This window comes from Streptomyces spinosus (assembly GCF_020400655.1).
GTDB classification, from domain to species: Bacteria; Actinomycetota; Actinomycetes; order Streptomycetales; family Streptomycetaceae; genus Streptomyces; species Streptomyces argyrophylli.
The window spans coordinates 172,168-228,283 of sequence record NZ_JAINRC010000016.1; the positions used below are offsets into that span (position 1 = coordinate 172,168).

A 56,116-nucleotide genomic window follows, 5' to 3' on the forward strand; every position below is an offset into this window, starting at 1 on the left:
TCCTCCGACTCGACGCGCACGCCGGTCAGTTGGGCCACCTCGTCCAGGTTCGGGGTGGCCACGGTCGCCACCGGCAGCAGCCTCGTCCGTACGGCGTCCAGGGCGGAGGGGGCCAGCAGCGGGTCGCCGTGCTTGGAGACGCCGACCGGGTCGACCACGGCCGGCGCGTCCGTGCCGGAGATCAACTCGGCGACCGCCTCGACCAGTTCGGCGGAGGCCAGCATGCCGGTCTTCACGGCCTGGACGCCGATGTCGTCCACGACACTGCGGTACTGGGCCCGGACCGCCTCCACGGGCAGCTCCCAGGCGCCCTGCACCCCGACGGAGTTCTGCGCGGTCACCGCGGTGAGCACGCTCATGCCGTGCACGCCGAGCGCGAGCATCGTCTTCAGGTCGGCCTGGACACCGGCGCCGCCGCCGGAGTCCGAGCCGGCCACCGTGAGCACCCGGGGGATCACGACTCGATGTCCCCGAAGTGGTCCCAGCCGCCCTTGCTGGTCCAGGGCGCCCCGTCGACGGTCACCTGGGGCAGCGCGGAGGGGTTGAGGACCTCGCCGATGACCTTCCAGCGGGCCGGGAGCTTGGCGTCCGGCGGGAAGGTCGCCACGATCGCGTGGTCCTCTCCCCCGGTCAGCACCCACTGGAGCGGGTCGACGCCGACGGCCTGCCCGATGTCGTTCATCTGCGTCGGGATGTCGATCGCGCCGGAGCGGATGTCGATGCGGACCTTGCTGGCCTCGGCGATGTGCCCGAGGTCGGCGATCAGGCCGTCGCTGACGTCGCACATCGCGGTGGCGCCGAGCGCGGCGGCGGCCGGGCCCGCGTGGTACGGCGGCTCGGGGCGCCGGTGGGCCTCGACGAAGGCGCGGGGCGAGCGGAAACCGCGGGCGAGCACCGCGTACCCGGCCGCGGACCAGCCCAGCCAGCCGGTGACGGCCACGAGGTCGCCGGGCTGGGCGCCCGCGCGCGTGACGGGTTCGTGGTTGCGCAGATCACCGAGGGCGGTGATCGACACCATAATCGTGTCGCCGCGCACGACGTCCCCGCCGACCACGGAGGCGCCGGCGACCTGGCACTCGTCGCGCAGGCCGTCCATCAGCTCGGTCGGCCAGGTGACCGGCAGTTCCGCGGGGACGACCAGACCGAGCAGGAGCGCGGTCGGCACGGCCCCCATGGCGGCGATGTCCGCGAGGTTCTGCGCGGCGGCCTTGCGGCCGACGTCGTAGGCCGTGGACCAGTCGCGGCGGAAGTGCCGGCCCTCCAGCAGGATGTCGGTGCTCGCCACCACCCGCCGGTCGGGCGCGGCGACCACCGCGGCGTCGTCGCCGGGGCCGACCCGGACCGCCGGGGTGGTGGTGAGACGGGAGGTCAGCTCCCGGATGAGCCCGAACTCACCTAGCTCACCCACTGTGCCCTTCATTGCCTCAAGCCCCTTCTGTGCCTTGCCACGCCCGGTCGCGCGTCACCAGTGTCCCCGATACGGTCGAGGTGACCGTCAACTTGCGTCGTGCCTGCACCCTGGCGCGCAAGCCCGGTTCCCGCAGGTCTCCCCTCGGGGAGCGGCGACGCGATACCGTGGCGTTCCTTTTCCCCACATGATCCTCGTGGCCGCCCTGGAGGTTCCGTGGTACAGGCGTACATCCTGATCCAGACGGAGGTCGGCAAGGCGTCGACCGTCGCCGAGACGATCAGCAAGATTCCCGGAGTGCTCCAGGCCGAGGACGTGACCGGGCCGTACGACGTCATCGTGCGGGCCCAGGCCGAGACGGTCGACGAGCTCGGCCGCATGGTGGTCGCGAAGGTCCAGCAAGTGGACGGCATCACGCGCACCCTGACCTGTCCGGTGGTGCATCTGTAGCCCCCGTCTACGCTTGGCCGGTGAACTTCTTCCGTCACCGGCCCCTCGCCCTGCTCGCGCCGGCCCTGCTCGTCGCGGTCGCGGGCTGTTCCACGGCAGACGACAGCACCGTGGCGGTTCCCACCCCTGACGCGCGGACCGCCCCGCTCTGCCGGGACCTGGACAAGGTCCTGCCACGGAAGGTGGACGGTCAGCCGCGCGCCGACCCCGAGCCCCGGTCCGCCTACACGGCGGGCTGGGGAAGCCCGGCGATCATACTGCGCTGCGGCATCGTCCGGCCGCCGAAGATGGTCGATGCCAAGGTGGCACTGGGCGAGGACCCGAACGCGATCGCCGGCGGGGTGAACGGCGTCGAGTGGCTGATGGAGAAGCAGGGCGACGGCACCTGGCGGTTCACCACGTCCAATCGCCGGGCGTACGTGCAGGTGACCCTGCCGAAGAGGCTGTCCGGGCCGGACGACAGCGCCCAGGTGATGACCGACCTGGCGCCGGCCGTGAAGAAGGCGATCCCGAAGGGGATCGCCTCCATGCGCGGATGAGGGCCGAGGGGGTCAGCGCAGCCCCGTCGAGCGGCGCAGCGCCGCCTGCACCAGGCGGTCCACCAGCTCGGGGTAGCTGATCCCGCTCGCCTGCCACATCTGCGGGTACATCGAGATCGGCGTGAAGCCGGGCATGGTGTTGATCTCGTTGATCACGAACGCGCCGTCCTCGGTGAGGAAGAAGTCCGCGCGGACCAGGCCCTCGCAGGAGGCCGCCTCGAACGCCTCGACGGCGAGCCCGCGCACCTCGGCGGTCTGCTCCTCGGTGAGCGGGGCCGGGACGATGCCGGGGGTGGAGTCGATGTACTTGGCCTCGAAGTCGTAGTACGCGTGCGCGTCCGGCGGCGGGATCTCGGCCGGGACGGAGGCGCGCGGGCCGTCCTCGAACTCCAGGACGCCGCACTCGATCTCACGGCCGCGTACGGCCGCCTCGACCAGGATCTTCGGGTCGTGGGACTGCGCCTCGGCGATCGCCTCGTCCAGGCCGGACAGGTCGTCGACCTTCGTGATGCCGATGGACGAGCCCGCGCGCGCGGGCTTCACGAACAGCGGCCAGCCGTGCTCGCCGGCGAAGTCGACGATCCGCTTGCGGGCGGCGGACTCGTCCTGGGCCCACTCGCGGGGCCGGATCACCAGGTACGGGCCGACCTTGAGCCCGTAGGAGGTGAAGATCCGCTTCATGTACTCCTTGTCCTGGCCGACGGCCGAGGCGAGCACGCCGGAGCCGACGTACGGCACTCCGGACAGCTCCAGCAGGCCCTGGAGCGTGCCGTCCTCGCCGTAGGGGCCGTGGAGCACCGGGAAGACCACGTCGACCTCGCCGAGCGCCTTGGGCACGGAGCCGGGCTCGCTGTAGACGACCTCGCGGTTCGCCGGGTCGACGGGGAGCACCACGCCGCCCTCGTGCGATTCCGCCAGCTCGGCCACGCTGGGGGTGCGGCGGTCGGTGATGGCCATCCGCTCCGGCTCGTCGGCCGTCAGCGCCCAGCGGCCGTCCGTGGTGATGCCGATCGGCAGGACGTCGTACTTCGTCCGGTCGATGGCCTTGAGGACGGCGCCGGCGGTGACCACGGAGATCCCGTGTTCGGAACTGCGCCCGCCGAACACGACGGCCACGCGCGGCTTGCGCGACGGCTGCTCAGGGCTCTGGGGAAGGTTCTCGGTGCTCATATCGCGTTGAGAGTACCTGTAGGTAGCGGCCAAGTCAGCGCGCGCTCCCGGGCCGTCGCTCAGCGTCGCACGGACGGTCGCTCAGCGTCGTGCCCGACGCCTCCGAACGGACCGACGCCTCCCCTGACCGGCCGCCGGGACCTCCCCGGGGCCCACCGCTCCCGGGCTCGGCTCCCTTCCGGACGAAGTCTTCCGGCCCCGGCCCGGCCCGGCACTCCCGGCGCCGACGCGACCGGAGCAAGGTCTTGCGGACCCCGGCACCTCCCCGCGCCGACGCGTCCCAAGCCCCCTTGTCCACCGGGTTCGATGCCTCCCCTGCCCCGACGTCTGCGGGCCCGGCGTCCCCCGGGCCCGGCACATCCCAGCCTCGGCATCTCCCGGCGTCGGCGCGTCCGCGGGGCGCATCGTCTCCCGGGCTCACCGCCTCCCCGGACGACGCCTCACGGCCTCGACGCGTCCAGGAGTGACCACCGTCCCGGGCAACGCCTTCGGGCCTCGGCGCCCTCCGGGCCCGGAATCCCACGGCGCCGACACGTTCTCGGGCCAACGCCTCCCGGACTCACCGCTTCCCCGGGCGACGTCTTCCGGCGTCCACGCCTGCGGGCCCGGAATCCCACGGCCTCGACGCACCCCGGCACCCGCACCTCTCCAGGCCCCAACGCCTCCCGGACTCACCGCTTCCCCGGGCGACGTCTTCCGGCCCGGCATCTCCCGGCGCCGGCGCAGGCCCGGGCCCGGCGGCTGTCAGCCCCCGTGTCGGCGCGGGCTCAGTGTCGCTCGGGCTTGGCGCTGCGGGCCATCAGCTCCTTGAGCGCGACGACCGGCGACTTGCCCTCGTGCACGATGCTGACGACCGTCTCGGTGATGGGCATGTCGACACCGTGCCGGCGGGCCAGATCCAGCACGGACTCGCAGGACTTGACGCCCTCGGCGGTCTGCTTGGTGACCGCGATGGTCTCCTCCAGCGTCATGCCCTTGCCGAGGTTGGTGCCGAAGGTGTGGTTGCGGGACAGCGGCGAGGAGCAGGTGGCCACCAGGTCGCCCAGGCCCGCGAGGCCCGAGAAGGTCAGCGGGTCGGCGCCCATCGCGAGCCCTAGCCGGGTGGTCTCGGCTAGGCCACGCGTGATGAGCGAGCCCTTGGCGTTGTCGCCGAGCCCCATGCCGTCGGCGATGCCCACCGCGAGCCCGATGACGTTCTTGACCGCGCCGGCGAGTTCGCAGCCGACCACGTCGGTGTTGGTGTAGGGCCGGAAGTACGGCGTGTGGCAGGCCGCCTGGAGCCGCTGGGCGACCCGCTCGTCGGTGCAGGCCACGACGGCCAGGGCCGGCATGCGGGCGGCGATCTCGCGGGCCAGGTTGGGTCCGGTGACGACCGCGATCCGGTCCGCGCCGACCTTCGCGACGTCCTCGACGACCTCGGTCATCCGCATGGTGGAACCGAGTTCGACGCCCTTCATCAGGGAGACGAGGACGGTGTCCGGAGCGAGCAGCGGGGCCCACTCGGCGAGATTGGCGCGCAGGGTCTGGGAGGGGATGGACAGGACCGTGAAGTCGGCGCCCGTGGCGGCCTCGGCCGGGTCGGTGGTGGCCCGGACGTTCTCGGGGAGTTCGACGCCCGGCAGGTAGTCGGGGTTGATCCGGGTGGTGTTGATCGCCTCCGCGACCTCCGGCCGGCGGGCCCACAGGGTGACCTCGCAGCCGGCGTCGGCGAGCACCATGCCGAAGGCGGTGCCCCACGAGCCGGCGCTGAAGACCGCCACCCTTGCCGGTGCGCTCACTTGCTCTGCCCTTCCACTTGCCGGCCCTCCGTCTGCGCCTGCGTGCGGCGGCGCTGCTCGATCCGCTCGCGGCGCGGGTCGTAGGGCGTCTCGGGCGCCTTCTCGCCCCGGATGACCTCCAGCTGGCGGGTGATGGCCGCCATGATGACCTCGGTGGCCTCCTTCAGCACCTCGGGGGTCATCTCCCGGTCGTAGAAACGGGAGAGGTCCACGGGAGGCCCCGCGAGCACGTGGTGCGTCTTGCGCGGGAAGAGGTTCGGCTTCTTGGCGTACGGCGGCAGCAGTTCGTTGGCGCCCCACTGCGCGACCGGGATGACCGGGCACTTGGTCTGCAGGGCGACCCGGGCGGCGCCGGTCTTGCCGGTCATGGGCCAGCCGTTCGGGTCGCGGGTGAGGGTGCCCTCGGGGTAGAACGCGACGCACTCGCCGCGCTCGACGGCGTCGATCGCGGCCCGGAAGGCGCTGAGGGCGTCCGTGGACTCGCGGTAGACGGGGATCTGCCCGGTGCCGCGCATGGCGGCGCCCACGAATCCCTTCTTGAAAAGCCCGCTCTTCGCCAGGAATCGCGGGACCCGGCCGGTGTTGTACTGATAGTGCGCGTACGCGAAGGGGTCCACGTGGGAATTGTGGTTCACCGCGGTGATAAATCCGCCCTCGGCCGGAATGTGCTCCATTCCACGCCAGTCCCGCTTGATCAGAACCACCAGCGGCGGTTTGCAGATCACCGCGGCGAAGCGGTACCAGAAGCCGATTCTGCGGCGGGACACAAGGACACCTTCCTCTAGGGCTGCAACCCCGGCGGGGGCCGCACAAGTGTGGCCCCGGGCCGCCGGTCTGTCGAGAACACCGTACGCCCCGCCTCCCGCGGCGCCGGATGGCGCGGGGGACAATGAGCGCGACGAGAGAGGGACGGTACGCCGGTGCAGTGGACCTTGGTCATCCCCCTGAAGCCCCTGGCGCGGGCCAAGAGCAGGCTCGCGGACACCGCCGACGACGGGGTGCGGCCGGGCCTGGCACTGGCGTTCGCGCAGGACACGGTGGCCGCGGCGGTGGCATGTCCGGCGGTGTCGGATGTGGCGGTCGTCACGGACGACGAGCTGGCCGGCCGGGAGCTGGCCGCGCTGGGCGCGCGGATCGTGCCGGACACCCCCGGCAGCGGCCTGAACGCGGCGCTGGCGCACGGCGCGGCCGTCGTGCGCGCGGTCCGTCCCGGCGCCGCGGTGGCGGCCCTCAACGCCGATCTGCCGGCCCTGCGTCCGGCGGAACTGTCCCGGGTTCTGGCGACGGCCTCGCAATTCCCCCGCGCTTTTCTCGCGGACGCGGCGGCACTGGGCACGACTTTGCTGGCCGCGGCCGGTGATCGTGAATTGCGGCCGGCGTTCGGCATCGATTCCCGTGCCCGTCACCGGGCCTCCGGCGCGGTGGAACTCGCACTCACGGGGGTGGATTCGGTCCGCCAGGACGTCGACACGGCCGCGGACCTGCGAGCGGCACTCGCACTGGGCGTGGGCCCGCACACGGCGGCGGCGTCGGCGGGACTCCTCATCCCGGGCCCCTGAAGCGGCCCGAAGCGGCGCGAGGCCGTATCGATGCGGCTCCGCCGCACGGGCGCGACCAGCCACGGCGTCCCGCGCTCGACGGGCGTCCGGCGCCCCGGAGGCAGGCCGCCGCAGGCACTACGCTGACCGTCATGCAGGCGACCGCGTACACCTACGACCCCGAGACCCGCAGCGGCCAGGTGCTCCTCGACGACGGCACCCCGGTGCCCTTCGACGCGGCGGCGTTCGACCGGGGCGGACTGCGACTGCTGCGGCCGGGACAGCGGGTGCGGATCGAGACGGAGTCCGAGGGCGGCGGCCTGCGGATCACCCTCGTGACGCTTCAGACCCTCTGACCGTCCTCGCACACACCGCGGGCCGGGCTCCCTGGGGAGTCCGGCCCGGCGCGTGAATGCCCTGGCGGTCTTACGACGTCGCCTTGCGGGCGGTGGTCTTCTTGGCGGTGGTCTTGCGGGCCGGCGACTTCTTCGCCGGGGCCTTCTTGGCGGTGACCTTCTTCGCCGGAGCCTTCTGGGCCGTCGTCTTCTTGGCGGCGGTCTTCGTCGCGGCGGTCTTGGCGGTCGCCGTGGTCTTCTTGGCGGGAGCCTTCTTCGCCGCGGTCTTCTTCGCGGCGGCGGTGGTCTTCTTCGCCGCCGTCTTCTTCGCCGCGGTGCCCGTGGTCTTCTTCGCCGCGCCCGCCGTCTTCTTGGCGGCGGCCTTCTTGCCGACGGCCTTCGCGATGGTGGGCGGCGGGCCGGACAGGCTGCCCTTCGGCGCCTTCTTGACCGCCACCTCGCCCCCGCGGGGGAGCTTCTTCGAACCGCTCACCAGGTCCTTGAAGCCCTGACCGGCGCGGAAGCGTGGCACGGAGGTCTTCTTGACCCGAACCCGCTCGCCCGTCTGAGGGTTGCGCGCGTAGCGGGCGGGGCGGTCCACCTTCTCGAAGGACCCGAAGCCGGTGACAGAGACCCGCTCGCCCGCGACGACCGCGCGGACGATGGCGTCCAGAACATGATCGACAGCGTCAGCGGCCTGCTGGCGGCCGCCCAACTTGTCGGCAATCGCTTCTACGAGCTGCGCCTTGTTCACGTCTTCCCCTTCGGAGACATCGCCAGAACGAAAGTGTTCAAGCTTTTTCGCACGTTAGGCAGATATATACCGCAAATCAAACACGAAACGGGCTTATCACCCTTGTGCCGCAACGGACTCGGCTGTCCCCGACGGTTCAGCGGTCCTCTTCGGGGACCCGGCCCGCGTCGAGGTCCGCCGTGAACCGATCGAGCCGCCTTGCCGCGTCGGCGAGATCGTGCTTGGCCGCGGCCGTAATGACCAGCAGCTTCCGGGTCAGCGCCATCCGTACGCCCTCCGGGACTTGCAGTGCGCGCACCCTGGCGTGCGCTTCCTTGAGCTGGTTCGCGACCGCCGTGTAGAGCTGGAGTTGGCCGTCGTGTTCCATGCACAGATTGTGCCATCTGGGGCGAGTTGTCGCCTGCGCAGGGTGCAACTACCGCCTCAAATGGCCTTCCAGGCACTTGCGGAAGACGCGAACACAGCACTCACCTACCCGGGCAACATCCCTCGTAACGTGGGAAGTTGAACGGACCGGGACAGAGCCGCAGGGCCGTTCGGGTGCAGACATGGCTGTACCCCCAATCGTGGCGATCGGGGGTACGGACGGGGTGTTGAGGTGGCCGAAACCTGACCTTGGCGGGGGCCGGCCGCTCCGGATCAGACCTGGAGCGTCCGCGGCTTGTAGGCGGGCCGTCCGGCCTCGTAGGCGGCGATCTCGTCCTCGTTGCGGAGGGTGAGGGAGATGTCGTCCAGGCCGTTGAGCAGCCGCCAGCGGGAGTTCTCGTCCAGCTCGAAGGGGGCGGTGATGCCCGCCGCGCGCACCTCACGCGCCTCAAGGTCCACAGTGACCTCAGCCGTGGGGTCCGCCTCGACGAGCTCCCACAGCGCGTCGACGATCTTCTGGTCCAAGACGACCGTGAGCAGGCCGTTCTTCAGCGAGTTGCCGCGGAAGATGTCGGCGAAGCGGGAGGAGATCACGGCCTTGAAGCCGTAGTTCTGCAGCGCCCAGACGGCGTGCTCGCGGGAGGAGCCGGTGCCGAAGTCGGGGCCGGCGACCAGGACGGTGGCGCCCTGCCGCTCGGGGCGGTTGAGGATGAATTCGGGGTCCTTGCGCCAGGCCTCGAACAGCCCGTCCTCGAAGCCGTCCCGGGTGACCTTCTTGAGCCAGTGAGCAGGGATGATCTGGTCGGTGTCGACGTTGCTGCGGCGCAGCGGGACGGCCCGGCCGGTGTGGGTGGTGAAGGCTTCCATGATTCTCAGACTCCAGCGGGGACGTCGGTCAGGTCGGCCGGGGAGGCCAGGTGGCCCAGGACGGCGGTGGCTGCCGCGACCTGCGGTGACACCAGGTGGGTACGGCCGCCCTTGCCCTGCCGGCCCTCGAAGTTGCGGTTGGAGGTGGAGGCGGAGCGCTCGCCGGGGGCCAGCTGGTCGGGGTTCATCCCCAGGCACATCGAGCAGCCCGCGTGCCGCCATTCGGCGCCGGCCTCCTTGAAGACCACGTCCAGGCCCTCGGAGACGGCCTGCAGACCCACCCGCGCCGAGCCGGGCACGACCAGCATCCGTACGCCGTCGGCGACTTTGCGGCCCCGCAGCAGGTCGGCGGCGGCGCGCAGGTCCTCGATGCGGCCGTTGGTGCACGAGCCTACGAAGACGGTGTCCACGGTGATGGACCGCAGCGGCTGCCCTGCCTCCAACCCCATGTACTCCAGGGCCTTTTCGGCGGCCAGGCGCTCCGAGGCGTCTTCGTACGAAGCCGGGTCGGGGACGTGCGCCGAAAGCGGCGCGCCCTGACCGGGGTTGGTGCCCCAGGTCACGAACGGCGACAGCTCGGCGGCGTCGATGACGACCTCGGCGTCGAAGACGGCGTCCTCGTCGGTGCGCAGCGTCTTCCAGTACGCGACCGCCGCGTCCCAGTCGGCGCCCTCGGGGGCGTGCGGGCGGCCCTTGAGGTAGGCGAAGGTGGTCTCGTCGGGGGCGATCATGCCCGCGCGGGCGCCGGCCTCGATCGACATGTTGCAGATGGTCATCCGGGCCTCCATCGAGAGCTTCTCGATGGCGGAGCCGCGGTACTCCAGGATGTAGCCCTGACCGCCGCCGGTGCCGATCTTCGCGATGATCGCCAGGATCAGGTCCTTGGCCGTGACGCCCTCGGGCAGCTCGCCGTCGACCGTGATCGCCATGGTCTTCGGGCGGGCCATCGGCAGCGTCTGCGTGGCCAGCACGTGCTCGACCTGCGAGGTGCCGATGCCGAACGCCAGCGCGCCGAACGCGCCGTGCGTGGAGGTGTGCGAGTCACCGCAGACCACGGTGGTGCCGGGCTGGGTCAGGCCCAGCTGCGGGCCGACGACGTGGACGACGCCCTGCTCGACGTCGCCCAGCGGGTGCAGCCGCACCCCGAACTCGGCGCAGTTCTTGCGCAGCGTCTCCAGCTGGGCCCGCGAGACGGGGTCCGCGATGGGCTTGTCGATGTCGAGGGTCGGGGTGTTGTGGTCCTCGGTCGCGATGGTGAGGTCGAGACGGCGCACCCGGCGGCCGTTCTGGCGGAGCCCGTCGAAGGCCTGCGGGCTGGTCACCTCGTGCAGCAGGTGCAGATCGATGTAGAGGAGGTCGGGCTCGCCCTCGGCGCGCCGGACGACATGGTCGTCCCAGACCTTCTCCGCGAGTGTCCTACCCATCGCTTTCCCTCCGGCCGGCAAGCGTCCACCGACCCAACTAGAGATCTTGAGGAGCGGTGGCCTGCCCGTCTCGGGGCCCCTGAACGTCGTGATTCCGGGCGTCCACCGCCAGGCCCGTTCGTCCGCGGGCCGCTGTGTGATTCAAGGGTGGCGCGTTCCACGGAAAATTGAACTTGCGTTTCACAGAGTGAGACGTGAGTATCGTTGCATGGACAACAGTAGCGGCGTCGGCGTTCTGGACAAGGCGGCCCTCGTCCTGAGCGCTCTGGAGTCCGGTCCGGCCACCCTCGCGGGTCTGGTCGGCGCGACCGGACTGGCACGACCCACGGCCCACCGCCTGGCCGTGGCCCTGGAACACCACCGCATGGTGGCACGCGACATGCAGGGCCGGTTCATCCTCGGCCCGCGTCTCGCGGAACTCGCGGCGGCGGCGGGCGAGGACCGCCTGCTCGCGACGGCGGGCCCCGTGCTCACCCACCTCCGTGATGTCACCGGCGAGAGCGCGCAGCTCTACCGTCGCCAGGGTGACATGCGGATCTGTGTGGCCGCGGCGGAACGCCTGTCCGGCCTGCGGGACACCGTCCCGGTCGGCTCCACGCTCACGATGAAGGCGGGCTCCTCCGCGCAGATCCTGCTCGCCTGGGAGGAGCCCGAGCGCCTGCACCGGGGCCTGCAGGGCGCCCGCTTCACGGCGACGGCCCTGTCGGGCGTACGGCGGCGCGGCTGGGCCCAGTCCATCGGCGAGCGCGAGCCGGGCGTCGCGTCCGTCTCCGCGCCCGTGCGCGGCCCCTCCAACCGCGTGGTGGCCGCCGTCTCCGTCTCGGGCCCCATCGAGCGCCTGACCCGCCACCCGGGCCGCATGCACGCCCAGGCGGTCATCGACGCGGCGGGCCGCCTCTCGGAGGCCCTGCGCCGCTCGGGCTGAGAGCGAAGGTACCGCTCCGGCCGGGAAGGGGCCGCCTCAACGCCGCGGCGGCTTCCTCCCGACGGGAGCGGACCCCTCCCCCGTCCCGCCTAGGCGGGCGCGTCACCGCCCGACCGGTAGGCGAACCGGTCCTTCGCGTACCGCCCCCGCTTCTCCAGCGGCACCTGCCCGTGCGCGGCGGCCAGTCCGAACGCCGGCATGTCCCCGTAGACCGCCTCGTAGGACCCCTCCGGCACGACGTACGCCTCGTGCCAGATCCCGACCTGCCCGCGCAGCTTCCCGGCCCGCTCCTTGCGGTTGATCCGGGCCCAGACCTCGTGGTGGAAGGCGTCCGGCGCGGTCGCGTAGGCGTACAGCTTGTCCCTGGACTCCCAGTACTGCACGACGTAGTACGTACGCGGTGACGCCGTCAGCAGCACCTTGGAGAGCAGCCCGCGCGCGGGGTCCTTCTCCAGTTCCCGCAGCATGCGCAGCATCGCGAGCATCGCCGGCAGCCACAGGTGGACGGCGCGGAAGCGGTTGATGCGCATGCCGATCAGCAGGACGACGACGTCGCCCTTCGCGTCGGCGGTCGTACGGGACACCATGACGGCCCCCTCGTCGGTGAGCGGCACTATCCAACGGCTGATGCTTGGATAGTGGCGGTATCCAATGAGGAGCGCAAGAGATGCGGCTCGCCGAACTGAGCAGACGCAGCGGTGTGGCCACCGCGACGATCAAGTACTACCTGCGCGAGGGCCTGTTGCCGCCGGGCCGCCAGATCAACGCGACGACGGCCGACTACGACGAGACGCACCTGCGCCGGCTGCGGCTGGTGCGCGCGATGATCCAGGTCGGCGGGCTCCCGGTGGCCACGGTCCGGGAGGTGCTGCGCCACGTCGACGACGAGTCCCTGGGCCGCACGATCCGGCTGGGCGCGGCCCTGTGGGCGCTGCCGCAGGTGCCGGAGCCGGACGAGGACGACGAGTACGTCCGGGCCGCGCGCCGGGAGGCGGACGAGTTGCTGGACCGGCTGGGCTGGTCGAACGCGAGGCTGCTGACCTCGATCTCCCCCGCGTACCGCTCCCTGGTGGTGGCGGTCGCCGCGTTCCGCAGGCTCGGCTACGACTGGGACGGCGAACTGCTCGTCTCGTACGCCGAGTTGATGCACCGGACGGCCGGACTCGATCTGGACTTCGTGGAGACCCGTCCGTCGGAGGCGGAGAAGGCCGAGACGGCGGTCCTCGGCGCGGTGCTGACCGAACCGATCCTGCAGGCCCTGCGCCGGCTGGCCCAGGAGGAGGAGTCGGCCCGGCGCTACGGCTTCGAGTAGCGCCCGGCCGGCCGGCTTCCCATGTGCGCCCCGCCTGACGCTCGTGCGCTCCCCCGCTCGCCGGCCGCCAGGCCGCACAACAGGCGGACGGGCGGCCCGCGGTTTCTCGTGCCCCGCTACATCGGCCCGCGACGGGTCACGCCAAGTGCCCACCTGTACAGATCCGGAACCTTGAACAAACGCTCGGATCCATCGCTGTCGAGCGCCTCCAGAAGTCCGGCCTCCTGGGCGAGGACGACGAGGTCCTCTTCGATGTCGCCCAGCGCCTCCTCGGTGACAGGCGTCCGGCCATACTCGCGCAAGGCCTCCGCCACCTGCCTGAGCTCCTGGAACTCCTCATCGAGCAGGGCGGACAAAGCCTTGTCGCTCACGCTCTCCAGGCTGAGTGCCAGACTGCGGGGCCGCAGGACGGAACGGTCGTAGCCGCTGCGCTTCTCCTCCGCTCGCTCCCACTCCAGCGCTGCGGCGAAAAGCTGGAGCAGCGCGCGCGGCGAGTGGTCTCCGTTGCCGTCCGCCAGCCGGTTCCACACCCAGTTGGCCGTGAAAGCGGTGCGCTCACCCCGCATGCGCTCGCCCACCAAGGCACTCCAGGCGGCAGCCACCTGCTCGGGACTCCAGGCCGCCACCTCCGTGGCGGGCAGGGCTGGGTCGAGCACTGCCAGTACGTCCGCGAAGGCGGAGGAGCGTACGGCGCGTTTGAGGACGACTTTGAAGTACTCCTCCCGGTCCTCCCACTGGAGGCGGCGGGACAAGCCGAAGAAGTGGCTCTTGTTCTCGAAGCGAAGTCCCTGCCAGATGTCCTGCCGGACGAAGACCTTGAGACGAACCCTGTTCAAGCGGGAGGCGAGGTCGGCCTGCTTCGTGAGCAACCCGCTGATCGCAGCCGACCTGCGCGACCGCTGGACCGGCGAGTGACCGAAGGCCGTGTCCAGCCCGTCGAAGAGCAGGAGGAGGCCATGGTCGCCACTTGCGTCCACACGGCGGAGCCAGTCACCGCATCGAAGCGGTCCCATCGGGTCATCGAGGACTTCGAAGACCGCCTGCGTCACCGCGAAGTCACCCTCGTCGAGTTCGGTGAGCGCCGGATGGGGGGTTCCGAGGGCTTGGGCCGGGGCGTAGGACTGGTAGATGGCGAGCGCCATGAGCACCTGCCAGAAGGAGCCCCAGTCCAGGCCTCGCTGCTCAAGGGCACCACCGACAGCCGCATAGTTGTCCGGGCCGAACGACCATGCCGGACGGCCCCTGTACTGGTTCGGCGTCGTCACCAGCACCGGCTCCCACTCGGCCAGCTTCCCGGCCGCCAACCAGCGGAACAGGGCCGTCTTGCCCGTACCCTTGCGGCCGAGGATCAAAGGCACGTCGGGAGCGGCGGTCTCGTTGACCTGGCGTGTCACGACGTAGTCCTGCAAGAACTCCTCGTGGTCAAGGATCTCGGCCGTGCCGGTCGAGAACGAGAGCTGACGGAGCGCTTCGGCCTTGCTTTCGGAGGTCCGGTTCTGGACAGCCGGCGCGGGCGTCGGCTCAGGCACGATCTGGACGATCCAGTCGGCGATGCGGGCGTAAGGCGTCAGCTGCCCGCGGGACGCTCCGACGGTGTCCGCGAACGCCACCTCCGCGTTGTAGGGGATCATGTGCGTGATCTCTTCGGCCGACAGCCTCTGAGCCGCTTCTCGCCGGGAGCCCGCGATCGCCGTCCACGCCTCGACCCACGACCTGGCGCGCTCGGCAAGGCGCGTCGCGCTGATGCCGGGCGGCATCGGTGACACGACGAATCGCGGCTCGGGTGTCAGGACCTGGCCGGCGGTGCTGCGCCGCGTCGTAGCGCTCAGCAAGGCCTTGGTCAGCATCTCCGTGCCGGCTCGGGCCTGGGCATGAGGGTGGAAGCAGATGACCGCCATGTCCGAGACGTCGAACAGCAAGGGCGCCGCAACGGGGCTGACACCGGTTCTGGAGTCGATCAGGATGACGTCGGGCCGAAGGTTGGAGTCGCGTACGTCGTCGATGAGCCGATGCAGCGCATTGGTCCCCTCCCGGTACCAGATCTCCGGTTCCAGCGCCCGCAGCTGCGCAGCATAAGCGCTGTCGATCCGCCCGGCAGGCATGCAGTACAACCGCCCCGCGTCATCCACGGGGATGAGGTGTTTGAGCGCCGAGCTCTCTTCTCCGAACTCGTACTGGAGCAGCGCTGACACCACTCCCTGGTCGGTGTCGACCTGATTCTCGATCCCGAACAGGGAGTCGAGGCCGGGTGCTTCCAGGTCCATGTCGACGCAGACGACGGTGAGTCCGTGATCACTGCTCAGGCGACGGGCCACGGACACCAGCGCCGTACTGCGCCCGACGCCGCCCTTGAGGCTGTAGAAGGTGACGACGGGGGCCGAATCGAGATCCTCGTCCAGGTCGCTGGCGAAGGTCACGGAAGGCAGGGTGCGATCGGCGTCCTGGGCCCGCTCGAGGGCGGAAGTCCAGTGCGGCGCCCGGTCGCCGGCATCGTCGCTGCCCAAGTCGCCGTACCACTCGGCTTCCGCCGGAGTGAGCAGCTCCCAGGTATGCACCTCGCACAGCACGTCGTCGTCGAGCGGTGCCGCGACCTTGGCCTTTCGCTCCTCCGGGGTCCACGGCCCGAAGCTGTCGCTCTCGGCACGCACCAGAAGGCCCCCGGCGTCACGTACCACGTGGACCACTGCCGAAGGGACGACCTCTCGTACGGCTGCCGTGATCTTCTCAGCGGAGTCATGGGCGGAATTCACGTCGGCCTTCCTCATCCGATCCACCTGCGGCCAGCGGATCCTCGTCGGGAGCTCGCTTGCCGGATACGCGTCGCCACCCAGCTTGCCAGCTCCCTTCCACCTTTGAGCAGGTCTTTCGGGTCGACGTCGGCAGGCAGACGGGCCTCGTAGCGGAGTTCAGTACCCCAATGGACCATGAACAGGTGAGCGTGCCCCGGCGGCGGCGGGAACTGGGCAGAACGCCACAATCCGCGCAGATTGTGTCCTTCGTGCCCGCTCCGGGGGAAGCGGATTCCGTTCAGTTGCAAGTAGGTCTTCAGCCGGCACTCGACCACATAGCCGGCCAAGTAGACGGCCCCGAGGTAGTGACCCGAGTCGGCCAGGGTCTTGGCCTCCGCCGCACGCACTCCGGCCACGGCCTGGTAGTCAGCCACGCGTTACCCCCCTCTACCGCTGCCGTACGCCATCAGGTCTCCCCACCCGATGCGGCTTGGTGCAGCCGAGACGACGGAAGCCTCCCAGACGAACTGGGAGGCTTCCATACACACGTACCCCCGACCGGATTCGAACCGGCGCTACCGCCTTGAGAGGGCGGCGTGCTAGGCCGCTACACAACGGGGGCGTGGACTCTGCGTTTCCGCAGGTCCGAGCTGGTCTACCTGGACTCGAACCAAGACTAACTGAACCAGAATCAGTCGTGCTGCCAATTACACCATAGACCAATGATGGTTTAGACCAGTCAGTACCCCCGACCGGATTCGAACCGGCGCTACCGCCTTGAGAGGGCGGCGTGCTAGGCCGCTACACAACGGGGGCCCTAGCGATCCCGACATGATCGAGATCAGTACCCCCGACCGGATTCGAACCGGCGCTACTGCCTTGAGAGGGCAGCGTGCTAGGCCGCTACACAACGGGGGCTTTGCAGATAAGCTCTGCGAGCTGGCCTACCTGGACTCGAACCAAGACTAACTGAACCAGAATCAGTCGTGCTGCCAATTACACCATAGGCCACCGGAACTCAAGCCCCTACGGGGTTCTCGTTCTAGCTTGCTCCGCTGGGCTCAGGCCTTCCGGCCCGCTCCCCTCGGCGCAGGAAGAACATTACCCGAAGGTGGACGGGGCTCCAAAACGGGTATCCGCGCGGACGAGCGCCGGGAGTTCGGCGAGGGTCGAGATCCGGTGCGCCACTACCTCCCCGGCGGGCGGCGCGCAGGCCGCCCCGCGGTCGATCCACACCGACAGCAACCCGGCCTCGGCGGCACCCCGCCCGTCGATCTCGGGGTGGTCACCGACGTACGCCACCTCGTGCGGGGGCAGCCCCAGCGCCTCGCAGGAGGCCAGGAAGGCGCCCGGCTGCGGTTTGGAGACGCCCAGCTCGGCGGCGCACAGCACGGACTCGAAGCGGTGGAGCAGACCGAGCCTGCGCAGCTTGTGCTCCTGGACGACGACGCTGGAGTTGGACAGCACCGCGTGCCGGTGGCTGGCCGCGAGGGCCTCCAGGGCGGGCAGGACGTCCGGGAAGACGCTCCAGGCGGCCTCGTAGTGCCCTACGTACCGGCCGAACCAGTCGTCGGCCTCCTCGTCGGTCAGGTCCTTGTCCAGGAAGAGCCGGACCCGGTCGCGCCGCTGGTCCTGGAAGGTGGTCCCGCCGGCGGCGTAGCGCGCCCACTGCTGCTCGGTGATCTCCCGCCACCGGGCCAGCGCGGCCTCGGCGCTGCCGTAGCCGGCGAGCAGCCCCTCCACCGCGAGGTGGGCCCGCATGCCCTCCCGGTCGGCGGTCGTGTAGTCGAACAGGGTGTCGTCCACGTCCCAGACCACGGCTCTGATCGTCATACGACCGACGGTACCGCCGCGCCGGCCGGGGCGCCGGGGAACCGGACCGTTGCCCCCCCGGGCGCCGTCAGACCTGCTCGGAGGCCGGGTCCGGGGCCACGAAGAAGTCCGTCACGAAGCAGGTGACCTCACCCGACGCCGAGCGGCCCGTCCAGGTGGGGTAGCAGCCGTCGCCCCAGCCGGAGGTGAACGCGGCCAGGGTGTGTCCGCCGTCCGCGGACCTGACCAGGTGCGGACCCGCCGACCAGTCGCTGTTCTCGAAGGCGTCCCACAGCGGACCTTCCTCGTCCTGGGTCCCCGGGAACGCCTCCTCGGCCGAGGCGTCGTAGAAGCAGCCCGTGCCGGCGTCGACCCCGTAGCCGTAGAACTCGTCGTCCCCGAGGCCGGCGGGGTCCTGGCCGGGGAGCAGGGCCAGTTCCCAGGTGACGGCCGGCTCGTCGCGGATGACCAGGCGGGCGGCGGCCACGCGCAGGTGGGGCGTGCCGGACGGGGGCTCGCCGGGCCGGGTGAGGGTCGCGACGGCCGCTTCGACGCGGTAGCGGCCGGGCTCGACGGTGGTGGTGAAGGGCTCGACGTCGCCGCTGCCGAGGTAGACGAACGGGTCGCTCGCGACGACCCGGCCGGTGGGCAGGTCCAGCTCGCCGCCGCCGGCCACGTGGATCACACCGGTGGTCCCGGACTCGTAGGCGAACGTGCTGCCCGGGGTGAACAGCCAGGTGTAGTCCCGCGGACTCATCGGCATGACGGCGCCCTTCTCGATCCCGCTCGCTGCGCGAGCCCTGTGAGCCGAAACACTAGTGCGACCCACTGACAGGAACGCCGGAGGGGCGGCAGCCCTACGGCCACCGCCCCCCGGGACGCTCTCGCCTACGCCGTCAGCCTGGCCAGCGCCGCGTCGATGCGGGCCAGGGTCTTCTCCTTGCCCAGGATCTCCAGGGACTCGAAGAGCGGCAGGCCGACGGTGCGGCCGGTGACGGCCACCCGGACCGGGGCCTGGGCCTTGCCGAGCTTGAGGCCGTGCGCCTCGCCGGCGGCCAGGACGGCCTCCTTGAGCGACTCGGCCGAGGTCCAGTCCGCCGCCTGGAGCTTCTCGCGGGCGGTGCGCAGCAGGGCGTCGGAGCCCTCCTTCATCGCCTTGGTCCACGAGGCCTCGTCGAAGACCGGCTCCGGCAGGAACAGGAAGTCGACGTTGTCGGTGATCTCGGACAGGACCTTCAGGCGGGTCTGGGCGTGCGGGGCGATCGCCTGCCACTTGGCCTCGTCGAAGTCCTCCGGCGCCCAGGGCGCGAACGGCGCCTTCAGCCAGGGGCGGCAGCGCTCGGTGAACTCCTTCACGTCCAGCATGCGGATGTGGTCGGCGTTGATCGCCTCGCACTTCTTCAGGTCGAAGCGCGCCGGGTTGGGGTTCACGTCGGCGATGTCGAAGGCCCGGACCATCTCCTCGATCGTGAAGATGTCCTGGTCCGCGGAGAGCGACCAGCCCAGCAGGGAGAGGTAGTTGAGCAGGCCCTCGGGCAGGAAGCCGCGGTCGCGGTAGAGGTTGAGGGACGACTGCGGGTCGCGCTTGGAGAGCTTCTTGTTGCCCTCGCCCATCACGTACGGCAGGTGGCCGAACTGCGGGATCTGCCGCGCGATGCCCAGCTCGATCAGCGCCTTGTACAGCGCGATCTGGCGCGGGGTGGAGGAGAGCAGGTCCTCGCCGCGCAGGACGTGGGTGATCTCCATCAGCGCGTCGTCGACCGGGTTCACCAGCGTGTACAGCGGGGCGCCGTTCGCGCGGACGATGCCGTAGTCGGGCACGTTCTCCGGGGTGAAGGTCAGCTCGCCGCGGACCAGGTCGGTGAAGGTGATCGTCTCGTCGGGCATGCGGAAGCGGACGATCGGGGTGCGGCCCTGGGCCTTGTACTCCTCGACCTGCCCGGCGCTCAGGTCGCGGCAGTGGCCGTCGTAGCCGGAGGGCCGGCCGGCGGCGCGGGCGGCCTCGCGGCGGCTGTCCAGCTCCTCCTGGGAGCAGTAGCAGTGGTAGGCGTGGCCGCCGTCCAGCAGCTTGCGCGCGACGTCGGCGTAGATGTCCATGCGCTGCGACTGGCGGTACGGCGCGTGCGGGCCGCCGACCCCGGGACCCTCGTCCCAGTCGAAGCCGAGCCAGCGCATCGCGTCGAGCAGCTGGTTGTACGACTCCTCCGAGTCGCGGGCCGCGTCGGTGTCCTCGATGCGGAAGACCAGGGTGCCCTGGTGGTGCCGGGCGAACGCCCAGTTGAACAGGGCGGTGCGGACCAGGCCCACGTGGGGGTTACCGGTGGGCGAGGGGCAGAAACGGACGCGTACGGAGCCGGGTGCGCTAGCCACGCTTGACAACCTTGTTGGTGAGAGTGCCGATGCCTTCGATGGTGACGGCGACCTCGTCGCCGACGCTCAGGGGGCCGACCCCCGCGGGGGTGCCGGTGAGGATCACGTCGCCGGGGAGCAGCGTCATGGCCTCGGAGATGTTGACGATCAGGTCCTCGATGGGGTGGATCATCTCGCTCGTGCGGCCGAGCTGGCGTTGTTCGCCGTTGACCGTGAGCTGGACGGTGAGGTCGTTCGCGGCGTCGACCGTGAGGCCGGTCTCCACCCAGGGGCCGAGCGGGCAGGAGGTGTCGAAGCCCTTGGCCCGGGCCCACTGCTTCTCGCGCTTCTGCACGTCGCGGGCGGTGACGTCGTTGGCGCAGGTGTAGCCGAAGACCACGTCCTTGACGCGGTCGCGCGGGACCTCGCGGCACAGGCGGCCGATGACGACGGCCAGCTCGGCCTCGTGGTGCAGTTCCCGCGAGAACGAGGGGTACTGGATGTCGTCGCCGGGGCCGATCACCGAGGTGGACGGCTTGAAGAAGGCGAAGGGCGCCTCGGGCACCTCGTTGCCCAGTTCGCGCGCGTGCTCGGCGTAGTTGCGGCCGAACGCCACGACCTTGTTGGGGAGCACCGGCGGGAGCAGCCTGACCTTGCTCAGCGGCACCTTCGTCCCGGACAGCTCGAAGTCCGCGAACGGGATGCCCTTGATGATGTCGAGGACGAGTTCGTCCTGCTTGTCGCCCTCGACCGCGCCGAAGGCGACGTTCCCGTCGATGGAGAACCTGGCGATGCGCACGGGAGTCTTGCGCCCCTCACTGAGAACCGGCGTACTGACGCCCCAGGTTATCGGAGCTATGCGAAGTTGTTCGCTTCCGGGGGCATCACCGCAGGTCAGAGGCGGGTCACCGGGGCGGGCGGGGCCGTGGCCGCCGCGGCGGGCGCGACGGGCCGTACAAGCGGACGCGGCCGGAAGGGACCGTCGTGGTCCTCCCGGCCGCGCCCGGCGGAGCCGTCGGTCACTCGCCGGCCGGGGCGCCCGCGCCGGCCGGGACCTCCATCAGGACGGTGCGCCGGGGGTTGGCGGTCTGGGCGGGCAGGTCGACGGAGTGCTCCGGCAGCTCGGGCGTGTGGAGTTCGCCGGTGTCCTTCAGGTGCGCCAGCGTCGTGCGCCGCGGGTTGGCGATCTTGCGGAACATCATCGTCGTCTTCACCGTTGTCGTCCTGTGCCCTCTGGTCGGGTGGTTGGCAGAGTCGTCCCTCTTGTAAAGCGTCAGGCTAAACATCCGATTCCCCGACGAAGGCGCCAACTCCCTACGAGCCGTGTGTGAGTTTGCTCACGAACTCGCGGGCAAACCGGTCAATTCCGACCGGCAACCCGCCCTGGAGAAACGGACATTGGCCCACTGAAGCCATCATTCCGCTCCTGATCATGGCGACTGGGACAGAGGGCGCCGCGCGGCGACTCGCATGGGTACGCCCTTTATGCCCAAGATCCGGTTCCACTGCTGGTAACCCGGCACTCACTGGCCGTCACGGAGGTCACAGCTCGGCTCACTGCCCTTGTTGGAGATCCTGCACTGTGCTGGAATTCCACGGACCGCCGCGGGATGAACCGGCGCAGGGGGCGCACACAGCGCCGAGCGGCGGCGGAACAGGGGGGAACCAGCGCCGGTCACTCAAGACCACCGGGGGGCGTATTCAGGGCGCTCTCCACAACGCCGACACCGTGTCCCTCCGTTCGCGCGGAGGGGCGCCTGGTCCAGAGGTTGCGACGCTAGTGCAGGGACGTTTCAAGAGGGATGGCAGCGCTTCGGCGGAGCCGGAGCCGCACGGCGGGACTGGCCCCAGGGCCGTCAGCTCCTCGCCCCAGCACGCCCAGAACCCGGGCCCGGGCCAGGCCGCGGACGGCGGTGAGCGCGGCGGGCGTCCGGGCGCGCCGGCCTCGTCGGCCTCCGCGACCGCGACGCCCTCGGGCGACCCGGCGCCGCCGGTGAAGCCCGCGCAGGGCCCGACCGGCACCGGTTCGCGGCTCGCCCTGCGCAACTGGCGCATCTCCACCCGCCTGGTGTCGCTGCTCGCGCTGCCGGTGGTCGCGGCCACCTCGCTCGGCGCGCTGCGCATCGACCAGTCCGTCGAGGACATCCAGCAGCTCGACAACATGAAGCTGCTGACGGAGATGACCAAGCAGGCCACCGAGCTGGCCCACGCGCTCCAGGAGGAGCGCGACCAGTCCGCCGGTCCCCTGTCGCACGGCGGTCTGAAGGCGAACGACTACCAGATCAAGGCCTACCAGCAGAAGACCGACCGGGCCCGCGAGAACTTCCTCGACTCCTCCGAGCAGATCGACGCGGCCAGCAAGGACGGCAACCTCCAAGGCGTCCGCGACGCGCTGGTCGGCCTCGCCAACCAGCTGGACGACCTCGCCAAGATCCGCAAGTCGGCCTACGCGTCCAAGGACAACGCGACGCAGACCGTCGAGTCCTACCACCGGCTGATCACCCAGCTGATCGGCCTCTCCCAGGACATGGCCGAGGCGTCCAGCAACCCGGAGATGATCTCGCGCACCCGCGCCCTGGCGGCCTTCTCCACCGCCAAGGAGTACGCCTCAGTGCAGCGCGCGATGATCGCCGCCGCGCTGCCGGCGACCACCAACACCAAGGGCGACCTCACCGAGAACGACCGCCTCTACGGCCAGTCGGCCTACGAGAGCGAGGGCTCCGAGCTGGCGATCTTCCGGAAGATCTACGCCAGCCAGAACGCCGAGGAACTGCTCAAGCCGATCGACGAGGGCAACCCGACGATCGAGTCCGCCGACACCTACGCCAAGCGCTCCTTCGAGTCCCCCGACGGCCTCCAGCAGCTCCCGGCGCGGTCCTACAAGGACTGGGTGGACGACAGCTCGACCAAGATCGAGCAGATGAAGAAGATCGAGCGCACGCTCCTGGAGGAGATGGAGCAGAAGGCGCGCGAGCTCAAGAGCGCCACCCAGCGCGACGCGATCATCTCCGGTGCGCTGATCCTGCTCGTCCTCGGTGTCTCGCTGGTCGGCGCCTTCGTCGTCGCCCGGTCCATGATCCGCTCGCTGCGCCGGCTCCAGGAGACCGCGACCAAGGTCGCCCAGGACCGCCTGCCCGAGCTGGTCAAGCAGCTGTCGGAGTCGGACCCGCAGGACGTCGACACCTCGGTCGAGTCGGTCGGTGTGCACTCCCGGGACGAGATCGGCCAGGTGGCCGCGGCCTTCGACGACGTGCACCGCGAGGCGGTCCGCCTCGCCGCCGAGCAGGCCCTGCTGCGGGGCAACGTCAACGCGATGTTCACCAACCTCTCGCGCCGCTCCCAGGGCCTGATCCAGCGCCAGCTCTCGCTCATCTCCGAACTGGAGTCCCGCGAGGCCGACCCGGACCAGCTGTCCTCGCTCTTCAAGCTCGACCACCTCGCGACGCGCATGCGCCGTAACGGTGAGAACCTCCTCGTCCTCGCGGGTGAGGAGCCCGGCCGTCGCTGGACCCGCCCGGTCCCGCTGGTCGACGTGCTCCGCGCCGCCGCGTCCGAGGTGGAGCAGTACGAGCGCATCGAGCTGGCCGCCGTACCCACCACCGAGGTGGCCGGCCGCGTCGTCAACGACCTCGTGCACCTGCTCGCCGAGCTGCTGGAGAACGCGACCTCGTTCTCCTCGCCGCAGACGAAGGTCAAGGTCACCGGTCACGCGCTGCCCGACGGCCGCGTGCTGATCGAGATCCACGACACCGGTATCGGCCTCTCCCCCGAGGACCTCGCGGCGATCAACGAGCGGCTCGCGTCGCCGCCCACCGTGGACGTCTCCGTCTCCCGCCGCATGGGTCTGTTCGTGGTCGGCCGGCTGTCCCAGCGGCACGGCATCCGCATCCAGCTCCGCCCGTCCGACTCCGGTGGTACGACCGCGCTGGTCATGCTGCCCGTGGACGTCGCGCAGGGCGGCAAGAAGCCCGCTCCGGGCAAGCCCGGTGCCCCCGTGTCGACCGGTGGTCCCGCCGCCGCGCAGGCCGCCGCCGGTGCGGCCGCGGCCCGGCGGCAGACCGCCGGCAACGGCGGCGCCCCGGGCGGTGGCGGTCTGCTCGGTGCCGGTCCGGGCTCGCGTGGCCAGGTCGGCTCCGCCCAGGGTCCCCGGGCCGCGCTGCCCGGCACGGGCCAGGGCGGCCGTCCCGGCGCCCCCGGCGCCCGCGGTCCCCAGGGCGGCCGGCCGGCGCCGGCCGGTGCCGGTGCGGGCGGCTTCGGCGGTCAGGCGCCGGGCGCCCCGCAGGGCCTGCAGGCCGCGAACCCGGGCGGACCGCAGCAGGACGTCTTCGGCGGTCGCGGCCGCAAGCGGTCCGGCGGCGCCCCCGACCAGGGCCGCCAGCCCCAGCTCCCGCCGCGCGGCGGCCCGCGGGCCGAACTGCCCGGCGGTGACCCGCAGTCCCGCACGCCGGACTGGAGCGACGCCCAGGCCCCGCTGTCGCGTGCCTCGCTGGACACCCCGCGCGGCCACGACGAGCAGGACCCGGCGCGGACCGCGCACATGCCGCGCGTGGACGACCGGCAGGGCCCGGGCTCGACAGCGGAGATGCCGCGGATCGACGCCCAGGGACCGGCCGCGACCGGTGAGTTCCCGCGCGCCGAGCTGAACGGCGGCTCGCACACGGGCCAGTTCGCCCGTCCGGACTCCGCCCAGCAGGGCGGCCAGTTCGGGCGTCCGGAAGGCGCCCAGAACACGGGCCAGTTCGCGCGCCCCGACAGCTTCCAGCAGACCGGCCAGTTCGCGCGGCCCGACAACCTCCAGCAGACCGGCCAGTTCGCGCGCCCCGACAGCCCCCAGGACACCGGCCAGTTCGGGCTTCCCGACGACGGCCGGCAGCAGGGCCGTTTCGACGGTGGCGACCAGCAGGGCAACGGCTCGTACGTCCGCTCCGACGTGTTCGGCACGCCGGCCCCCGGGCGGCAGGACGACGGCGCCCGGCACACCGGTCAGTTCCCGGTCCAGCCGTCCCCGCAGGGGTACGACACCGGCTACGACGGAGGGTCCACCGGGCAGCACGCTCTGCCCGGCCGCCAGAACCCCGGTCACACCGGTCAGTTCGAGCGCCCGCAGCCGGCCCGCGCCGACTTCGGCGCCTCCCGTCCGCCGGCCCCGCAGCAGCGTCCGGTCCAGCAGGAGCCCGGCAACCGGGGCGCCGCCCAGGCGCCGGGTGACGGATGGGCGCTGCCGCCGGCCAGCGGTCCGGGTGACGGCCGTACCCCGCTGTACGACACGCTGGAGACCAACTGGTTCCACGGTCAGCAGCAGGAGAACGCGCCCGCGCAGCGGCAGCCGCAGGCGCCCGCTGCGCAGCGTCCGGCGCCCGCCGGCAACAACGGCGGCGCCAACGCCAACGCCAGTGCCAACGGCTCCTGGCGTACCTCGCCGAACGACGAACTCGTCCGGCAGGCCGAACGCGTCCGTCAGCCCGCGGCCGGCGGGGTCACCACCTCCGGCCTGCCGCGCCGCGTGCCCCGGGCGAACCTCGTGCCGGGCACGGCACAGCAGCAACAGCACCAAAGCGGTCCGCAGGTCTCGCGCGCGCCTGACGACGTGCGCGGACGGCTGACCAATCTCCGTCGGGGCATCGCTCAGGGCCGTCAGGCCGGCAGCGGCCAGACCGGCAGCTTCCCGAGCCCCACTCACCAGCAGGAGCGTTAGTTGAGTCCGATGAGCCAGGCGGCACAGAACCTGAACTGGTTGATCACCAACTTCGTGGACAACACCCCTGGGGTGTCCCACACCGTGGTGGTCTCCGCCGACGGCCTTCTGCTGGCGATGTCCGAAGGCTTCCCGCGGGACCGCGCCGACCAGCTCGCGGCCGTCGCGTCCGGTCTGACCTCGCTGACGGCCGGGGCGTCCCGGATCTTCGAGGGCGGCACCGTGGCACAGACGGTCGTCGAGATGGAACGCGGGTTCCTCTTCCTGATGTCCATCTCGGACGGGTCGTCCCTCGCGGTCCTGGCCCATCCCGAGGCGGACATCGGTCTCGTCGGCTACGAGATGGCACTGCTCGTCGACCGCGCAGGGGCGGTCCTCACCCCGGATCTGCGCGCCGAACTCCAGGGAAGTCTGCTTCACTGACCGCTCCCGGCACCACCCACCTCACGAAAACACCGTCCGGCCGCCACAATCCCCCCACCGGCCCCTTCAGACGGCTTGACTGACCGACTTGCTGTCCCGCCCGGAGGATTCATGACCCCGCCCACCGCCCATCATGATCCGTACGCGGAGCCGTACGGGGACGAGGGCGACCAGCCGCTGGTGAGGCCGTACGCCATGACCGGCGGCCGGACCAGGCCTCGCTACCAGCTCGCCATCGAGGCGCTGATCAGCACCACGGCCGACCCGGCAGCGCTCATGGGGCTGCTCCCGGAGCACCAGCGCATCTGCCACCTGTGCCGCGAGGTCAAGTCGGTCGCGGAGGTCTCCGCGCTGCTTGCCATGCCGCTCGGTGTGGCCCGGATCCTGGTGGCCGACCTCGCCGAGGCCGGCCTGGTCGCCATCCATCAGCCGGGTGGGGACGAGAACAACGGCGGCGCTCCGGACGTGACGCTGCTCGAAAGGGTGCTCAGTGGACTTCGCAAGCTCTGACGGGGGCCGGGCCACCACCTCCGCGAAGATCGTGGTGGCGGGCGGCTTCGGCGTGGGCAAGACCACGTTCGTCGGCGCCGTCTCGGAGATCAACCCGCTGCGCACAGAGGCCGTCATGACGTCCGCTTCGGCCGGCATCGACGACCTCACCCACACCGGGGACAAGACCACCACCACGGTGGCCATGGACTTCGGCCGCATCACCCTGGACCAGGACCTGATCCTGTACCTGTTCGGCACCCCCGGCCAGGACCGCTTCTGGTTCATGTGGGACGACCTGGTCCGCGGCGCCATCGGTGCCGTCGTCCTCGTCGACACCCGCCGCCTCGCCGACTGCTTCCCCGCGGTCGACTACTTCGAGAACTCGGGCCTGCCCTTCGTCATCGCCCTCAACGGCTTCGACGGCCAGCAGCCCTACACCCCGGACGAAGTACGGGAAGCCCTCCAGATCGGCCCGGACACCCCGATCATCACGACCGACGCCCGCCACCGCGCGGACGCCAAGAGCGCGCTGATCACCCTGGTGGAACACGCCCTGATGGCGCGGCTGAAGTAGCACTCAAGTACGACGGTCCGTACGGCAGTTGCCGTAAAGGGTTCGGAGCCGACTGTGGCCTTTGACACGGTCGGCTCCGGTGTTCATAACAGTTCGGCAGAGGAATCGCCCGGCATCACCACGCGACGCGGTCGTGTGGTGCCGCTGCGCGCACGAACGCCCCGCCTTTTGGCGGGGCTCGCTCTTTATGACCGTTTTATCTGGCGCTTACAACCGCTCCGTCACCGGGTTCCCACTGTTTGGAAGTGCACTGGTCCACGTGCTGGAATGCCTGAACTGCCCAATGGTCGAAGACGTACTGAGTACGTACCGAGTACGTACTGGTGCTCGATGGCGAACCGGGCTCTGAGAGACTGCGGCACGACGTAGGTGCCGACCGCCGAGAGGTTGTTGGTCGAGTGAGGCGAAGCAAGAACGGTTCCGAGCCGTCGGCGCGGGGCAACTTCACCCCGCCGCCGCGCGCTGCGGCGCCCGCCCCCGTTCCCGCTGCGGAACCGGCGGCCACTCCCGCGCCCAGCGGCGGTCGTCTCTCCCCGCGGAACTGGCGCGTGCCGACCCGGCTGAACGCGATCCTGCTCATACCCGTGGCCGTCGGCCTCGTCATGGGCGGCTTCCAGGTGAAGAGCTCGATCGACACCTGGCAGCAGGCCCGTGACGCGGAGAACACCGCCCGTCTCGTGCGCGCCGCCCTCGGCTACGCCGACGCCCTGGAGAGCGAGCGCGACGTCACCGCGGCACCGCTGCTGCTGAACAAGAAGGACGCCGCCAGCAAGGCGGTCGTCGACAACGCCCGCAAGGCCACGGACCAGGCCGCCGACGCCTTCGACGAGGCGACGAAGAGCATGCCCGCCACGTCGGGCCTGCAGCGCCGGCTGAAGCTGTTCCGCGAGGCCGAGCCCAAGCTGGCGCAGCTGCGGCAGGTCGCCTTCACCTCCAAGGTGACCGGCGTACAGACCGAAGAGGGCTACGTCGAGGTCAGCCACCCCCTGATGGAGTTCGCCAACGAACTCGGTCTGGGCACCGGCAACATCACCTCCTACGGCCGTACCGTCTACGCCATCTCGCTGACCAAGGCGGCACTGTCGCTGGAGCGTTCGATCGGCACCCACCTGCTGGTCAAGCCCGGCCCGGACGCCCCGAACCTCGCGACCCAGCGGGTCTCCCTGTCCTCGTACGCCTACCTGGAGCGCATCGCCCGGGAGGAGTACCTCGGCGGTGGCACCGAGGCCGACGCGCAGAAGCTGAGCGACGCGGAACAGAAGATCAAGACGGACGCCGCCGGCATGGTGCAGAAGGCCAAGGCGAGCAACCCGCAGTACGTCGCCCCGCCGTCCGACCCGACCCGGATCGTGACCGCGGTCGCCACCATGAAGGACACCAGCACCGCCACCCGCGACCAGCTGGCCGCGAGCGGTATCACCGCCGACAACTGGTGGGCGGTCAACACGCTGAAGTACAAGGCGTACCGCCAGATCGAGTCGGACATGGCCGACAAGGCGGTGAACGAGGCCTCGGCCATCGCCGACGACGCCAAGACCTCGGCGTTCATCACCGGTGCCGTCGTCGTGATCGCGCTGCTGCTGGCCTTCATCCTGGCCGGTGCGGTGGCGCGCCAGATGAGCCGCTCGATGCGCCAGCTGCGCAACGCCGCCTTCGGCATCGCCGAGCAGCGGCTGCCGATGCTGGTCGACCAGCTCTCCCGCACCGACCCCGGCCGGGTCGACACCCGGGTCGCGCCGATCCCGATCACCACCAAGGACGAGATCGGCGAGGTCGCCCGCGCCTTCGACCAGGTCCACCGCGAGGCGGTCCGGCTCGCCTCCGAGCAGGCCCTGCTGCGGGGCAACATCAACGCGATCTTCACCAACCTCTCGCGCCGCAACCAGTCCCTGATCGAGGGCCAGCTGACCCTCATCACCGACCTGGAGAACAACGAGGCCGACCCGGACCAGCTGGAGAACCTCTTCAAGCTGGACCACCTGGCCACCCGTATGCGCCGCAACGGCGAGAACCTCCTGGTCCTCGCGGGCGAGGAGCCCGGCCGCCGCTGGGATCAGCCCGTGCCGCTCATCGACGTGCTGCGCGCCGCCTCCTCCGAGGTGGAGCAGTACGAGCGCATCGAGCTGTCGGGCGTCCCGGAGGCCGAGATCCACGGCCGCGCGGTCACCGACCTCGTGCACCTGCTGGCCGAGCTGCTGGAGAACGCCACCACGTTCTCCTCCCCGCAGACCAAGGTCCGCGTCACCGCGACCCGTCTCCCGGACGGCCGCGTGATGGTCGAGATCCACGACAAGGGCATCGGTCTGACCGCCGAGGACTTCGCCGACATCAACCACAAGCTGGCCAACCCGCCGACCGTGGACGCCGCGATCTCGCAGCGCATGGGCCTGTTCGTGGTCGGCCGGCTGTCCGACCGGCACGGCATCCGGGTCCAGCTGCGCCCCTCGGGCGAGCAGGCCGGCACGACGTCCCTGGTCATGCTGCCGGACGCGATCACGCACGGCGGCGGCGGCGAGGCCCCGCTGGACCGCGAGGAGTTCACCGTCTCGCAGATCATCCCGGAGCAGCAGTTCCAGGGTGAGAGCTTCGGCCAGCAGCAGCCGATGCGCACGGCCGCCGAACTGGGCTTCGACGACAGCCAGTACCCGCAGGTCCCCGACGACATCCGCGACCTGGACCCCGTGGGCCGCTCGCTGATGCGCGAGGAGCGCCGGGCCGCCCTGGAGGCCCAGAACCACGGCCAGCAGCCCGCCGAGCCGCGGCAGGAGGCCGCCGAGGCCCCCGCCGGGTACACGGACCCGTTCACCGGGCAGCAGCAGGCGTACCAGGAACAGCAGCAGTCGTACGACGCTCCGGCGTACGAGGAGCAGCCGCAGCACAGGACGTACGAGGAGCAGCCGCAGCACGCGTCGTACGAGCAGCGGTACGAGCAGCCCTACGACGAGCAGTACTACGCGCCGAACGGCGAGGTGCAGCAGCACGACGGCTTCTCCGCGGGCGGCGGCTACCCGGAGTCCGCGTCCCCGTATGCGGAGCCTGCCCAGACGACGTCCTACCAGGACGACTGGCCCCAGCAGGACGGCTACCAGAACGGCTATCCGGCCCAGTACGCTCCGGAAACGGAATCCTCGCAGGCCGCTGACGCGAGTGAGCGGAACGGCGTAGGCTTCGACCGTCCGGGAACGGCCTCTCCCGCCGCACACGCGCTGACCGACGCCGGGCTGCCCCGCCGCGGTGGTTCCGCGAGCGGCTCCCACGGCGCCGGCTCCGCGAACGGCACGGCCCGTGTGCAGCAGGAAGCGCCGGCTCCCGCACCGGGGAACGCTCCGGGGACGGGCGGCCAGAGCGACTGGCGTTCGGCGAACGACGAGCGGTGGCAGCAGGCCGCACAGCTCCGGAAGCCCAAGGCAGGCGGGGTCACCGCCTCGGGCCTGCCGCGGCGGGTGCCCAAGGCCAATCTGGTCGAGGGTTCCGCCGAAACCACCCCCCAGGGAGGCCCACAGGTCTCCCGTGCCCCGGAGGACGTCCGGGGCAGGCTGAGCAACCTGCGCCGGGGCGTCCAGCGCGGACGCAGCGCAGGCAGTGAAACGAACGGCCAGGGCTTCGGTCCTGACAGCACCTACAACCAGGAGCGTTAGTGTGAGCCCGATGAGCCAGGCGGCACAGAACCTGAACTGGTTGATCACCAACTTCGTGGACAACACCCCGGGGGTGTCCCACACGGTGGTGGTCTCCGCCGACGGACTCCTTCTGGCGATGTCCGAAGGCTTCCCCCGCGACCGCGCCGACCAGCTCGCGGCCGTCGCCTCCGGTCTGACGTCTCTGACGGCAGGCGCCTCCCGGATCTTCGAGGGAGGCAGCGTGAATCAGACGGTTGTGGAGATGGAGCGGGGATTCCTCTTCATCATGTCCATCTCCGACGGTTCCTCGCTCGCGGTCCTGGCCCACCCGGAGGCGGACATCGGCCTCATCGGGTACGAGATGGCCCTTCTGGTGGACCGCGCGGGCACGGTCCTCACCCCGGATCTCCGTGCGGAACTCCAGGGAAGCCTTCTCAACTAATAATCGGACGGTGCGTATTCGCGTCCCGGCGCCGTAAGGTTTCGGGACGCGGTTCCCCAGGAATGGGTGCCCGGCGCAGTCGGAGGAGGAGAAAGTGGCAACACCCCCAGGCGGTTCGTCTTCGGGCAACTGGTCGTACGGCCCTGCACAGGGCCAGGGCGACGGCTCGGCGAACCCGTACAGCTTCCCCTCCGCTCCCAGCCACCGGCAGCCGTACGCCCCCCAGGGTCCGGGCCCGTCGCCGTACGACCAGCCTCCGGCGCCGCGCATCCAGCCGGTCCAGCCGCAGCGCCGTCCCGAGCCGGCACCGGCCTCGGCGTCCAACAACCCCTTGGTGCGTCCGTACGCCATGACCGGCGGCCGGACCCGCCCGCGCTACCAGCTCGCCATCGAGGCGCTGGTGCACACCACCGCCGCTCCGCACCAGATGCAGGGTCAGTTGCCCGAGCATCAGCGGATCTGCAACCTCTGCCGGGAGATCAAGTCGGTGGCCGAGATCTCGGCCCTTCTCACGATCCCCCTCGGCGTGGCCAGGATCCTCGTCGCCGACTTGGCGGAGGCGGGCCTGGTCGCCATCCATCAGCCCGGCGGCGACGAGAACGCCGGTGGCCAGCCAGACGTGACACTGCTCGAAAGGGTGCTCAGTGGACTTCGCAAGCTCTAGCGGCGGTCCTTCCCGCTCCACCACCTCCGCGAAGATCGTGGTGGCGGGCGGCTTCGGCGTGGGCAAGACCACGTTCGTCGGCGCCGTCTCGGAGATCAACCCGCTGCGCACAGAGGCCGTCATGACGTCCGCTTCGGCCGGCATCGACGACCTCACCCACACCGGGGACAAGACCACCACCACGGTGGCCATGGACTTCGGCCGCATCACCCTGGACCAGGACCTGATCCTGTACCTGTTCGGCACCCCCGGCCAGGACCGCTTCTGGTTCATGTGGGACGACCTGGTCCGCGGCGCCATCGGCGCGATCGTCCTCGTCGACACCCGCCGCCTCGCCGACTGCTTCCCCGCGGTCGACTACTTCGAGAACTCGGGCCTGCCCTTCGTCATCGCCCTCAACGGCTTCGACGGCCAGCAGCCCTACACCCCGGACGAAGTACGGGAAGCCCTCCAGATCGGCCCGGACACCCCGATCATCACGACCGACGCCCGCCACCGCGCGGACGCCAAGAGCGCGCTGATCACCCTGGTGGAACACGCCCTGATGGCCCGCCTGCGCTAGCGGTCCTCCGCGAGGGGCCCTTTCCGTCCGGAGAGGGCCCCTTTGCCGTACCCGCGGGCCGTACGGCGGCCCGGGACGCGCGGCCGGGAGCCGGACACACCGCAGCCCCGCCTCCCGGGAGGGGGGCGGGGCTGCGGTCGCGTGGTCGGGGCTCAGTGCCAGCTGTGCGGGGCCCGGAAGCCGGGCTCGCGCTCCAGGCGGCGCCAGCCTGCCTTCGGGCGGGCGCGGTGGGTCGCCGTGGGCTCGGGGCGGGCGGCGGCGCGGGCCAGGAGGATCGCCGTGATGGCGGCGACCTCCTCGGGCTCGGCGTGGCCCTTCTCGACGCGGATGTCAGCAGTGCTCATGGGTTCGGTCTCCCTGGAAGAGGTGTCCGCCGGGTTACTGCGGAGGGTTGCCGTGCTTGCGGGAGGGCAGGTCGGCGTGCTTGGTGTGCAGCATCGCCAGGGACTTGACGAGCACCTCACGGGTCTCGGCGGGGTCGATGACGTCGTCGACCAGGCCCCGCTCGGCCGCGTAGTAGGGGTGCATCAGCTCGGACTTGTACTCCTTGACCATCCGTGCCCGCATGGCCTCGGGGTCCTGGGCGTCGGCGATCTGCCGGCGGAAGATGACGTTGGCCGCGCCGTCCGCGCCCATCACGGCGATCTCGTTCGTCGGCCAGGCGTAGGTGAGGTCGGCGCCGATCGACTGGGAGTCCATGACGATGTAGGCACCTCCGTACGCCTTGCGCAGGATGAGCGAAATCCTCGGCACGGTCGCGTTGCAGTACGCGTACAGCAGCTTCGCTCCGTGGCGGATGATTCCGCCGTGCTCCTGGTCGACACCGGGGAGGAACCCGGGGACGTCCAGGAACGTGACGATCGGGATATTGAAAGCGTCACACATCTGGACAAAGCGCGCAGCTTTTTCGCTCGCCTCGATGTCCAGCACACCCGCCAGGACCTGCGGCTGGTTGGCGATGATGCCGACCACCTGGCCGTCCAGACGGGCGAGGGCGCAGATGATGTTGCGCGCCCAGCGCTCGTGGACCTCCAGGTACTCGCCGTCGTCGACGATCTCCTCGATGACCTTGGCCATGTCGTAGGGCCGGTTGCCGTCGGCCGGGACCAGGTCCAGCAGCACGTCGCCGCGGCGGTCCGCCGGGTCCGCGGAGTCGACCCGCGGCGGGTTCTCGCGGTTGTTCTGCGGGAGGAGCGACAGGAGGTACCGCACCTCGGCGATGCACGTCTCCTCGTCGTCGTACGCGAAGTGGCAGACGCCGCTCGTCTCGGCGTGGACGTCCGCGCCGCCCAGACCGTTCTGGGTGATCTCCTCGCCCGTGACGGCCTTGACCACGTCGGGGCCCGTGATGAACATCTGGGACGTGTCGCGGACCATGAAGACGAAGTCCGTCAGCGCCGGGGAGTACGCCGCGCCGCCCGCGCACGGGCCGAGCATCACGGAGATCTGCGGGATGACACCGCTCGCCTTGGTGTTGCGCTGGAAGATGCCGCCGTAGCCGGCGAGGGCGGAGACGCCCTCCTGGATGCGGGCACCGGCGCCGTCGTTGAGCGACACCAGCGGGGCGCCGGCCGCGATGGCCATGTCCATGATCTTGTGGATCTTGGTGGCGTGGGCCTCGCCGAGGGCGCCGCCGAAGATCCGGAAGTCGTGGGCGTAGACGAAGACCGTACGGCCCTCCACCGTGCCCCAGCCGGTGATGACACCGTCGGTGTACGGCTTCTTGGCCTCCAGGCCGAAGCCGGTCGCCCGGTGCCGGCGCAGCTGCTCGACCTCCTGGAAGGACCCGGGGTCGAGGAGCAGCTCGATCCGCTCCCGCGCCGTCAGCTTGCCCTTGGCGTGCTGCGCCTCGGTCGCCTTCTCGCTCGGGCCCGCCAGGGCCCGGGCACGGATCTCGTGCAGTTCGGCGACCCGTCCGCGTGCGTCCGTCGGCTCACCGGTGGGCTCACCCGTCGTCTCTTCCAAAACGGTCATGTAGCGACCTTACGAAGGACCCGAAGAAAAGCGAGCCGTCGACTCCGTACAGTCTCCGGCCCGTTTTCCTGGTACCAGTGAACAGAACCATGGCGGCATGCAGGCATTCCGACTGCTCAGGAGGGCGTCTCGTTGTAGGGAGACCACAAAGCCGTCAGCCGAGAGCCAGCTCACATTCGTGGGTGGCACATGCCATCCCCGGAGTGACACGGAGCCTCAGACGGCGGTCAGCCGAAAGGACCTCGACGCCGTCGTCGGCCCGGGTCACCGCGCGCACCGGCCGGTCCCAGACCAGCTCCAGCGGGGCTCCGGTGCGGGGCGGCTCGCTCACACAGAGGGTGGCCGTCCGGCCCCGTCGCACGACGAGCACGCTCGCGCCGGCCGAGACGGTCAGGTCCCCCACCGTACCGGCCCGCCAGAAGGTGCACGCCATCAGGCCCAGCCGGGGGACGGCGACGGCCTGGTGGCCGGCGTCGTTGGCGAGGACGGACAGCCAGTGCCGGTCGGCGGCCCGGGCGGCGGTCTCGGCGCGGGAGGCGCCGGGCAGCAGGACGTAGACGTAGCGGGCGGCCTCGGGGTCGGTGCCGTGGTCGAGCCAGAGGGTCTGCCATCGGCGGGTGCGCCGCTCGTCCGTGCTGGTGGTGTTGATGTCGGACCAGGCGCCGGTGCGGTCCTCGCGGAGGGTGCGCAGCTCGCCGCCGTACGGCAGGAGCCAGCCGCCGTGCTCCTCCAGGTGGGCCCAGTTCCGTCCGCGTACGAAGCCCTGGGCGCCGTCCTCGCCCAGGTTGCGGCTGTCCACCACCGTCTCCACCGGGACGCCGTCGGCGCAGGAGATCCCGGCGCCGAGGCAGACCACGGCGTCGTCGAGGAAGAACCAGGACTTGTGGGCCTCAAGGGTGGAGCCGAGGCCCTTGAGGTGCTGGCCGACCGCCGCGTACGTGCCGTCGGTGGTCCCGCCGACCCAGCGGACGTCCGGCTTGGGGGCGCCCCACTCGCCGCCGGCCCGGTCGGACAGCCGCTTCGTGGACACGGTGGTGCCGGGCAGCCGGTACCAGTCGACGGTGGGCCAGTACCAGTCGGTGTACTGGTCGCTGCGGCCCTGGGGCCACCAGGAGAGCATGCCGGACCCGGTGTGCCAGCCGCGCGGGTTCTCGCCGTTGCCGCACTCGTAGTGGGCGATGCGGTCGCTGGCCATCGCGAGGGCGGCGGTGAAGCGGGGGGTGCGGTGGACGGCGCGGTCCATGGCCGGGAAGAGGCGGTGGCCGAGGGGTTCCGGGGCGGCGGGTCCGGGTGAGCCGGCGATGGCGTGCAGCCGCGCGAGGTCGGCGACGCCGAACTGAGGCGACGTCAGCACCGGCTCGACGGTGTCCCGTTCGATCCAGCCCTTGATCCGGCCGTGCCACCGCTCCCGCTCGGCCGCGCTCGCACCGCCCGCGAGGAGGGCGATGGCGGCGATGAGGGCCTGCCCGTGATAGTGGTCGCCGCGCAGGACGTGCTCATCGTCACTGCGCAGGTAACCACGGCTGATGGCACGGCCGTTGACGCAGTCCATCACCAGCCCGTCGTGGATCAGGGGCGCGTAGGCGTGCTCGACGCTGTCCAGGATGTTCTGCCGGGCGGGGTCGGTGACCTCCCACTCGGACCCGGCGAGCAGGGCGAACAGCCGGCCGAGGCCGTCGAGCAGGACCTGCCCGTACGTACCGGAGTAGGCGACCCAGGTGTGCTGGACGAAGGAGCCGTCGACGTAGAGACCGTCGCCCCGTGTCACGTAGGGGAAGACGGGCGAGAGGGCGTCACGGGCCAGGGTGATCTTCTCCGGACTCCGGCCGAGGATGCCGCGCAGGGCGACCGAGCGGCACAGGTCGACGCGGTTGGCGCCGGTGGAGGTGCCCGAGTAGTCGGTGAGCATGGCGTCCGGGACGAAGTGGTCGACGGCCGCGCAGGCCGCCGTCACGCGGGCGGGGCCGGCCTGCTCGTACAGGGCGGCCGTGATGTCCGTCAGCAGCCGGGGGCTGCCGATCTGCCACTCCCACCAGTTGCCGTAGGGGGTGGTGGCGGGGTTGTAGACGGTGGCGGAGAGGTGGTCGAGCCCGCGCAGCACGTCGGCGAGGAGGCCGGGATCGCCGGTGGAACCGGTGCCGGCCTGGACGTACGCCTGGGCCATGGTCCACAGGCGGCCGTAGCCGAAGGTGATCCCGGAGGGCGGGTCGAAGGGGTGCCCGGGCCACAGCGAGCCGGGAGCGGGGACCATCCCGGCCTGGAACTCCCTCGCCTGCTGCCCGAGTCGGGCGAGCCGGGAGGCGTACGGCTCGGCGGCCGGGTCGTACCCCGCGCCCAGGGCGATGCCGAGCCAGCGGCGGCGCAGCACGTCGTACGGGTCGTCGGCCGCCCGCGCGCCCGGCGCCGGGACGGCGGCGAGGGCGGCGGCCAGCAGCAGCGCGCGTCGGGTCATGCGCATGGGCCCGGCCACCGCCCTCTCTCCTCGGCTCCCGGCTCAGCAGCCGCCGCAGTTGTAGTAGAGGACGTCCCAGTGGCTGCCCTCGTCGGCGTAGATGTTGCCGGAGCCGGACTGGTACTGCGGGGCGCCGTCGCCGCGCAGGCCGATGTAGCCGAAGTTGTTCTTGATGTACGACGTCACGCACGTGTTCTTGCCGTAGTCGAGCTTGTAGCCGTTCCAGTGGGAGTAGGTGCCGGAGGCGTGGCCGGTCTCGGTGCCGCCGGTGATGTTGAGCGCGCAGCCGCTGGCCCGCTTGAGGGTCTGGGCGCCCTGGGCGGTGGCGAGGTTGAGCTGCTCGAAGGAGGTACAGGTGGAGTTGTTGCGGTCGGAGCAGTTGCCCGAGGAGGACCAGGTGATGCCGACGTCGCGGAACATCTGGGTGGCGGTCGCGTGGCTGATCTTGGTGACGGCGAAGGCGTCGGTGGCGGTGCCGAGGACGGCGACGCCGGGGGCGACGACGAGGGCGAGCGCGGTGAGCAGCGAGCGGGTCGTGAGCGGCTTCATGGGGACCTTTCCTGCGGTGGGCCGTGCGTCCTGTGGGTCGGCTGTGCAGGTGGTGCAGGTGGTGCAGGTGGTGCAGCCAGATGGTGCCCGAGCGATCGGCCGGTGCGCCAGAGGGCGGAACCGGTTACTCGACGCGCGCACGCGAACACGCTGCGGATGATGTTGAAAACCGGACCGAATGGGTCTACTGTCTGTTACGCAAGTTGGTTTAACGTTCAACAAGCAGCACAAGGAGCACGCCATGGGAATCTTCAGCCGCAAGGACACCACCCCCGCCCCCGCCGCGCAGGCCGCCGCCGGCCCCGACCTGACCGCGCTGACCGGCGACTACACCATCGACCCGTCCCACAGCACGATCGGCTTCGTCGCCCGGCACGCCATGGTCACCAACGTCAAGGGCGGCTTCCAGGACTTCACCGGCACCCTCCACCTCGACGGCGCCGACCCCGCCAAGTCCACCGCCACGCTCGACGTCCAGATGGCCAGCATCGAGACCGGCAACGCCGACCGCGACGGCCACCTGAAGTCGTCCGACTTCTTCAAGATCGACGAGCACCCGGTCATGACGTTCCGCTCCACCAAGGCCGAGTCCCTGGGCGGCGACGACTACCGCATCACCGGCGAGCTGTCCCTGCTCGGCGTCACCAAGCCGCTCACCATCGACCTGGAGTTCAACGGCGCCGCGAAGGACCCGTTCGGCAACGAGCGCGTCGGCTTCGAGGGCAAGGCCGAGATCCTGCGCTCGGAGTGGGGCCTGACCTGGAACGCGGCGCTGGAGACGGGCGGCGTCCTGGTCTCCGACAAGATCAAGCTGGTCTTCGACATCTCGGCGATCAAGAACGCGTGAGCCTCCGGCAGCCGACGGAGGGTGGGCACGGTGTCCGTCGGCAACAGGTGACCCTCGGTCCGCTCGCTTCCCGGCCAGTGTCGGGCTTCCGCGAGGTGAGTCAAGGGCGCTGCGCGTCGCCTTCGGCGATGGGCCTCCGGCCCACCCTTGACACACCTCGCTCCAGCCCGGGGAAGAAGCGAGCGAGCGGCCCGAAACAGCGGTGGCCCCAGCGGCAACGGGCCCCCAGGCCGGCTACCCCGCCCCGTCGGGAGGGTCACGCGGTCGCGCCTCGCCTGCACGCCGGGTGGGTTCAGCGACTGCGGGTGGCGGGTGGGGCGCGTCCGCGTCTCGCATGGACGCCGGGTCGGCTTGGCGGCGAACGGTGAGCGGGTGGCTGGGGCAACCCCAAGGGGCGGCGGGCCCCTCAGGCGGTGACGGGCGGTTCTGTGCCAGGTGCCGTCGACGAACAGGCAGGTCAGCGGGCTGGGTGGTTGGCGGAAGTGGCCCAAATCCGCCAATCACCGAACCCGTGTGATCTGCGGGGCCCACGGGACTTGCGGGACACTGAGCCAGGAGTGACCCCGCCTCCCCACCCACCGGCCGCACGCCGCCAAGCCGGCCCGGCGTGCTGGCGAGGCGGGACCGCGTGCCCCTGGCGCCGAGTGCGTACGCAGCCGACGCAAGGGCCCGTACCGGTAGGCGGCCACTTTCCCCCGGCCGCCCGCTCGCTTCTTCCCCGTGCTGGAGCGGGCCGGGTCAAGGGTGGGCCGGAGGCCCATCGCCGAAGGCGACGCGCAGCGCCCTTGACGCGGACCGTGGAAGCACGACACTGGCCGAGAAGCGGGCGGCCCAACGGCCACGTCATCCCACGCTCACCGTCGCCGGCCCGGGACGGCCACCTCGTCGCCCCGCACCGTGAACTCGCACCACACGATCTTGCCGGGGCTCCGCTCCCCCACCCCCCACTTGTCCGCGAGGGCCGCGACGAGGAGCAGACCCCGGCCGTGTTCCGCCTCCGCGGCCGGCTCCGGAATCCGGACCTCGCCCGGACCGCTGTCGTGCACCTCGACGCGGAGGACACCGTCCGTGTGCAGGGTCAGCCGGAGGAGGAAGCCCCGGCCCGCGGGCACGCCGTGCAGAAGGGCGTTGGTCGCCAGCTCGCTCACGCAGAGCAGTACGTCGTCGCTGCGCTCGGCCGTGGCCCAGTCCCTCAGGGCCTCATGGGCGAAGTCCCGCGCGAGCCGTACCGACCTGCGGTCCCGGCGGTAGAAGGCCTGGCGTGTGCGGGGGTGTCGGGGTTCTGCGTTCATGCCGCGAGTGTCACTGTGCGTCACTACACTGGGTCAGTGAGTGAGGTCGTAGTCCTCATTGCTACGAGTCCACTACGAGAGCTTGGCGTGCATACGGGGGAAAGGAACGGCCATGCACGTGGCATCGAGGCCCAAGAAGGTCGGTTCGTGGTACGCGGTCGGCGCGCTGGTGGCGCACTTCCGGAAGAAGGCGCGCCTCACACAGGAGCAGTTCGCGGAGTCGGCGAACCTCGCGGTCGACACGGTGAGGTCGATCGAGCAAGGGAGGCTGGCGCTCCAGCCGGATCGCGCCGAGCAGTTCGATGAACTCCTCGACACGGGTGGGGCGTTGACGGTGGTGGTGGCCAAGCTGCCGGTACGGGACCGGATCGTTCAGTTCGCGCAGGGGCTGGTGGATCATGAGCAGGAGGCGGTGGGCGTCCTCTCGTACCAGAGTCTGGCGGTTCCGGGGCTCCTCCAGACACCTGAGTACTGCCGCGCCGTGTTCGACTACCGGTACCCGGCGATCGGGAGCGAGACAGCTGAGCAGTGGGTGCAGGCCCGCATGGAACGACAGTTGATCTGGCAGCGGGACAGGCCACCGGTGGGGCACTTCATCCTGGAAGAGAGCATCCTGCGGCGGGAGGTCGGCGGCCCGGAGGTGATGCGTGCGCAGATCCGGCAGATCCTGGAGTACACGCGACCCATTCACATGAGCTTCCAGATCATGCCCATGCACCAGAGGCCTCACGCGGCACTCGACGGGCCCATGGTGCTCCTGGAGACCCGGGAGCACGAACGGCTGGTCTACCTGGAAGTCCAGCGCGCGAGCTTCCTCGTAGATGACCCGGAAGAGGTCAGCGACTATTACCACAAGTATGGGATGCTGCGGTCACAGGCGCTCTCCTGCGACAAGAGCGAGCGCCTTCTGACGGGACTGCTAGGAGAGTCATGAAGACCGCAGCACTGGCATGGTTCAAGTCGAGCTACAGCGGTAGTGAGGGCGGCGACTGCGTCGAACTCGCGTACACCTGGCGTAAGTCCAGCTACAGCTCCAGCGAAGGCGGCAACTGCGTAGAAGTAGCCGCCCACCCCACCACCATCCACATCCGCGACTCCAAGACCACCCCCGGCCCCACCCTCACCCTCTCCCCCGCCACCTGGACCCGTTTCCTCGACGGCATCGCCCGCTGAGCGAGCCCGCTCAGAAGTCCCCGCCGAAGTCCCCTCCCCCGCCCCCGCCGTCGAATCCGCCTCCGTCGCCGAAGCCGCCGCCGAAGTCGCCGGGGTCGAAGTCGGTGCCGGAGACGTCGCCGCCCTCGTAGCCGCCCCCGCCGAAGTCGCCGCCGAAGTCGCCGTATCCGGTGCCGTAGTCGGCGGCGTACGACGGGGTCGCCATCACGCTGCCGAGCAGGGTGCCGACGAGGAGGCCGGGGAGGAGGCCGCCGCCGAAGTAGCCGCCGGCCCAGGGGCCGTAGGCCGGGCCCGCGTCCCAGTAGGGGCGGCGGCCGTAGTCGGTGTCGACCTCGCGGATCACCGGGTCGCGGCCGTCGGCCAGACGGGTGGCGTCGGCCGCGCAGACCGGGACCTCGCGCGGGGCTCCGCCGGGCGGGGTCCAGGTGGCGTCGGTGACGGAGGGGCCGTGCCGGGGGTCGAAGAAGCAGGGCGGGCGGCGCTCCGGGAGCGGGCGGCCCTCGCGGCGGGCGGCCAGCTGGGCGAGGGAGAAGCGGCCGTCCTCCACCGCCTCGGTGACCGACCGGACGTCCTCCGGTCTCCGTGCCGCGGCCATGCGCTGCTTGGCGGTCTCGTAGGCGTCCAGCGCGCGCTCGTAGTCGGCGCGCATCGTGTCGTCGGCGCCCGCTTCCGAGGGGTGGAAGTCCAGGCGGTCGAGTTCCTCGCCGAACGCGGTGATGTCCTCGTCCACGACCACCCGCAGCCGGTCCAGCGCGGCCCGCTGCTCGTCCTCGCGGCGCCGGCGGTTGCGGCGGACCAGCGCGTAGGCGCCCCCGCCCGCCGCCACCAGGACGGCGGCCGTCGTGATCAGTGCGGTGGTGGAGCCGCCACCGGCGGCCGAGCCGCCCCAGCTGCGGGGGGCGTGGCCGCCCATGTTGGCCAGGGCGCGGTCGGTGAAGTCGGTGAGCTGCGCCTTGGCGTCCTCGCCCTGGACGCTGCCGACCAGGTTCTGCCGGGCCGTGGCCGACATGACGGAGGAGTCGGCGCGGGCGTCGAAGCGGTCGCCCAGGCGGATGCCGTAGAGGCCGGTGACGCCGGTCGCGGAGCGCAGGTCGGCGAAGAGGTTCCCGGTGGGGTATCCGGCCGGGAGGACGGCGATGAACAGGGGTTTGTCGGCGTCCTTGATGCGGGTGGCGAGGGTGTCGGCGTCCGCGGCGGACAGCTGGTCCCGGGCCGCGGGGTCGACGTAGACCGGGCTCTTGCGCAGCGCCTGGGCGATCGTGGAGACGCTGGTGTCCGCGCTCACCCCGGGCGCGAACAGGGTCGTCAGCGCCAGGGCGAGGGCGGCCAGCAGCAGAGCGGGGAGGCTTCGGGTGCGCGGCACGGCCTTCATACCTTGAAACTACCCGAAGCCTCCCCAAACCGGTCACTCGTCCCGCGTCGGGATCAGACCGCCCGGTACGCCTCCTCCAGCTTCTCCACCGCCTTCCCGTACCTGCCGGTCAGCAGCAGGTGGTCGGCGTCGGCGAAGGGCTTCGCCACGGCGGCCGTGAGGTGGCCGTCCGCCTTCTGCTGGACGAGCAGCCGGGCCTGGGTGACCAGGGCGCGCCCGCTGCGGGCGTCGCGGTGCCGCTCGGCCTTCGCCGCCCGCACGGCGAGGTCGCGCAGGGTGGCCGTACCGCCCTTCGGGACGTCGGTGCGGGTGGTCAGGCCCCAGCCGTACGGGAACTGCGGGTCGTACGCCGTGTCGCCCACGTTGATCGGCAGCTGCGCCTCCGACTTGGGCCAGGTGACCGGGAGCTGTCCGGTGAAGGGGCGCTTGCCGTAGAGGACGTCGGCGACGCCCTCGCCCTCGGTGCCGGGCAGCCAGGACGCGACCAGGGCGTCGATCTCGCCCAGCCGGTCGCCGACGAGCTGCGGGCGGCCGGAGACGATCAGCACCGCGCACTTCATGGCCGCGCACACCTTGTCGACGGCGGCCTGGTCGGCGGCGGACAGGGACAGTGAGTGGCCGTTGCCGACGTCGCCGACGCCCTCGGCGTACGGGGTCTCGCCGACCACGACCACCCCGACGTCGTAACCGCCGGTGGGAGCGGAGGCGTCCTTGGAGTAGGTGACGTTCCCGCCCGCCTCGCGCAGGCCCTGGAGGATGGTCGTACCGGGGACGGTGTTCCCGGACGCGCCCTGCCAGGTGAGGGTCCAGCCGCCGGTCTGGTTGCCGATGTCGTCGGCGTTGGAGCCGGCGACGTACACCTTCTCGCTCTTCTTCAGCGGCAGCAGCCCGCCCGCGTTCTTCAGCAGCACCTGCGACTCGGCGGCGGCCTGCCGGGCGACCTCCCGGTGGGCCGGGGAGCCGATGGCGGCGGCCCCGCTGGTGTCGGCGTACGGGTGCTCGAAGAGGCCCAGCTTGAACTTTTCGGTGAGGATGCGGGAGACGGCGTCGTCGATCCGCCTCTCGCTGATCCGGCCCGCCTTCACCTCGTCGGCGAGCGCGGCGCTGAACTCCTTGTAGGTGTACGGCACCATCATCATGTCGACGCCCGCGTTGACCGAGGTGCGGACGTGGGACGCGTAGTCGCCGGGCAGCTGGTCGATGGCGTTCCAGTCGCTGATGACGAAGCCGTCGAAGCCCATGCGGCCCTTGAGCACGCCGTTGATCATGTCGCCGCGGGCGTGCATCTTCACCGCGCCCTTGCCGTCGCCGGCGATGTCGAGGGAGGAGTACGACGGCATGACCGTGCCGACCCCCCGCTCGACGGCCGTGCGGAACGGCGCGAGGTGGATGTCCTCCAGCTCCTGGCGGGTGACCTTGGTGACGCCCTGGTCGATGGTGTACTTCCCGGTGGTCGAGGAGCCGTACGCGGTGCCGCCGTCGCCGACGAAGTGCTTGGCCGTGGCGAGCACCTTGTCGTCGCGCCCGAGGTCCTGGCCGCCGGCGCGGCCCTGGAGGCCCTGGATCACGGTCTCCATGGACTGCACGAGTGCCGGGTCCTCACCGAAGGACTCGTAGGAGCGGCCCCAGCGTTCGTCGCGGCTCACGCACAGGCAGGGCGCGAAGTCCCAGGGGACGCCGGTCGCGCGGACCTCGGCGGCCGTCACCGCGCCGGTCCGCTGGGCCAGCCGGGGATCGCGGGTGGCGCCGATGCCGACGTTGTGCGGCATGACCGTGGCACCGGAGAGGTTGTTGTGGCCGTGGACCGCGTCGACGCCGTAGACCAGCGGGATCTGGAAGCGTGTCGCCTGGGTCCGCAGCTGGAAGGCGTCGATCATCTTCGCCCAGGCCGCGGGCGTGTTGGGGGTGGGCGTCGAGCCGCCGCCGGAGAGCAGGGAGCCGAGGGCGTAGGCGGCGATGTCGTTCGGCTGGGTCATGGCGCCGCGTTCGGCCTGGGTCATCTGGCCGGCCTTCTCCGCCAGGGACATCCGGCCCAGCAGGTCGGCGACCCGCTTCTTCACCGGCAGCTTGGCGTTCAGGTACGGCAGCCCGTGCGCGTCGATCACGACCTGCGGGGTCTCGGCGGGGGCCTTGGCACCGGTGACCGTGAGCTTCAGGGGGACGGTCTCGGCGGGTTCGGCCGCCCGGTCCCGGCGGGTGGGCACGGCGATGGTCCGCGCGGTGCCGGAGGCGGTGCCGGCCGGGAAGGTGAGGGTGCCGGAGACGGGGGTGTAGTCCTGTCCGGCGGTCGCGGTGCCGTCCCCGGTGGTGTAGGTGACGGTCACGGGGTCGGTCAGGGGCTGCTCGCCGGTGGTGGCCACGGTGACCCTGACCTTCGCCGTGCCGCCCTCCTCGACCGGGTACACGGGCGCGTCGGTGCCGACGGAGGCGTGCAGCGCCTGGTCGGCCCTGCCGTACAGCTCCACGTCGTCCATGGCGAAGTCGCCCTTGGCGCCGGCCGGGAGGGTCAGGGCGTAGCCCCACATCTCCTTGAGGCCGAGGACGTGGTCGATGCCGCCGACGGGCTGGTAGTCGGTGCGGTAGGCGAAGCCGGTGAAGGGGAGCTGGATCTGCTTCCAGCCGGTGAAGTCGTCGGTGAAGGAGGTCGTCCACAGTTCGGACGCCTCGCCGTTCGCTCCGCCGTCCTTGATCTCGAAGGGGATCCTCTTGCCGGTGTTCCGCCCCTCCCACCAGAACCGGATGCCCTGGTGGGCGGACCAGTCGTGGGCGGGCGCGGTGGCGGCGAAGTCGTGGGTGAAGCCGCCGTAGCCGCTGATGTCGTAGCTGCCGGCGAGGACCTTGCCGCCCTCGGGGGCGTCGGCGCGGTCGGCCAGGCGGAGCGTGGGCGGGTCGTCGGAATCGCCGCCCCAGGTGAAGATGCCCTCGGCGGGCTGGGAGGCGAAGGGCACCTCGCCCTCGAAGCGGTCGACGGGTACGGGGGCGGGCTCGTCGGCGGCTCGCGCGGTCGCCGCCCAGGGCAGCAGACCGGCGAGGAGTGCGGCGGAGGCGAGCAGGGCGGTTCTTCGCATGGACCTTCCCTCGGCTCTCGTGGTTCACTCAGGGCTTAGCTCACGCCGTGAGTTAACTAGGGGCACACACCCCCGTCAAGACGACCCGTCAGCTCCGCCGATCCGAGAGGAAGGGCGACGCACCATGAGGAGATCCCCCCGCGCAGTCCGGCTGTTGCTCGCCGGGCTGCTCTCCGCAGCCGGTCTCAGTGTGGCCGTACCCCCCGCGCACGCCGCCGGTGAGCAGGTCACCGCCTGGCTCACCACCACCGACGACGCCGCCGGCCGGCACGTCGTGCGCGGCCTGCAGCCGCAGACGCCGTTCGCCTTCCAGTCCGGGACGGGCGGCAGCGGCGAGAACATCACCGTCGACGAGAACACCCGCTACCAGACCTTCACCGGCGGCGGCGCGTCCTTCACGGACACCGCCGCCTGGCTGATGAACAGCAGCGGGGCGCTGTCCCAGGCGACCCGGGACGCGACCATGCGCAAGCTGTTCTCGCCGACGGACGGCATCGGACTGTCGTTCCTGCGCAACCCGATGGGCGCCTCGGACCTCGCCCGCTACGGCTACACCTACGACGACGTGCCGGCCGGGCAGAGCGACCCGTCCCTGGCGAAGTTCTCCCTCGCGCACGACCTGGCCGACGTCGTCCCGCTGACCCGGCAGGCGCTCCAGCTCAACCCGTCCCTGACGGTGATGGCCTCACCGTGGACGGCACCGGCCTGGATGAAGGACAGCGGATCGCTCAACGGCGGCTGGCTGAAGGCCGAGGACTACGGGGCGTACGCCTCCTACTTCGTGAAGTACCTCCAGGGGTACAAGGACCAGGGGATCAACGTCTCCTACGTCACCGCGCAGAACGAACCGACCTGCTGTTCCGGCTATCCGTCGATGAGCTGGAACGCGAGCGGCCTGGCGTACTTCACCAAGAGCGAGCTGCTGCCCAAGCTCCAGGCGGCCGGCCTGACCACCAAGGTGCTGGCGCACGACTGGAACTGGGACGTCTACGACTCCTACGCGGCCCAGACCGTGGACGACCCGGCCGTGCGCAACCACCCCAACTTCGGCGGCATCGCCTGGCACGGCTACGGCGGTGACATCGCCAAGCAGACGGCCGTGCACAACCAGTACCCGGCGCTGGACGCCTTCGGCACCGAGCACTCCGGCGGCACCTGGATCGCCGACCAGCAGCGCGAGGACATGTCCAACATCATCGACTACACCCGCAACTGGGCGAAGTCGGTGACCAAGTGGTCGCTGGCCGTGGACCAGAACATGGGCCCGCACAACGGCGGCTGCGGCACCTGCACCGGTCTGATCACCGTGCACAACGGCGACGGCGCGAGCGGGACCGTGGACTACACCGTCGAGTACTACGACATGGGCCACCTGACCAAGTTCGTCCGCCCCGGCGCCCAGCGCATAGCCTCCACCGCCTCCACCACGGTGCCGAACGTGGCCTGGCGCAACCCGGACGGCGGCAAGGCGCTGATCGCGTACAACGACTCCTCGTCGGCCCGCACCGTGACCATCAACTGGGGCTCCCAGCACGCCACGTACTCGCTGCCCGGCAACACCTCGGCCACCTTCACCTGGTCCGGCACCCAGTCCGGCGGTGGCGCCAGGACCGGCGCCTTCGTGGGCCTCGCCGGCAAGTGCCTGGACGTGGCGGGCGGTTCGAACGCCAACGGCACGGCCGTGCAGCTCTACGACTGCAACGGCAGCGCGGCCCAGCAGTGGACCGTACAGGCCGACGGTTCGGTGCAGGCGCTCGGCAAGTGCCTGGACGTGGCCTCCGGTTCGACGGCGGACGGCGCCAAGACGCAGTTGTACGACTGCAACGGAACCGGTGCCCAACGGTGGTCGTACAACGCCGCCACGGGTGATGTGGTGAACACGGCGGCGAACAAGTGCCTCGACGTCACCGACAACTCCTCGGCGAACGGGGCCCGGGCCCAGATCTGGTCGTGCACCGGCGCCGCCAACCAGAAGTGGACCCTGCGGTGAGGCGGTAAGGCGGGACATGCGACGTACGGGGGCCGTGGCGGCGGGGATCGCCGGCGGGATGCTGCTGCTCAGCGGCTGTGGCGCCGCCGACCTGCCGCTCGCGGGGGTGCGGGCCGCGCCGGACGGGACGCCGTACGCGGTGTTCCGTCCGTGCGGTGACGACGGCTACCGGGGCCCGGCCCTGGACGGGCGGGCCCGGAGCGCCGGGAAGGGCCCGGTCACCACCGGGTGGGACGTGCGCAAGGACGGCCTGCGCGGCGACGCCGACTTCCCCCTGTTCGACCCGCCCCCCGCCTGGCACGCCCGCCACCGGGGCGCCCGGCACCTCCTGCCCCGGCACCGCTACGTCCTCCGGTTCGGGCACTACGCCGGGGGCGGCTCGTACAACGGGGTCGTGGAGTTCACCGGCGAGCGGATCGGCCGGCTGAAGCCCGGCCAGGTCTGGGCGGACGACCGGGCGATGAGCCTCGCCGCGTTCGAACGGCTCGCCGCCGACTCGTGCTGAGCGGCGGCCACCGGGCGGCTGGGGGACGATGAAGGGGCCGGCCCCCGGCCGGCCGGCGAACCGCGCGGCATCGGCGTCCGGCCGCCGGCCCGCCGGAGTCCCATCCGAACGACCCCGGCCGTAGCCGGCGGCCGGTGACCTGGAGCCCTCATGACGACACCGCAGGACCTGTTCCTCGTCAGCCTGGACGTACCGGGCGAGCACCCCGTCGAGCAGGGCGACCTGTCGCTGGCGCTCGCCGGTGCGGAGCTGATCGACCTGCTGGGCGCCCGCGCGCTCACCCTGGACGGTGGGCGCATCGTGCCCGGGCCGGTGCTGACCACGGGCGACCGCCTGCTGGACGAGGCCGGGGCGAAGCTCGTCCGCGAGGAGCCGTACGAGACGGTCGAGGACTGGCTGTGGCGGCGCGGCGAGGGGCTGGCCGTGGCCTACCGGGACGTCCTGGAGGCCGACGGGCAGCTCACCGGGAAGCGCCGGCACTGGTGGCCGGGGCGGGGCGGGCCCGAGACCCCGGCCGACACCGCCGCGCGGCGGCACGCGACCGACCGCTGGGACTCCCACGACCCGGTGCTGACGGGCCTCGCGGGCACGCTGGGCATCGAACCCGACCGGGCGGCCTCCTCCGGACTCGACGACGAGGCGGTGGTCACCGTCCTGGCGACGGTCGGCGACGCGGTCACCGAGCTGGAGGCGGTGCGCGAGCGGCGCCGCATCGAGAACATCGCCTTCGACAACATCTGGCGGGCGCCCTGAGCGGCGCGGGACCGGCCGGCCGGCGTCACAGGATCAGCTGGCCGATGCCCAGCAGGTTGCCCTCGCTGTCCCGGAACCACGCGCCCCGCTCCGCCCGCGCGCCCTTGCTCGGGTAGTTGCCCTCGATCTCGGCGATGCCGTCCCGGGTGCGCAGGCCGGGCACGTCGACGTCCTGGAACTCGACGCCCCGGCGGCGCAGCTCGGTGACGGCCGCCTCGATGTCGTCCACCTCGAAGGCCATCTGGGTGAAGGTGCCGGGCGAGGCCCCCGTCGAGCGGAACACGACGAAGTCCGCGCCCGCGCAGCGGTACAGCAGCCCGCCGGGCCGTTCGTCCACCGGGTACAGGCCGAGCTTCTCGGCGTAGAAGCGGCGGGCCCGGTCCAGGTCCCGGGCCGGCAGCCGGGTGGCGACGCGGGCCCGGGACAGCACGTCCTGGTCTTGTGAGGTCATGCCTCCACTGTGGCTACTCGGCGGGCTCCACGCCCGCACGGAGGAGGCCGTACGTGTACGCGTCCTCCAGGGCCTGCCAGGAGGCGGCGATCACGTTCTCGGCCACGCCGACCGTGGCCCACTCACCGGAGCCGTCCGAGGTGGAGATCAGCACGCGGGTGGTGGACTGGGTGCCGTGCTTGCCCTCCAGGATGCGGACCTTGTAGTCGACCAGGTCCAGCTTGGCGAGCTGCGGGTAGATCTTCTCCAGGGCCACGCGCAGGGCGCGGTCCAGGGCGTTGACGGGGCCGTTGCCCTCGGCGGTGGCGACGATCCGCTCGCTCTTGGCCCACAGCTTCACCGTGGCCTCGTTGGCGTGGGTGCCGTCGGGCCGGTCCTCGACGATGGCCCGCCAGGACTCGACCTCGAAGTACTTCAGCGGCCTGCCCTCGGCCTCGGCGCGCAGCAGCAGCTCGAAGGAGGCGTCCGCCGCCTCGTAGGTGTAGCCCTTGAGCTCGCGTTCCTTCACCCGCTCGACCACCCGGCCGACCAGCTCCCGGTCGCCGCTCAGGTCGATGCCCAGCTCCTTGCCCTTCAGCTCGACCGAGGCGCGGCCGGCCATGTCGGAGACGAGCATGCGCATGGTGTTGCCGACCAGCTCGGGGTCGATGTGCTGGTACAGGTCGGGGTCGACCTTGATGGCGGAGGCGTGCAGACCGGCCTTGTGCGCGAAGGCGGAGACGCCGACGTACGGCTGGTGGGTCGAGGGCGTCAGGTTGACGACCTCGGCGATGGCGTGGGAGATGCGGGTCATCTCGCGCAGCCGGCCCTCGGGCAGCACCTTCTTGCCGTACTTCAGTTCCAGGGCGGCGACCACCGGGAACAGGTTGGCGTTGCCGACGCGTTCGCCGTAGCCGTTGGCCGTGCACTGCACGTGGGTGGCGCCCGCGTCGACGGCGGCCAGGGTGTTGGCGACCGCGCAGCCGGTGTCGTCCTGGGCGTGGATGCCGAGCCGGGCGCCGGTGTCGGCGAGGACGGTGGAGACGACCGCGTTGACCTGGGCGGGGAGCATGCCGCCGTTGGTGTCGCAGAGGACGACGACGTCGGCGCCGGCTTCCGAGGCGGCGCGGACGACCGCCTTGGCGTACTCGGAGTTGGCGCGGTAGCCGTCGAAGAAGTGCTCGCAGTCCACGAAGACGCGGCGGCCCTGCTCGCGCAGGTACGACACGGTGTCGCGGACCATCTCCAGGTTCTCGTCCAGGGTCGTGCGCAGCGCCAGCTCCACGTGCCGGTCGTGCGCCTTGGCGACCAGGGTGATCACCGGGGCACCGGAGCTGAGCAGTGCGTTGACCTGCGGGTCCTCGGCGGCCGTGCTGCCGGCGCGGCGGGTGGCGCCGAAGGCGACCAGCTGGGCGTGGCGGAAGTCGATCTCCGCTTGCGCGCGGGCGAAGAACTCCGTGTCGCGGGGGTTCGCGCCGGGCCAGCCGCCCTCGATGAAGCCCACGCCGAACTCGTCCAGGTGCCGGGCGATGGCGAGCTTGTCCGCGACGGTGAGGTTGATGCCCTCGCGCTGCGCGCCGTCGCGCAGCGTGGTGTCGAAGACGTGGAACGAGTCGTCGAGCTCGCTGTTTGCCGTCTCGGTCATGTCTCAAGGCTCCTGTGGGAAATCTTCGGTCTTTACCGGAATGACCGGCTCCACCGTTCCTCCATGCTCCCTCGCGCTCCGTCCCCGGCTGAGGGTGGGCCGGAAAACGAAAAAACCCCTCGCTGGTGCGAGAGGTCTGCGCGCGGGTCGAGGACGACGGTGGCCACCCGCACCTGGTCGGTCGAGGTGGTCACTGCGGACCGGCGCGCCTGCTGCCGATAATCATGGCGAACGAGAGCACGGGGGCAGTCTGGCACAGCTCCGCCCCCGGCTCACCGACCGTCTCAGGATGCGGTCGTCACGCTGGACTCCGCGCGGGCCTTCACGCGGGCCAGATCCAGGTCCTTGGTCTCGCGCATGGTGACGTACACCACGAGGGAGACGGCGGCGCAGCCGGCCACGTACCAGTAGAAGCCGGACTCGATGCCGCCCTTCTTGAACCACAGGGCGACGTACTCGGCGGTGCCGCCGAAGAGGGCGTTGGCGATGGCGTACGGCAGGGCGACGCCGAGCGCGCGGACGCCGGTCGGGAACAGCTCGGCCTTCACACAGGCGTTGATGGAGGTGTAGCCGGTGACCACGACCAGCGCGAGCAGGGCGAGGCCGAGGGCGGGCCAGTAGCCGTCCGCGTGCCTGAGCAGCGTCATGATCGGAACCGTCAGGAAGGTGGAGCCGACGGCGAACGTGATCAGCAGCGGGCGGCGGCCGATGCGGTCGGACAGGGCGCCCGCGAGCGGCTGGAGGCAGGCGAAGACGATCAACGCGGTGAACGAGACGAGCGTGGCGGTCTCCTTGGACAGCCCCGCCGAGTTGGACAGGTACTTGGTCAGGTAGGTGGTGTACGTGTAGTACGCCACCGTGCCGCCCATGGTGAGCGCGATCACCAGGAACGCCTCGCGCCGGTGCCGCCACAGCGCGCGCAGCGTGCCGCGCTCCTCGGTGTGCGAGGCGTCCTCCTCGTACACCTCCGTCTCCAGCATGGTGCGGCGCAGGTAGAAGACGACGGCCGCGCCGAGCGCGCCGACGACGAACGGGATGCGCCAGCCGTAGCTGTGCAGGGCGTCGTCGGACATCGTGCGCTGCAGGACGATCTGGAGGCCGAGGCCGGCGATCTGGCCGGCGGTCATGGACACGTATTGGAAGCTGGAGGCGAAGCCGCGCCGCCCCGGGTCCGACGCCTCGGTCAGATAGGTGGCGCTGGCCGCGTACTCGCCGCCCACCGACAGGCCCTGGAGCAGGCGGGCGACGAGCAGCACGAGGGCTCCTCCGTAGCCGGCGACCCCGTAGGTGGGGGCGACGGCGATGAGGATCGCCGAGGCCGACATGAGCGTGACGGTCAGGGTCAGCGCCGCCTTGCGGCCCTTGCGGTCACCGACCCTGCCCAGCAGCCAGCCGCCGACGGGGCGCATGAAGAAGCCGACGGCGAAGATGCCGGCGGTGTTCATCAGCTGGGCGGTGGGGTTGCCGCTGGGGAAGAAGGCGCCGGCGAAGTACGTGGCGAAGCTCGCGTACACGAACCAGTCGAACCACTCGACCATGTTGCCCGCCGAGCCGACCCAGATCCTCTTCCAGTGTTGTCGTCCCATGGGCCGTTACCTGCCCGCGCGCGGAGGAAACGATTCCGATGCGCCGCCGGACGTGCGCCGTCAGGGGGCCGCGGCGAGCCCGTCCTCGATGAACTCCCGGACGTGCGCGAGGACTTGTCCCCTGTCCGTGCCCCGCAGCCCGATCGCCACGTGGATGGAGAACCCGTCCAGCAGCGCGCGCAGCCTCGTCGCGAAGCGGTCCGCGTCCACCGGGCGGAACTCCCCCCGCGAGATCCCCTCGGCGATCAGGGCGACCAGGTCGCGGTGCCACGCGCCCTCGATCGCCGCCTGCCGGGCCCGCGCGTCCTCGTCGGCGTTCTGCGAGCGGTTCCAGACCTCCAGCCACAGGGTCCAGTGCGGGTCGCGGTGCCCGTCGGGGACGTACAGGTCGACGTACCCGGACAGCCGCTCCCGCGCGCTCCCGGGACGGGCCAGCAGCCGCCCCCGTTCCGCGCCCAGCCGGCCCTCGCTCCACTCCAGGGTCCGGAGCAGCAGCTCGTCCTTGGAGCGGAAGTAGTACAGCAGGTGGCCGCTGCTCATGCCGACCTCGCGGCCCAGCCCCGCCATGGTGAGCTTCTCCAGACCGCGCTCGGCGATCATGTCCATGGCGGCGGCGAGGACCTCCTCGCGCGGCGGCGCGTTCCTGCGCGCCCGGCCCGCACCGGTCATTCTGCCGCTCCCGTGTGTGTCAGACCCTCGGCTGCTGTTGCGTGACGCAGTGGATACCGCCCCCGCCCGCGAAGATCGTACGCGCGTCCACCAGCGTCACCGTCCGCTCCGGGAACAGGCGCCGGAAGATCCCGGCGGCGATCTCGTCGCGCGGGTCGTCGAAGCCGCACAGCACCACACCGCCGTTGCAGAGGTAGTGGTTGATGTAGGAGTAGTCGGCCCAGTGCCCGTCCGCCTCCAGGACGGTGGGCGCGGGCACCTCCACGACCTCCAGGCGACGGCCCCGGGCGTCGGTCGCCGACCTCAGCAGGCCGATGACCTCCTTCGTCACCTCGTGGTCGGGGTGGGCCGGGTCCGGCTGGTGGTGGGCGACCACGACGCCCGGCCGGGCGAACGCGGCGACGATGTCGACGTGCCCGAGGGTGCCGAAGCCGTGGGGAGGGTAGTCGCCGGTCAGGCCGCGCGGCAGCCATATCGCCTTGCTGGTGCCGAGGTGGGCGTGGATCTCCGCCTCGACCTCCGCCCGGGTCCAGTGCGGGTTGCGCTCGGGGCCGAGCTGCACGGTCTCGGTGAGCAGTACGGTGCCCTCACCGTCGACGTGGATCGCGCCGCCTTCGTTGACCAGCTTCGAGGCGTACGTCTTCGCGCCCGCGAGGTCGCAGACGTACGCGCCGATCCGGGAGTCGTGCTCCCAGCGGGCCCATTCCTGGGCGCCCCAGCCGTTGAACGTCCAGTCCACGGCGGCCAGCCCGCCCCGGCCGTCGGTGAGGAAGGTGGGGCCGATGTCCCGCATCCAGGCGTCGTCCAGGTCCCGCTCGACGGTGTCGACGCCCGGCCCCAGCAGCGCCCGGGCGTCCTCCGACCGGCCGGGGCCGCACACGACCGTCACCGGCTCGAAGCGGCGCACGGCGCGGGCCACGGACGCCCAGGCGGTCCGTGCGGCGGCCAGGTCGTCCGGGTCGTCGAAGGTGGGGTTGGGGCTCGGCCAGGCCATCCAGGTGCGCTCGTGGGGGGCCCACTCGGCGGGCATGCGGAAGCCGTCGGCGGCGGGGGTGCTCATGGCGCGGGTCCTTAGAGGAAGTAGAGGCGGTTGAGGGAGACGGAGTCGGCCGGCTCCGAGCGGATCGGGTCGCCGTCGAGGGTGACCAGTCCGGTGCGCCCGTCGACGTCCACCGCTCCGGTACGGGAGTTCAGCCGCAGGTCGGCGGGTCCGATGCCGCGGGTGCCGCGCACGGCGACCCTTCTGCGCCGGGTCGGCATCCGGTCGTCGCCCTGGTCGACGGCGGCGCGGGCGACGAACGCCACGGAGAGGTCGGCGGCCGTGGCGCCGTACGCCCCGAACTGCGGGCCGAGGACGAGGGGTTCGCAGGTGTCGGTGGCCGCGTTGGGGTCGCCGACCACGCCGTACGCCGGGAAGCCGGCCTTGAGGACGAGCTGTGGTTTGGCCCCGAAGTACTCCGGGCGCCACAGCACGATGTCGGCGAGCTTGCCCACCTCGATCGAGCCGACCTCGTGCGCCAGTCCGTGCGCGATGGCCGGGTTGATGGTCAGCTTGGCCATGTAGCGCAGGACGCGCGCGTTGTCGTCGCCCTCGCCGTCGCCGGCCTCCCCGTCATGGGGAAGCAGGGGTCCCAGCTCGGCCTTCATCTTGCCGGCCATGGCGAAGGTGCGGCGGACCGTCTCACCGGCGCGGCCCATGCCCTGGGCGTCGGAGGAGGTGATGCCGATCGCGCCCAGGTCGTGCAGCACGTCCTCGGCACCCATGGTGCCGGCGCGGATACGGTCGCGGGCCATGGCGGCGTCGCCGGGCAGGTCGGGCTTCAGGTCGTGGACGGAGACGATCATGCCGTAGTGCTCGGCGACCGCGTCCCGGCCGAAGGGCAGGGTGGGGTTGGTGGAGGAGCCGATGACGTTGGGGACGCCGGCCATCTTCAGCACGTTGGGCACGTGTCCGCCGCCGCAGCCCTCGATGTGGAAGGCGTGGATCGTGCGGCCCTCCAGCACCCGCAGGGTGTCCTCGACCGACAGGCACTCGTTCAACCCGTCGCTGTGCAGGGCGACCTGGACGTCGTGCTCCTCGGCGACCCGGAGCGCGGTGTCCAGCGCGCGGGTGTGGGCGCCCATGTCCTCGTGCACCTTGAAGCCGCTCGCGCCGCCCTCGGCCAGGGCCTCCACGAGCGGCGCCGCGTGGGAGGACGAACCCCGGCCCAGGAAGCCGATGTTGACGGGCCAGGCGTCGAAGGCGTTGAAGGCGTGCCGCAGCGCCCAGGGCGAGTTGACGCCGACCCCCCACACCGGGCCGAACTCCTGCCCGATGATCGTGGTGACGCCGGAGGCGAGGGACGCCTCCATGATGCGCGGCGACAGCAGGTGCACATGGGTGTCGACGGCCCCGGCGGTGGCGATCAGCCCCTCGCCGGAGACGATCGAGGTGCCGGTGCCGACGACGACGTCCACACCGTCCAGGGTGTCCGGGTTGCCGGCCCGTCCGATGGCGCAGACGCGGCCCTCGCGGATGCCGATGGACACCTTCCTGATCCCCTGCACCGCGTCGATCACGACGACGTTGCTGATCACGACGTCGCAGGTGTCCCGGACGGCGGCGGCCTTCAGGTGCAGTCCGTCGCGGGCGGTCTTGCCGAAGCCGGCCAGGAACTCGTCGCCGTACTTCTGCGCGTCGGACTCGACGCGGACGGTGAGCCCGGAGTCGCCGAGGCGGATGCGGTCGCCGGCGCGGGGACCGTGGGTGGCGGCGTAGGCGTGCGGGTCGATGTGGACCGACCGGCTCACCTCGCGTCCCTTCGAACGGCTCATCGCTCCTCGCCTCCTTCCGGCGCCGCTCCCAGGTATCCGCAGGCGGCGGCCCTGCGCAGGGCTTCCTCCTTGGCGCCCGGCGCGTCCAGCGGCCCGTCGACCAGTCCGGCGAAACCGATGGCGACGCGCTCGCCGCCGATCGGCACGAGCCCGACCTCCTCGCTCTCCCCCGGCCCGAAGCGGACCGAGGATCCGGCGGGAACGGCGAGCCGCATGCCGTAGGCCCGCCCGCGGTCGAAGTCGAGGCGCGGGTTGGCCTCGAAGAAGTGGAAGTGGGAGGTGACGGAGACCGGCACGCTCGCGGTGTTGGTCACGCGCAGCCGGACGACGGGCCCGGGGTCGGCGTGCTGCGGGCCGGGGAGCAGGGCGCCCGGGGCGTCCGCGCCCAGCCCTGCCTCGGCCGCGCCGATGGGGTCGGAGACGACCGCGAGCCGGGAGCCGTCGTCGAAGACGGCCTCGACCATCACCTCGGCGACGACGTCGGCGACGCCGGGCAGGACGTCGTCCGGGCCGAGCACCGACCGGGCCGCCTCGACGGCCTCCGCGAGCCGCTTGCCGTCGCGGGCGGCCTCGCAGACGGTGTCCGCGATCAGCGCGGTGGCCTCGGGCACGTTCAGCCTGAGACCGCGCGCCCGGCGGGCCCGGGCCAGCTCGGCGGCCCCGAAGAGCAGCAGCCGGTCACGTTCCGTGGGGGTCAGTCGCACGGCGCGGCACCTCCTTGCCTTCCTGTTTAGAGCGACACTCTAAACAGGGAAACCAGCAAAGAGAA

The 56,116-nt window shown here is 71.2% G+C and carries 51 protein-coding genes and 5 tRNA genes (1 of these 56 cut by a window edge); 20 read left to right on the plus strand and 36 right to left on the minus strand.

What is annotated here, in order from left to right:
- Positions 1 to 458, minus strand: the 5' portion of a protein-coding gene (gene thiD / locus LG395_RS29315; RefSeq protein WP_225811775.1) for a bifunctional hydroxymethylpyrimidine kinase/phosphomethylpyrimidine kinase. The gene continues 337 nt to the left of window position 1, outside the view; 458 of the gene's 795 nt are visible here — the first part of the coding sequence; it begins with the start codon at positions 456 to 458; its stop codon lies beyond the left edge, outside the window.
- Entirely contained in the window at positions 455 to 1,420 is a 966-nt protein-coding gene (locus LG395_RS29320) for a thiamine-phosphate kinase (RefSeq protein ID WP_103811195.1), read from the minus strand. The genes thiD and LG395_RS29320 overlap by 4 nt, the downstream gene beginning before the upstream one ends.
- 204 nt (positions 1,421 to 1,624) lie before the next feature.
- On the opposite strand from LG395_RS29320, the gene LG395_RS29325 reads away from it, so the two are divergent.
- The gene (locus tag LG395_RS29325) at positions 1,625 to 1,858 is read left to right on the plus strand and encodes an Lrp/AsnC family transcriptional regulator (RefSeq protein WP_030649166.1); all 234 of its coding nucleotides are present in this window, start codon (positions 1,625 to 1,627) and stop codon (positions 1,856 to 1,858) included.
- Between the two features lie 20 nt (positions 1,859 to 1,878).
- A complete protein-coding gene (locus LG395_RS29330; RefSeq protein ID WP_225811776.1) occupies positions 1,879 to 2,397 on the plus strand; it encodes a DUF3515 domain-containing protein in 519 nt (172 codons plus the stop codon).
- A gap of 12 nt (positions 2,398 to 2,409) precedes the next feature.
- Here the strand turns inward: LG395_RS29330 and LG395_RS29335 are convergent, their stop codons facing one another.
- The 3 genes from LG395_RS29335 to LG395_RS29345 form a co-directional block, all read right to left on the minus strand.
- The gene (locus LG395_RS29335; RefSeq protein ID WP_225811777.1) at positions 2,410 to 3,567 is read right to left on the minus strand and encodes a D-alanine--D-alanine ligase family protein; all 1,158 of its coding nucleotides are present in this window, start codon (positions 3,565 to 3,567) and stop codon (positions 2,410 to 2,412) included.
- 767 nt (positions 3,568 to 4,334) lie between these two features.
- A complete protein-coding gene (locus LG395_RS29340; protein ID WP_225811778.1) occupies positions 4,335 to 5,345 on the minus strand; it encodes an NAD(P)H-dependent glycerol-3-phosphate dehydrogenase in 1,011 nt (336 codons plus the stop codon).
- Positions 5,342 to 6,112, minus strand: a complete 771-nt coding sequence (locus LG395_RS29345) for a lysophospholipid acyltransferase family protein (protein WP_225811779.1) — start codon at positions 6,110 to 6,112, stop codon at positions 5,342 to 5,344. Before LG395_RS29345 ends, LG395_RS29340 begins: the two co-directional genes overlap by 4 nt.
- A gap of 153 nt (positions 6,113 to 6,265) precedes the next feature.
- Between LG395_RS29345 and cofC the strand changes: the two genes are divergently transcribed.
- Together cofC and LG395_RS29355 are read left to right on the plus strand one after the other, a co-directional pair.
- Positions 6,266 to 6,904, plus strand: a complete 639-nt coding sequence (gene cofC, locus LG395_RS29350) for a 2-phospho-L-lactate guanylyltransferase (protein ID WP_225811780.1) — start codon at positions 6,266 to 6,268, stop codon at positions 6,902 to 6,904.
- A 131-nt stretch (positions 6,905 to 7,035) separates the two neighbouring features.
- Positions 7,036 to 7,239: a hypothetical protein gene (locus tag LG395_RS29355; protein ID WP_225811781.1), complete on the plus strand. Its 204-nt coding sequence runs from the start codon at positions 7,036 to 7,038 to the stop codon at positions 7,237 to 7,239.
- A gap of 70 nt (positions 7,240 to 7,309) precedes the next feature.
- Here LG395_RS29355 and LG395_RS29360 read toward each other — a convergent pair whose 3' ends face one another.
- From LG395_RS29360 to leuC, 4 genes are all read right to left on the minus strand, one after another.
- Complete coding sequence (locus LG395_RS29360; protein WP_171152487.1) at positions 7,310 to 7,972, minus strand: HU family DNA-binding protein; 663 nt, start codon at positions 7,970 to 7,972, stop codon at positions 7,310 to 7,312.
- A gap of 136 nt (positions 7,973 to 8,108) precedes the next feature.
- Positions 8,109 to 8,339 (minus strand): SCO5555 family protein, encoded by a 231-nt coding sequence (locus LG395_RS29365; RefSeq protein WP_171152489.1) that lies wholly within the window; start codon positions 8,337 to 8,339, stop codon positions 8,109 to 8,111.
- Positions 8,340 to 8,611: 272 nt separating this feature from the next.
- On the minus strand, positions 8,612 to 9,205 hold the full coding sequence (gene leuD, locus LG395_RS29370; RefSeq protein WP_171152490.1) for a 3-isopropylmalate dehydratase small subunit: 594 nt from the start codon (positions 9,203 to 9,205) through the stop codon (positions 8,612 to 8,614).
- A gap of 5 nt (positions 9,206 to 9,210) precedes the next feature.
- A complete protein-coding gene (gene leuC, locus LG395_RS29375) occupies positions 9,211 to 10,629 on the minus strand; it encodes a 3-isopropylmalate dehydratase large subunit (protein ID WP_171152492.1) in 1,419 nt (472 codons plus the stop codon).
- A 208-nt stretch (positions 10,630 to 10,837) separates the two neighbouring features.
- Here leuC and ndgR point away from each other — a divergent pair, with 208 nt between their 5' ends.
- Positions 10,838 to 11,554 carry an IclR family transcriptional regulator NdgR gene (gene ndgR / locus LG395_RS29380; protein ID WP_014675221.1) on the plus strand — a complete coding sequence of 239 codons (717 nt, stop codon included), beginning with the start codon at positions 10,838 to 10,840 and terminating at the stop codon, positions 11,552 to 11,554.
- Between the two features lie 89 nt (positions 11,555 to 11,643).
- Here ndgR and LG395_RS29385 read toward each other — a convergent pair whose 3' ends face one another.
- Complete coding sequence (locus LG395_RS29385) at positions 11,644 to 12,141, minus strand: DUF4188 domain-containing protein (protein ID WP_225811782.1); 498 nt, start codon at positions 12,139 to 12,141, stop codon at positions 11,644 to 11,646.
- An 80-nt stretch (positions 12,142 to 12,221) separates the two neighbouring features.
- Between LG395_RS29385 and LG395_RS29390 the strand changes: the two genes are divergently transcribed.
- The gene (locus LG395_RS29390; RefSeq protein ID WP_171152495.1) at positions 12,222 to 12,866 is read left to right on the plus strand and encodes a MerR family transcriptional regulator; all 645 of its coding nucleotides are present in this window, start codon (positions 12,222 to 12,224) and stop codon (positions 12,864 to 12,866) included.
- Between the two features lie 116 nt (positions 12,867 to 12,982).
- On the opposite strand, the gene LG395_RS29395 is transcribed toward LG395_RS29390, so the two are convergent.
- The 12 genes from LG395_RS29395 to LG395_RS29450 form a co-directional block, all read right to left on the minus strand.
- On the minus strand, positions 12,983 to 15,631 hold the full coding sequence (locus LG395_RS29395) for a tyrosine-protein kinase family protein (RefSeq protein WP_225811783.1): 2,649 nt from the start codon (positions 15,629 to 15,631) through the stop codon (positions 12,983 to 12,985).
- On the minus strand, positions 15,628 to 16,029 hold the full coding sequence (locus LG395_RS29400) for a HEPN domain-containing protein (RefSeq protein ID WP_132788868.1): 402 nt from the start codon (positions 16,027 to 16,029) through the stop codon (positions 15,628 to 15,630). Before LG395_RS29400 ends, LG395_RS29395 begins: the two co-directional genes overlap by 4 nt.
- A gap of 115 nt (positions 16,030 to 16,144) precedes the next feature.
- Positions 16,145 to 16,217 (minus strand) — tRNA-Glu (locus tag LG395_RS29405).
- A 28-nt stretch (positions 16,218 to 16,245) separates the two neighbouring features.
- A tRNA-Gln gene (locus tag LG395_RS29410) sits at positions 16,246 to 16,317 on the minus strand.
- A 21-nt stretch (positions 16,318 to 16,338) separates the two neighbouring features.
- Positions 16,339 to 16,411, minus strand: a tRNA-Glu gene (locus tag LG395_RS29415).
- 29 nt (positions 16,412 to 16,440) lie between these two features.
- Positions 16,441 to 16,513: transfer RNA gene (locus tag LG395_RS29420), tRNA-Glu, on the minus strand.
- Positions 16,514 to 16,534: 21 nt separating this feature from the next.
- Positions 16,535 to 16,606, minus strand: a tRNA-Gln gene (locus LG395_RS29425).
- Between the two features lie 90 nt (positions 16,607 to 16,696).
- Positions 16,697 to 17,428: an HAD family hydrolase gene (locus LG395_RS29430; protein WP_225811784.1), complete on the minus strand. Its 732-nt coding sequence runs from the start codon at positions 17,426 to 17,428 to the stop codon at positions 16,697 to 16,699.
- Positions 17,429 to 17,495: 67 nt separating this feature from the next.
- Positions 17,496 to 18,170, minus strand: coding sequence for a DUF4241 domain-containing protein (locus tag LG395_RS29435; protein ID WP_171152499.1), 675 nt, complete (start codon positions 18,168 to 18,170; stop codon positions 17,496 to 17,498).
- A gap of 125 nt (positions 18,171 to 18,295) precedes the next feature.
- Positions 18,296 to 19,777 (minus strand): glutamate--tRNA ligase, encoded by a 1,482-nt coding sequence (gene gltX / locus LG395_RS29440; RefSeq protein WP_171152501.1) that lies wholly within the window; start codon positions 19,775 to 19,777, stop codon positions 18,296 to 18,298.
- On the minus strand, positions 19,770 to 20,555 hold the full coding sequence (locus LG395_RS29445) for a fumarylacetoacetate hydrolase family protein (RefSeq protein WP_171152502.1): 786 nt from the start codon (positions 20,553 to 20,555) through the stop codon (positions 19,770 to 19,772). Before LG395_RS29445 ends, gltX begins: the two co-directional genes overlap by 8 nt.
- A gap of 220 nt (positions 20,556 to 20,775) precedes the next feature.
- Complete coding sequence (locus tag LG395_RS29450) at positions 20,776 to 20,970, minus strand: hypothetical protein (RefSeq protein WP_171152504.1); 195 nt, start codon at positions 20,968 to 20,970, stop codon at positions 20,776 to 20,778.
- Positions 20,971 to 21,536: 566 nt separating this feature from the next.
- Between LG395_RS29450 and LG395_RS29455 the strand changes: the two genes are divergently transcribed.
- From LG395_RS29455 to LG395_RS29490, 8 genes are all read left to right on the plus strand, one after another.
- On the plus strand, positions 21,537 to 25,451 hold the full coding sequence (locus LG395_RS29455) for a sensor histidine kinase (protein ID WP_225811785.1): 3,915 nt from the start codon (positions 21,537 to 21,539) through the stop codon (positions 25,449 to 25,451).
- A gap of 9 nt (positions 25,452 to 25,460) precedes the next feature.
- Positions 25,461 to 25,874 carry a roadblock/LC7 domain-containing protein gene (locus LG395_RS29460; protein WP_014675212.1) on the plus strand — a complete coding sequence of 138 codons (414 nt, stop codon included), beginning with the start codon at positions 25,461 to 25,463 and terminating at the stop codon, positions 25,872 to 25,874.
- A 111-nt stretch (positions 25,875 to 25,985) separates the two neighbouring features.
- Positions 25,986 to 26,384 carry a DUF742 domain-containing protein gene (locus LG395_RS29465; RefSeq protein WP_009190816.1) on the plus strand — a complete coding sequence of 133 codons (399 nt, stop codon included), beginning with the start codon at positions 25,986 to 25,988 and terminating at the stop codon, positions 26,382 to 26,384.
- On the plus strand, positions 26,365 to 26,940 hold the full coding sequence (locus LG395_RS29470) for a GTP-binding protein (RefSeq protein ID WP_014675211.1): 576 nt from the start codon (positions 26,365 to 26,367) through the stop codon (positions 26,938 to 26,940). The genes LG395_RS29465 and LG395_RS29470 overlap by 20 nt, the downstream gene beginning before the upstream one ends.
- Positions 26,941 to 27,338: 398 nt before the next feature.
- Entirely contained in the window at positions 27,339 to 30,578 is a 3,240-nt protein-coding gene (locus LG395_RS29475) for a sensor histidine kinase (protein WP_225811786.1), read from the plus strand.
- Between the two features lie 10 nt (positions 30,579 to 30,588).
- Positions 30,589 to 31,002, plus strand: a complete 414-nt coding sequence (locus tag LG395_RS29480) for a roadblock/LC7 domain-containing protein (RefSeq protein ID WP_004983065.1) — start codon at positions 30,589 to 30,591, stop codon at positions 31,000 to 31,002.
- Positions 31,003 to 31,096: 94 nt separating this feature from the next.
- Entirely contained in the window at positions 31,097 to 31,666 is a 570-nt protein-coding gene (locus LG395_RS29485; protein ID WP_171152510.1) for a DUF742 domain-containing protein, read from the plus strand.
- Entirely contained in the window at positions 31,647 to 32,228 is a 582-nt protein-coding gene (locus LG395_RS29490; protein WP_014675207.1) for a GTP-binding protein, read from the plus strand. The genes LG395_RS29485 and LG395_RS29490 overlap by 20 nt, the downstream gene beginning before the upstream one ends.
- A gap of 152 nt (positions 32,229 to 32,380) precedes the next feature.
- Here LG395_RS29490 and LG395_RS29495 read toward each other — a convergent pair whose 3' ends face one another.
- The 4 genes from LG395_RS29495 to LG395_RS29510 all read right to left on the minus strand — a co-directional run bounded on the left by LG395_RS29495 (position 32,381) and on the right by LG395_RS29510 (position 37,203).
- Positions 32,381 to 32,572: an acyl-CoA carboxylase subunit epsilon gene (locus tag LG395_RS29495; RefSeq protein WP_171152512.1), complete on the minus strand. Its 192-nt coding sequence runs from the start codon at positions 32,570 to 32,572 to the stop codon at positions 32,381 to 32,383.
- Between the two features lie 34 nt (positions 32,573 to 32,606).
- A complete protein-coding gene (locus LG395_RS29500) occupies positions 32,607 to 34,202 on the minus strand; it encodes an acyl-CoA carboxylase subunit beta (protein WP_171152513.1) in 1,596 nt (531 codons plus the stop codon).
- A 154-nt stretch (positions 34,203 to 34,356) separates the two neighbouring features.
- A complete protein-coding gene (locus LG395_RS29505) occupies positions 34,357 to 36,660 on the minus strand; it encodes a polysaccharide lyase 8 family protein (RefSeq protein WP_225811787.1) in 2,304 nt (767 codons plus the stop codon).
- 36 nt (positions 36,661 to 36,696) lie between these two features.
- A complete protein-coding gene (locus tag LG395_RS29510; RefSeq protein WP_171152516.1) occupies positions 36,697 to 37,203 on the minus strand; it encodes a hypothetical protein in 507 nt (168 codons plus the stop codon).
- 241 nt (positions 37,204 to 37,444) lie between these two features.
- On the opposite strand from LG395_RS29510, the gene LG395_RS29515 reads away from it, so the two are divergent.
- Positions 37,445 to 38,050 (plus strand): YceI family protein, encoded by a 606-nt coding sequence (locus LG395_RS29515; RefSeq protein WP_171159659.1) that lies wholly within the window; start codon positions 37,445 to 37,447, stop codon positions 38,048 to 38,050.
- A gap of 854 nt (positions 38,051 to 38,904) precedes the next feature.
- On the opposite strand, the gene LG395_RS29520 is transcribed toward LG395_RS29515, so the two are convergent.
- Positions 38,905 to 39,342 carry an ATP-binding protein gene (locus LG395_RS29520; protein ID WP_171152518.1) on the minus strand — a complete coding sequence of 146 codons (438 nt, stop codon included), beginning with the start codon at positions 39,340 to 39,342 and terminating at the stop codon, positions 38,905 to 38,907.
- 112 nt (positions 39,343 to 39,454) lie between these two features.
- On the opposite strand from LG395_RS29520, the gene LG395_RS29525 reads away from it, so the two are divergent.
- Positions 39,455 to 40,276, plus strand: coding sequence for a helix-turn-helix domain-containing protein (locus LG395_RS29525; protein ID WP_225811788.1), 822 nt, complete (start codon positions 39,455 to 39,457; stop codon positions 40,274 to 40,276).
- Positions 40,273 to 40,515, plus strand: coding sequence for a DUF397 domain-containing protein (locus tag LG395_RS29530; protein WP_225811789.1), 243 nt, complete (start codon positions 40,273 to 40,275; stop codon positions 40,513 to 40,515). Before LG395_RS29525 ends, LG395_RS29530 begins: the two co-directional genes overlap by 4 nt.
- A gap of 10 nt (positions 40,516 to 40,525) precedes the next feature.
- Here LG395_RS29530 and LG395_RS29535 read toward each other — a convergent pair whose 3' ends face one another.
- Together LG395_RS29535 and LG395_RS29540 are read right to left on the minus strand one after the other, a co-directional pair.
- Complete coding sequence (locus LG395_RS29535) at positions 40,526 to 41,887, minus strand: hypothetical protein (protein WP_225811790.1); 1,362 nt, start codon at positions 41,885 to 41,887, stop codon at positions 40,526 to 40,528.
- Positions 41,888 to 41,940: 53 nt separating this feature from the next.
- Positions 41,941 to 44,955: a glycoside hydrolase family 3 protein gene (locus LG395_RS29540; RefSeq protein ID WP_171152524.1), complete on the minus strand. Its 3,015-nt coding sequence runs from the start codon at positions 44,953 to 44,955 to the stop codon at positions 41,941 to 41,943.
- 124 nt (positions 44,956 to 45,079) lie between these two features.
- Between LG395_RS29540 and LG395_RS29545 the strand changes: the two genes are divergently transcribed.
- The 3 genes from LG395_RS29545 to LG395_RS29555 all read left to right on the plus strand — a co-directional run bounded on the left by LG395_RS29545 (position 45,080) and on the right by LG395_RS29555 (position 48,203).
- Positions 45,080 to 46,945 carry a ricin-type beta-trefoil lectin domain protein gene (locus LG395_RS29545; protein ID WP_225811791.1) on the plus strand — a complete coding sequence of 622 codons (1,866 nt, stop codon included), beginning with the start codon at positions 45,080 to 45,082 and terminating at the stop codon, positions 46,943 to 46,945.
- A gap of 16 nt (positions 46,946 to 46,961) precedes the next feature.
- Positions 46,962 to 47,450, plus strand: a complete 489-nt coding sequence (locus LG395_RS29550; RefSeq protein WP_225811792.1) for a hypothetical protein — start codon at positions 46,962 to 46,964, stop codon at positions 47,448 to 47,450.
- Between the two features lie 150 nt (positions 47,451 to 47,600).
- Positions 47,601 to 48,203, plus strand: coding sequence for a GOLPH3/VPS74 family protein (locus LG395_RS29555; protein WP_171152527.1), 603 nt, complete (start codon positions 47,601 to 47,603; stop codon positions 48,201 to 48,203).
- Positions 48,204 to 48,228: 25 nt separating this feature from the next.
- Here the strand turns inward: LG395_RS29555 and LG395_RS29560 are convergent, their stop codons facing one another.
- The 7 genes from LG395_RS29560 to ureA form a co-directional block, all read right to left on the minus strand.
- A complete protein-coding gene (locus tag LG395_RS29560; protein WP_225811793.1) occupies positions 48,229 to 48,654 on the minus strand; it encodes a VOC family protein in 426 nt (141 codons plus the stop codon).
- Positions 48,655 to 48,667: 13 nt separating this feature from the next.
- Positions 48,668 to 50,278, minus strand: coding sequence for a citramalate synthase (cimA, locus tag LG395_RS29565; RefSeq protein WP_225811794.1), 1,611 nt, complete (start codon positions 50,276 to 50,278; stop codon positions 48,668 to 48,670).
- A gap of 284 nt (positions 50,279 to 50,562) precedes the next feature.
- Positions 50,563 to 51,864, minus strand: coding sequence for an MFS transporter (locus LG395_RS29570; RefSeq protein WP_171152531.1), 1,302 nt, complete (start codon positions 51,862 to 51,864; stop codon positions 50,563 to 50,565).
- A 60-nt stretch (positions 51,865 to 51,924) separates the two neighbouring features.
- Positions 51,925 to 52,533, minus strand: a complete 609-nt coding sequence (locus LG395_RS29575) for a TetR/AcrR family transcriptional regulator (RefSeq protein WP_225811795.1) — start codon at positions 52,531 to 52,533, stop codon at positions 51,925 to 51,927.
- 19 nt (positions 52,534 to 52,552) lie between these two features.
- On the minus strand, positions 52,553 to 53,593 hold the full coding sequence (locus LG395_RS29580) for an agmatine deiminase family protein (protein WP_171152535.1): 1,041 nt from the start codon (positions 53,591 to 53,593) through the stop codon (positions 52,553 to 52,555).
- A gap of 11 nt (positions 53,594 to 53,604) precedes the next feature.
- Positions 53,605 to 55,347 (minus strand): urease subunit alpha, encoded by a 1,743-nt coding sequence (locus LG395_RS29585; protein ID WP_225811796.1) that lies wholly within the window; start codon positions 55,345 to 55,347, stop codon positions 53,605 to 53,607.
- Complete coding sequence (ureA, locus tag LG395_RS29590) at positions 55,344 to 56,051, minus strand: urease subunit gamma (protein WP_225811797.1); 708 nt, start codon at positions 56,049 to 56,051, stop codon at positions 55,344 to 55,346. Before ureA ends, LG395_RS29585 begins: the two co-directional genes overlap by 4 nt.
- Positions 56,052 to 56,116 lie beyond the last annotated feature (65 nt).

What these genes read in the sequence shown, in the direction of transcription:
- LG395_RS29320 (WP_103811195.1), bottom strand. Translation starts at nt 1,420, where the DNA reads ATGAAGGGCACAGTGGGTGAGCTAGGTGAGTTCGGGCTCATCCGGGAG.
- LG395_RS29335 (WP_225811777.1), bottom strand. Translation starts at nt 3,567, where the DNA reads ATGAGCACCGAGAACCTTCCCCAGAGCCCTGAGCAGCCGTCGCGCAAG.
- LG395_RS29355 (WP_225811781.1), top strand. Translation starts at nt 7,036, where the DNA reads ATGCAGGCGACCGCGTACACCTACGACCCCGAGACCCGCAGCGGCCAG.
- LG395_RS29365 (WP_171152489.1), bottom strand. Translation starts at nt 8,339, where the DNA reads ATGGAACACGACGGCCAACTCCAGCTCTACACGGCGGTCGCGAACCAG.
- leuD (WP_171152490.1), bottom strand. Translation starts at nt 9,205, where the DNA reads ATGGAAGCCTTCACCACCCACACCGGCCGGGCCGTCCCGCTGCGCCGC.
- leuC (WP_171152492.1), bottom strand. Translation starts at nt 10,629, where the DNA reads ATGGGTAGGACACTCGCGGAGAAGGTCTGGGACGACCATGTCGTCCGG.
- ndgR (WP_014675221.1), top strand. Translation starts at nt 10,838, where the DNA reads ATGGACAACAGTAGCGGCGTCGGCGTTCTGGACAAGGCGGCCCTCGTC.
- LG395_RS29385 (WP_225811782.1), bottom strand. Translation starts at nt 12,141, where the DNA reads ATGGTGTCCCGTACGACCGCCGACGCGAAGGGCGACGTCGTCGTCCTG.
- LG395_RS29390 (WP_171152495.1), top strand. Translation starts at nt 12,222, where the DNA reads ATGCGGCTCGCCGAACTGAGCAGACGCAGCGGTGTGGCCACCGCGACG.
- LG395_RS29395 (WP_225811783.1), bottom strand. Translation starts at nt 15,631, where the DNA reads ATGAGGAAGGCCGACGTGAATTCCGCCCATGACTCCGCTGAGAAGATC.
- LG395_RS29430 (WP_225811784.1), bottom strand. Translation starts at nt 17,428, where the DNA reads ATGACGATCAGAGCCGTGGTCTGGGACGTGGACGACACCCTGTTCGAC.
- LG395_RS29435 (WP_171152499.1), bottom strand. Translation starts at nt 18,170, where the DNA reads ATGCCGATGAGTCCGCGGGACTACACCTGGCTGTTCACCCCGGGCAGC.
- LG395_RS29460 (WP_014675212.1), top strand. Translation starts at nt 25,461, where the DNA reads ATGAGCCAGGCGGCACAGAACCTGAACTGGTTGATCACCAACTTCGTG.
- LG395_RS29465 (WP_009190816.1), top strand. Translation starts at nt 25,986, where the DNA reads ATGACCCCGCCCACCGCCCATCATGATCCGTACGCGGAGCCGTACGGG.
- LG395_RS29480 (WP_004983065.1), top strand. Translation starts at nt 30,589, where the DNA reads ATGAGCCAGGCGGCACAGAACCTGAACTGGTTGATCACCAACTTCGTG.
- LG395_RS29495 (WP_171152512.1), bottom strand. Translation starts at nt 32,572, where the DNA reads ATGAGCACTGCTGACATCCGCGTCGAGAAGGGCCACGCCGAGCCCGAG.
- LG395_RS29500 (WP_171152513.1), bottom strand. Translation starts at nt 34,202, where the DNA reads ATGACCGTTTTGGAAGAGACGACGGGTGAGCCCACCGGTGAGCCGACG.
- LG395_RS29505 (WP_225811787.1), bottom strand. Translation starts at nt 36,660, where the DNA reads ATGCGCATGACCCGACGCGCGCTGCTGCTGGCCGCCGCCCTCGCCGCC.
- LG395_RS29510 (WP_171152516.1), bottom strand. Translation starts at nt 37,203, where the DNA reads ATGAAGCCGCTCACGACCCGCTCGCTGCTCACCGCGCTCGCCCTCGTC.
- LG395_RS29515 (WP_171159659.1), top strand. Translation starts at nt 37,445, where the DNA reads ATGGGAATCTTCAGCCGCAAGGACACCACCCCCGCCCCCGCCGCGCAG.
- LG395_RS29520 (WP_171152518.1), bottom strand. Translation starts at nt 39,342, where the DNA reads ATGAACGCAGAACCCCGACACCCCCGCACACGCCAGGCCTTCTACCGC.
- LG395_RS29525 (WP_225811788.1), top strand. Translation starts at nt 39,455, where the DNA reads ATGCACGTGGCATCGAGGCCCAAGAAGGTCGGTTCGTGGTACGCGGTC.
- LG395_RS29530 (WP_225811789.1), top strand. Translation starts at nt 40,273, where the DNA reads ATGAAGACCGCAGCACTGGCATGGTTCAAGTCGAGCTACAGCGGTAGT.
- LG395_RS29535 (WP_225811790.1), bottom strand. Translation starts at nt 41,887, where the DNA reads ATGAAGGCCGTGCCGCGCACCCGAAGCCTCCCCGCTCTGCTGCTGGCC.
- LG395_RS29540 (WP_171152524.1), bottom strand. Translation starts at nt 44,955, where the DNA reads ATGCGAAGAACCGCCCTGCTCGCCTCCGCCGCACTCCTCGCCGGTCTG.
- LG395_RS29545 (WP_225811791.1), top strand. Translation starts at nt 45,080, where the DNA reads ATGAGGAGATCCCCCCGCGCAGTCCGGCTGTTGCTCGCCGGGCTGCTC.
- LG395_RS29550 (WP_225811792.1), top strand. Translation starts at nt 46,962, where the DNA reads ATGCGACGTACGGGGGCCGTGGCGGCGGGGATCGCCGGCGGGATGCTG.
- LG395_RS29555 (WP_171152527.1), top strand. Translation starts at nt 47,601, where the DNA reads ATGACGACACCGCAGGACCTGTTCCTCGTCAGCCTGGACGTACCGGGC.
- LG395_RS29560 (WP_225811793.1), bottom strand. Translation starts at nt 48,654, where the DNA reads ATGACCTCACAAGACCAGGACGTGCTGTCCCGGGCCCGCGTCGCCACC.
- cimA (WP_225811794.1), bottom strand. Translation starts at nt 50,278, where the DNA reads ATGACCGAGACGGCAAACAGCGAGCTCGACGACTCGTTCCACGTCTTC.
- LG395_RS29570 (WP_171152531.1), bottom strand. Translation starts at nt 51,864, where the DNA reads ATGGGACGACAACACTGGAAGAGGATCTGGGTCGGCTCGGCGGGCAAC.
- LG395_RS29575 (WP_225811795.1), bottom strand. Translation starts at nt 52,533, where the DNA reads ATGACCGGTGCGGGCCGGGCGCGCAGGAACGCGCCGCCGCGCGAGGAG.
- LG395_RS29580 (WP_171152535.1), bottom strand. Translation starts at nt 53,593, where the DNA reads ATGAGCACCCCCGCCGCCGACGGCTTCCGCATGCCCGCCGAGTGGGCC.
- LG395_RS29585 (WP_225811796.1), bottom strand. Translation starts at nt 55,347, where the DNA reads ATGAGCCGTTCGAAGGGACGCGAGGTGAGCCGGTCGGTCCACATCGAC.